At 35.4% G+C, this 57671-nt stretch carries 62 protein-coding genes and 1 riboswitch; of the genes, 51 read left to right on the top strand and 11 right to left on the bottom strand.

Annotation, left to right across the window (positions count from 1 at the left end):
• Positions 1-667, bottom strand: a 667-nt coding sequence (locus ACXVYO_RS23640) for a collagen-like repeat preface domain-containing protein (protein ID WP_458468639.1), incomplete at its 3' end; no start/stop codon positions are given.
• 242 nt (positions 668-909) lie between these two features.
• Positions 910-2181 carry an ATP-binding protein gene (locus ACXVYO_RS23645; protein WP_458468640.1) on the bottom strand — a complete coding sequence of 424 codons (1272 nt, stop codon included), beginning with the start codon at positions 2179-2181 and terminating at the stop codon, positions 910-912.
• Positions 2182-2341: 160 nt separating this feature from the next.
• On the opposite strand from ACXVYO_RS23645, the gene ACXVYO_RS23650 reads away from it, so the two are divergent.
• Entirely contained in the window at positions 2342-3187 is an 846-nt protein-coding gene (locus tag ACXVYO_RS23650) for a DUF72 domain-containing protein (RefSeq protein WP_073517741.1), read from the top strand.
• Between the two features lie 295 nt (positions 3188-3482).
• On the opposite strand, the gene ACXVYO_RS23655 is transcribed toward ACXVYO_RS23650, so the two are convergent.
• The 4 genes from ACXVYO_RS23655 to deoD all read right to left on the bottom strand — a co-directional run bounded on the left by ACXVYO_RS23655 (position 3483) and on the right by deoD (position 7111).
• On the bottom strand, positions 3483-3677 hold the full coding sequence (locus ACXVYO_RS23655) for a DUF3924 domain-containing protein (protein WP_001094861.1): 195 nt from the start codon (positions 3675-3677) through the stop codon (positions 3483-3485).
• A gap of 120 nt (positions 3678-3797) precedes the next feature.
• Positions 3798-4328: a tyrosine-type recombinase/integrase gene (locus ACXVYO_RS23660; RefSeq protein WP_000806236.1), complete on the bottom strand. Its 531-nt coding sequence runs from the start codon at positions 4326-4328 to the stop codon at positions 3798-3800.
• Positions 4329-4435: 107 nt separating this feature from the next.
• Positions 4436-6247 carry a sensor histidine kinase gene (locus ACXVYO_RS23665; protein WP_458468641.1) on the bottom strand — a complete coding sequence of 604 codons (1812 nt, stop codon included), beginning with the start codon at positions 6245-6247 and terminating at the stop codon, positions 4436-4438.
• A 156-nt stretch (positions 6248-6403) separates the two neighbouring features.
• Positions 6404-7111 (bottom strand): purine-nucleoside phosphorylase, encoded by a 708-nt coding sequence (deoD, locus tag ACXVYO_RS23670; protein WP_000110707.1) that lies wholly within the window; start codon positions 7109-7111, stop codon positions 6404-6406.
• A gap of 175 nt (positions 7112-7286) precedes the next feature.
• Here deoD and ACXVYO_RS23675 point away from each other — a divergent pair, with 175 nt between their 5' ends.
• Positions 7287-8075 (top strand): hypothetical protein, encoded by a 789-nt coding sequence (locus ACXVYO_RS23675; RefSeq protein ID WP_458468642.1) that lies wholly within the window; start codon positions 7287-7289, stop codon positions 8073-8075.
• A 4-nt stretch (positions 8076-8079) separates the two neighbouring features.
• Here ACXVYO_RS23675 and mprF read toward each other — a convergent pair whose 3' ends face one another.
• Entirely contained in the window at positions 8080-10662 is a 2583-nt protein-coding gene (mprF, locus tag ACXVYO_RS23680; RefSeq protein ID WP_458468643.1) for a bifunctional lysylphosphatidylglycerol flippase/synthetase MprF, read from the bottom strand.
• Positions 10663-10848: 186 nt separating this feature from the next.
• On the opposite strand from mprF, the gene ACXVYO_RS23685 reads away from it, so the two are divergent.
• From ACXVYO_RS23685 to ACXVYO_RS23750, 14 genes are all read left to right on the top strand, one after another.
• Positions 10849-11238, top strand: coding sequence for a hypothetical protein (locus ACXVYO_RS23685; RefSeq protein WP_073517745.1), 390 nt, complete (start codon positions 10849-10851; stop codon positions 11236-11238).
• A 22-nt stretch (positions 11239-11260) separates the two neighbouring features.
• Complete coding sequence (locus ACXVYO_RS23690) at positions 11261-11752, top strand: YpuI family protein (protein ID WP_073517746.1); 492 nt, start codon at positions 11261-11263, stop codon at positions 11750-11752.
• Between the two features lie 105 nt (positions 11753-11857).
• Positions 11858-12772, top strand: a complete 915-nt coding sequence (locus ACXVYO_RS23695) for a superoxide dismutase (protein ID WP_000082672.1) — start codon at positions 11858-11860, stop codon at positions 12770-12772.
• 264 nt (positions 12773-13036) lie between these two features.
• Positions 13037-14161 (top strand): D-alanyl-D-alanine carboxypeptidase DacB, encoded by a 1125-nt coding sequence (gene dacB, locus ACXVYO_RS23700; RefSeq protein ID WP_458468644.1) that lies wholly within the window; start codon positions 13037-13039, stop codon positions 14159-14161.
• On the top strand, positions 14154-14750 hold the full coding sequence (gene spmA / locus ACXVYO_RS23705) for a spore maturation protein SpmA (RefSeq protein WP_000247806.1): 597 nt from the start codon (positions 14154-14156) through the stop codon (positions 14748-14750). The genes dacB and spmA overlap by 8 nt, the downstream gene beginning before the upstream one ends.
• A complete protein-coding gene (spmB, locus tag ACXVYO_RS23710; RefSeq protein ID WP_000029511.1) occupies positions 14747-15277 on the top strand; it encodes a spore maturation protein SpmB in 531 nt (176 codons plus the stop codon). Before spmA ends, spmB begins: the two co-directional genes overlap by 4 nt.
• 289 nt (positions 15278-15566) lie before the next feature.
• Entirely contained in the window at positions 15567-16295 is a 729-nt protein-coding gene (gene rluB / locus ACXVYO_RS23715; RefSeq protein WP_000440552.1) for a 23S rRNA pseudouridine(2605) synthase RluB, read from the top strand.
• A gap of 93 nt (positions 16296-16388) precedes the next feature.
• On the top strand, positions 16389-16910 hold the full coding sequence (resA, locus tag ACXVYO_RS23720; protein ID WP_000742206.1) for a thiol-disulfide oxidoreductase ResA: 522 nt from the start codon (positions 16389-16391) through the stop codon (positions 16908-16910).
• 121 nt (positions 16911-17031) lie between these two features.
• Complete coding sequence (gene resB, locus ACXVYO_RS23725; protein WP_073517749.1) at positions 17032-18657, top strand: cytochrome c biogenesis protein ResB; 1626 nt, start codon at positions 17032-17034, stop codon at positions 18655-18657.
• A 14-nt stretch (positions 18658-18671) separates the two neighbouring features.
• The gene (resC, locus tag ACXVYO_RS23730; protein ID WP_458468645.1) at positions 18672-19829 is read left to right on the top strand and encodes a cytochrome c biogenesis protein ResC; all 1158 of its coding nucleotides are present in this window, start codon (positions 18672-18674) and stop codon (positions 19827-19829) included.
• A gap of 302 nt (positions 19830-20131) precedes the next feature.
• Complete coding sequence (gene resD / locus ACXVYO_RS23735; protein ID WP_000426862.1) at positions 20132-20848, top strand: DNA-binding response regulator ResD; 717 nt, start codon at positions 20132-20134, stop codon at positions 20846-20848.
• Positions 20848-22623, top strand: a complete 1776-nt coding sequence (gene resE / locus ACXVYO_RS23740; RefSeq protein ID WP_458468646.1) for a sensor histidine kinase ResE — start codon at positions 20848-20850, stop codon at positions 22621-22623. Before resD ends, resE begins: the two co-directional genes overlap by 1 nt.
• Positions 22624-22760: 137 nt before the next feature.
• Entirely contained in the window at positions 22761-23342 is a 582-nt protein-coding gene (locus ACXVYO_RS23745) for a cob(I)yrinic acid a,c-diamide adenosyltransferase (protein ID WP_073517751.1), read from the top strand.
• A gap of 84 nt (positions 23343-23426) precedes the next feature.
• A complete protein-coding gene (locus ACXVYO_RS23750) occupies positions 23427-24041 on the top strand; it encodes a peptidoglycan DD-metalloendopeptidase family protein (protein WP_458468647.1) in 615 nt (204 codons plus the stop codon).
• 28 nt (positions 24042-24069) lie between these two features.
• Here ACXVYO_RS23750 and ACXVYO_RS23755 read toward each other — a convergent pair whose 3' ends face one another.
• Complete coding sequence (locus tag ACXVYO_RS23755; protein ID WP_061677822.1) at positions 24070-24756, bottom strand: hypothetical protein; 687 nt, start codon at positions 24754-24756, stop codon at positions 24070-24072.
• A gap of 245 nt (positions 24757-25001) precedes the next feature.
• A riboswitch (FMN riboswitch) is annotated at positions 25002-25141 on the top strand.
• A gap of 162 nt (positions 25142-25303) precedes the next feature.
• On the opposite strand from ACXVYO_RS23755, the gene ACXVYO_RS23760 reads away from it, so the two are divergent.
• A complete protein-coding gene (locus tag ACXVYO_RS23760) occupies positions 25304-25882 on the top strand; it encodes an ECF transporter S component (protein WP_000810851.1) in 579 nt (192 codons plus the stop codon).
• A 123-nt stretch (positions 25883-26005) separates the two neighbouring features.
• Here the strand turns inward: ACXVYO_RS23760 and ACXVYO_RS23765 are convergent, their stop codons facing one another.
• Positions 26006-26254 carry a ferredoxin gene (locus tag ACXVYO_RS23765; protein WP_001151994.1) on the bottom strand — a complete coding sequence of 83 codons (249 nt, stop codon included), beginning with the start codon at positions 26252-26254 and terminating at the stop codon, positions 26006-26008.
• 284 nt (positions 26255-26538) lie between these two features.
• Between ACXVYO_RS23765 and ACXVYO_RS23770 the strand changes: the two genes are divergently transcribed.
• From ACXVYO_RS23770 to ACXVYO_RS23825, 12 genes are all read left to right on the top strand, one after another.
• Positions 26539-27600 (top strand): helix-turn-helix domain-containing protein, encoded by a 1062-nt coding sequence (locus ACXVYO_RS23770; protein ID WP_458468648.1) that lies wholly within the window; start codon positions 26539-26541, stop codon positions 27598-27600.
• Positions 27590-29119, top strand: coding sequence for a RecQ family ATP-dependent DNA helicase (locus tag ACXVYO_RS23775; protein WP_458468649.1), 1530 nt, complete (start codon positions 27590-27592; stop codon positions 29117-29119). The genes ACXVYO_RS23770 and ACXVYO_RS23775 overlap by 11 nt, the downstream gene beginning before the upstream one ends.
• Positions 29119-29682 carry a CPBP family intramembrane glutamic endopeptidase gene (locus tag ACXVYO_RS23780; protein WP_458468650.1) on the top strand — a complete coding sequence of 188 codons (564 nt, stop codon included), beginning with the start codon at positions 29119-29121 and terminating at the stop codon, positions 29680-29682. Before ACXVYO_RS23775 ends, ACXVYO_RS23780 begins: the two co-directional genes overlap by 1 nt.
• A 22-nt stretch (positions 29683-29704) precedes the next feature.
• Positions 29705-30184 carry a LysM peptidoglycan-binding domain-containing protein gene (locus ACXVYO_RS23785; protein WP_458468651.1) on the top strand — a complete coding sequence of 160 codons (480 nt, stop codon included), beginning with the start codon at positions 29705-29707 and terminating at the stop codon, positions 30182-30184.
• 58 nt (positions 30185-30242) lie between these two features.
• Entirely contained in the window at positions 30243-31019 is a 777-nt protein-coding gene (locus ACXVYO_RS23790) for a metallophosphoesterase (protein ID WP_458468652.1), read from the top strand.
• Positions 31019-31894 carry a MerR family transcriptional regulator gene (locus tag ACXVYO_RS23795; protein ID WP_458468653.1) on the top strand — a complete coding sequence of 292 codons (876 nt, stop codon included), beginning with the start codon at positions 31019-31021 and terminating at the stop codon, positions 31892-31894. Before ACXVYO_RS23790 ends, ACXVYO_RS23795 begins: the two co-directional genes overlap by 1 nt.
• A 77-nt stretch (positions 31895-31971) precedes the next feature.
• A complete protein-coding gene (locus tag ACXVYO_RS23800) occupies positions 31972-32580 on the top strand; it encodes a genetic competence negative regulator (RefSeq protein ID WP_001235391.1) in 609 nt (202 codons plus the stop codon).
• A gap of 347 nt (positions 32581-32927) precedes the next feature.
• Positions 32928-34214, top strand: coding sequence for an NAD-specific glutamate dehydrogenase (gene gudB / locus ACXVYO_RS23805; RefSeq protein ID WP_000225171.1), 1287 nt, complete (start codon positions 32928-32930; stop codon positions 34212-34214).
• A gap of 78 nt (positions 34215-34292) precedes the next feature.
• Positions 34293-34502, top strand: a complete 210-nt coding sequence (locus ACXVYO_RS23810; protein WP_458468654.1) for a hypothetical protein — start codon at positions 34293-34295, stop codon at positions 34500-34502.
• Positions 34503-34596: 94 nt separating this feature from the next.
• Positions 34597-34833, top strand: coding sequence for a DUF3961 domain-containing protein (locus ACXVYO_RS23815; protein ID WP_001983018.1), 237 nt, complete (start codon positions 34597-34599; stop codon positions 34831-34833).
• Positions 34834-34912: 79 nt separating this feature from the next.
• Entirely contained in the window at positions 34913-35443 is a 531-nt protein-coding gene (locus ACXVYO_RS23820; RefSeq protein WP_098670532.1) for a peptidoglycan recognition protein family protein, read from the top strand.
• A 109-nt stretch (positions 35444-35552) separates the two neighbouring features.
• Positions 35553-36533, top strand: coding sequence for a YpdA family putative bacillithiol disulfide reductase (locus ACXVYO_RS23825; protein WP_458468655.1), 981 nt, complete (start codon positions 35553-35555; stop codon positions 36531-36533).
• A gap of 37 nt (positions 36534-36570) precedes the next feature.
• On the opposite strand, the gene ansA is transcribed toward ACXVYO_RS23825, so the two are convergent.
• Positions 36571-37545: an asparaginase gene (gene ansA / locus ACXVYO_RS23830; protein WP_458468656.1), complete on the bottom strand. Its 975-nt coding sequence runs from the start codon at positions 37543-37545 to the stop codon at positions 36571-36573.
• Between the two features lie 180 nt (positions 37546-37725).
• On the opposite strand from ansA, the gene ACXVYO_RS23835 reads away from it, so the two are divergent.
• From ACXVYO_RS23835 to ACXVYO_RS23850, 4 genes are all read left to right on the top strand, one after another.
• Positions 37726-37899, top strand: coding sequence for a DUF5359 family protein (locus tag ACXVYO_RS23835; protein WP_458468657.1), 174 nt, complete (start codon positions 37726-37728; stop codon positions 37897-37899).
• 128 nt (positions 37900-38027) lie between these two features.
• On the top strand, positions 38028-38705 hold the full coding sequence (gene cmk, locus ACXVYO_RS23840; RefSeq protein ID WP_458468658.1) for a (d)CMP kinase: 678 nt from the start codon (positions 38028-38030) through the stop codon (positions 38703-38705).
• 334 nt (positions 38706-39039) lie between these two features.
• On the top strand, positions 39040-40188 hold the full coding sequence (gene rpsA, locus ACXVYO_RS23845) for a 30S ribosomal protein S1 (RefSeq protein WP_458468659.1): 1149 nt from the start codon (positions 39040-39042) through the stop codon (positions 40186-40188).
• A gap of 12 nt (positions 40189-40200) precedes the next feature.
• Positions 40201-41250, top strand: a complete 1050-nt coding sequence (locus ACXVYO_RS23850) for a type 2 isopentenyl-diphosphate Delta-isomerase (RefSeq protein WP_458468660.1) — start codon at positions 40201-40203, stop codon at positions 41248-41250.
• A gap of 323 nt (positions 41251-41573) precedes the next feature.
• On the opposite strand, the gene ACXVYO_RS23855 is transcribed toward ACXVYO_RS23850, so the two are convergent.
• Positions 41574-41708, bottom strand: coding sequence for a YpzI family protein (locus tag ACXVYO_RS23855; RefSeq protein ID WP_000513900.1), 135 nt, complete (start codon positions 41706-41708; stop codon positions 41574-41576).
• A gap of 116 nt (positions 41709-41824) precedes the next feature.
• On the opposite strand from ACXVYO_RS23855, the gene ACXVYO_RS23860 reads away from it, so the two are divergent.
• The 18 genes from ACXVYO_RS23860 (at position 41825) to hisC (ending at position 57611) form a co-directional block, all read left to right on the top strand.
• On the top strand, positions 41825-42436 hold the full coding sequence (locus ACXVYO_RS23860; RefSeq protein ID WP_458468661.1) for a YphA family membrane protein: 612 nt from the start codon (positions 41825-41827) through the stop codon (positions 42434-42436).
• The gene (locus ACXVYO_RS23865; protein ID WP_073517767.1) at positions 42429-43322 is read left to right on the top strand and encodes a YIEGIA family protein; all 894 of its coding nucleotides are present in this window, start codon (positions 42429-42431) and stop codon (positions 43320-43322) included. The genes ACXVYO_RS23860 and ACXVYO_RS23865 overlap by 8 nt, the downstream gene beginning before the upstream one ends.
• Positions 43319-43504, top strand: a complete 186-nt coding sequence (locus ACXVYO_RS23870; RefSeq protein WP_061677809.1) for a capping complex subunit for YIEGIA — start codon at positions 43319-43321, stop codon at positions 43502-43504. The genes ACXVYO_RS23865 and ACXVYO_RS23870 overlap by 4 nt, the downstream gene beginning before the upstream one ends.
• Before the next feature lie 124 nt (positions 43505-43628).
• The gene (gene der / locus ACXVYO_RS23875; protein WP_001125888.1) at positions 43629-44939 is read left to right on the top strand and encodes a ribosome biogenesis GTPase Der; all 1311 of its coding nucleotides are present in this window, start codon (positions 43629-43631) and stop codon (positions 44937-44939) included.
• Positions 44940-44957: 18 nt separating this feature from the next.
• Positions 44958-45980 carry an NAD(P)H-dependent glycerol-3-phosphate dehydrogenase gene (locus ACXVYO_RS23880; RefSeq protein ID WP_000161774.1) on the top strand — a complete coding sequence of 341 codons (1023 nt, stop codon included), beginning with the start codon at positions 44958-44960 and terminating at the stop codon, positions 45978-45980.
• A gap of 114 nt (positions 45981-46094) precedes the next feature.
• Positions 46095-46346, top strand: a complete 252-nt coding sequence (locus ACXVYO_RS23885) for a stage VI sporulation protein F (RefSeq protein WP_000369753.1) — start codon at positions 46095-46097, stop codon at positions 46344-46346.
• A gap of 268 nt (positions 46347-46614) precedes the next feature.
• The gene (locus ACXVYO_RS23890; RefSeq protein WP_001289002.1) at positions 46615-46818 is read left to right on the top strand and encodes a DUF2768 domain-containing protein; all 204 of its coding nucleotides are present in this window, start codon (positions 46615-46617) and stop codon (positions 46816-46818) included.
• Positions 46819-46882: 64 nt separating this feature from the next.
• Entirely contained in the window at positions 46883-47596 is a 714-nt protein-coding gene (locus tag ACXVYO_RS23895; RefSeq protein WP_458468662.1) for a hypothetical protein, read from the top strand.
• Positions 47597-47838: 242 nt separating this feature from the next.
• Positions 47839-49317, top strand: coding sequence for a stage IV sporulation protein A (gene spoIVA / locus ACXVYO_RS23900; RefSeq protein ID WP_000416519.1), 1479 nt, complete (start codon positions 47839-47841; stop codon positions 49315-49317).
• A 298-nt stretch (positions 49318-49615) separates the two neighbouring features.
• Entirely contained in the window at positions 49616-49888 is a 273-nt protein-coding gene (locus tag ACXVYO_RS23905) for an HU family DNA-binding protein (RefSeq protein WP_001043860.1), read from the top strand.
• 119 nt (positions 49889-50007) lie between these two features.
• Positions 50008-50577, top strand: a complete 570-nt coding sequence (gene folE / locus ACXVYO_RS23910; protein ID WP_001151477.1) for a GTP cyclohydrolase I FolE — start codon at positions 50008-50010, stop codon at positions 50575-50577.
• Between the two features lie 212 nt (positions 50578-50789).
• Positions 50790-51539 (top strand): heptaprenyl diphosphate synthase component 1, encoded by a 750-nt coding sequence (locus ACXVYO_RS23915; protein ID WP_458468663.1) that lies wholly within the window; start codon positions 50790-50792, stop codon positions 51537-51539.
• A gap of 29 nt (positions 51540-51568) precedes the next feature.
• Complete coding sequence (menG, locus tag ACXVYO_RS23920; RefSeq protein WP_327800791.1) at positions 51569-52282, top strand: 2-heptaprenyl-1,4-naphthoquinone methyltransferase; 714 nt, start codon at positions 51569-51571, stop codon at positions 52280-52282.
• Positions 52283-52313: 31 nt separating this feature from the next.
• Positions 52314-53276: a heptaprenyl diphosphate synthase component II gene (hepT, locus tag ACXVYO_RS23925; protein WP_458468664.1), complete on the top strand. Its 963-nt coding sequence runs from the start codon at positions 52314-52316 to the stop codon at positions 53274-53276.
• Between the two features lie 124 nt (positions 53277-53400).
• Positions 53401-53847: a nucleoside-diphosphate kinase gene (gene ndk / locus ACXVYO_RS23930; protein ID WP_000415885.1), complete on the top strand. Its 447-nt coding sequence runs from the start codon at positions 53401-53403 to the stop codon at positions 53845-53847.
• 273 nt (positions 53848-54120) lie between these two features.
• The gene (aroC, locus tag ACXVYO_RS23935; protein WP_458468665.1) at positions 54121-55293 is read left to right on the top strand and encodes a chorismate synthase; all 1173 of its coding nucleotides are present in this window, start codon (positions 54121-54123) and stop codon (positions 55291-55293) included.
• Positions 55293-56378: a 3-dehydroquinate synthase gene (gene aroB / locus ACXVYO_RS23940; RefSeq protein WP_458468666.1), complete on the top strand. Its 1086-nt coding sequence runs from the start codon at positions 55293-55295 to the stop codon at positions 56376-56378. The genes aroC and aroB overlap by 1 nt, the downstream gene beginning before the upstream one ends.
• Before the next feature lie 120 nt (positions 56379-56498).
• Entirely contained in the window at positions 56499-57611 is a 1113-nt protein-coding gene (gene hisC / locus ACXVYO_RS23945; protein ID WP_458468667.1) for a histidinol-phosphate transaminase, read from the top strand.
• Positions 57612-57671 lie beyond the last annotated feature (60 nt).

Raw genomic sequence — 57671 nt, forward strand, 5'->3', positions numbered from 1 at the left:
GAGCACCAGCCGGTCCTTGAGCACCAGCCGGTCCTTGAGCACCAGCCGGTCCTTGAGCACCAGCCGGTCCTTGAGCACCAGCCGGTCCTTGAGCACCAGCCGGTCCTTGAGCACCAGTAGCACCTTGAGCGCCAGCTGGTCCTTGAGCACCAGTAGCGCCTGTTGCGCCAGCCGGTCCTTGAGGTCCAGTAGCACCTGTTGTTCCTCCTCCAAGGCAACCTGATCCGTATTGAACTAGGATAGTTTGGATCTCTGTTATGAGTTTAACTAGTTTGTCGATCGTACAACAATCTACTTTGAATAACTTAGCGATATACAATAAATAATTAAGCAAGCTTTGTAGCTCAACATACAATGCTCCGCATGAGAAAGGTTTTGTTTTTAAAATAGTTAATAGATTAGCGATAATAGAATTTCCAATTTGTTTTTGTGCTGGAGATAAATCTAAGCAATTGAGGAATTTTTGTAGGTTATTTAGGGCAGCAATCAAGTTATCGATATTATTTTGAGAAGGGTTTTGAAAGACAGCTTGAATAGCTTGGCCAAGAGCTTGAAGAAGTTTAACAAATTCTGTAAGTTCGGACTTAGAGATGTTAATATAACTACAAGCTCTGACTTCGCAACAATCATTACCATAAAATACTTTTCCTTTATTTTTATTGTTCATCTTTTCATTCCTGTCTTTCATAGAATCAATAGTCGTTACTATATATTAAAATGAAATTTATACTAAATTCGTGATGGACAAACTACCATTTCTAAAAAAATAAGAAATTGGCCCTCTTAGCAAAAATAAGTAAGATAAAGAGAAGGTTTATATAATGTAAAGACGAAAAGTTCAACATAAAAAACTGCATGCTAATTGTTAGGAGTGTCTAACAATTAGCATGCAGTTTGTGGAGGAGTACCTCATTTAAATTCATTTAATCTTTCAAGAGTTGTTTTAGGTAAAATTGGAATTGAAATAGTGAAAGTTGTACCATCTTGATTACTGGTCATTTTTAATGTACCGTTATGATTTTGAATAATTTTCTTCGTTACTGACAAGCCCAGTCCTGTGCCCGAATCTTTTGTTGAGAAGAATGGATCAAAGATATATTCTTGAATGGCTGGTGGAATACCAAGTCCATTATCAGTGAAAGTAATACGAACAAAATTATCAAGGCGATAACTAGTAATTTGGATAGAAAGTTTCTTTTCGCCTTGAGCATCGACAGCGTTCTGAAATAGGTTTAAAAAAACTTGCACAAGTTCATGACGATCAATATGGACTAATATATCGTCTAATTCGGTAGAAAAATTATAATCAATTGAAATGTTATGTAAGAAGACTTCACTAGCTAGTAACTGTTGAATATATTCACGTAAAAATGTATTAATAGGAAACGGTTCTCTTGTAAATTCGCGTGTTTTTGAAATAGATAAAAATTTTGTAATAATACTATTTGCACGGTCTAATTCAGGAATAAGTAAGTTTTTAAATAATTCTTTATTAGATGGAGAAACGCTTTCTTGTAAAAATTGTAAGTAACCCCGTACGGTTGTAAGAGGATTACGTACTTCATGTGCAATCCCAGCTGCAATTCGCCCTGCTAACGAAAATTTCTCTGCATCACGTTCTGTGTTTAAATAATGAAAGACACTAATAACTCTAAAAATCTCTCCGTTATAATCACGAATAATTCGGTTATTTAAAATGCCATAGTTTTTGTCTAATACTTCTTCATTATATATTTCTGTTCCCGTTCTTAAGGTTTCAAGAGCTTTAATTTTTTCTTCTGGTAATTTTAGTAATTGTTGAATTGGCTTTCCGATTATATCATTTCGTACTACACCAAAATCATCTGCTGCAGCTTGATTACATAAAGTTATATTGCCTTTACTATCAACAAAGGTTACATGATGTGAAAAAGCATCAAAAATATGAACAAAGTATGTTTCAAGTTGTTTAAATAAAAATAATGAATCACAAGTAAGTTGAAATTCAGCCTCTTTATTTTCTCTTTTTATGTTTTGAATGGAATGAGTCGTTCTCGTTTTCTTTATTTGTAAACCAATATGTGGATTTTTGTATGTGAAATGATGTGGTAATTGATTTACAAGTTCTTCATAAAAACGTACTTTATTTTCTAATTCTTCTATTCGTTTTTCATGAGATACAATATCATCGTTTGGAAGCATAAATAAATAACCCCTCAATTTAAAAATTCTTCCATCTAGTATATCATATTTTTATACGGATACTCTTAAAGAAGGGGCTACTTAATGAAATTGATTAGTCGAAGTGTTCGGGAAGTGAGTAGAATGGATAGAAGGTGAAGTTAAAAAGGGAGGGATATATTTGCTTTTCATTGGAGTGACAGGGTGGGGAGATCATGATTCTTTATATATAGATCCCTATGAAAATAGAAATAAATTACGAACATATAGTGAGCATTTTCCTATTGTGGAAGTGGATAGTTCATTTTATGCGATGCAACCTGCGCGAAACTATACAAAATGGGCAACGGAGACACCGAAAGATTTTTCTTTTGTCGTAAAAGCATATCAAGGGATGACAGGACATATGAAAGGTGAAATTCCGTTTTCTACGTTCGACGAGATGTTTGATGTGTATAAACAATCTATTCTTCCTTTAATAGAAGCTAATAAATTAAAAATGATTTTATTTCAATATCCACCATGGTTTGATTGTAAAAAGAAAAATGTAGATTTTCTTCGATATACGAAAGAAAAAATGGAAGGTTTGCCGTGTGCCATAGAATTTCGAAATCAAACATGGTTTTATCCAGAAATGAGAGATAAGACTTTACGGTTTTTGGAACAGGAGAAATGGATTCATACAATTTGTGACGAGCCACAGGCGGGGATAGGTTCGGTACCGCTCGTTTTAGAAGTAACGAATGCAGAGATGGTGTTAATACGTTTTCATGGTCGGAATGTTCATGGCTGGCTTGATAAAGGAGAAAATTGGAGAGCGGTTCGCTGCTTATATCGCTACAACAATAAAGAATTAGAAGAATGGGTAGAAAGACTAGAGCAATTAAAAAAGAAGACAAAGGACATATATGTACTATTTAACAATAATTCGGGCGGAGATGCAGCGGATAATGCGAAACAGCTTATGAAAATGATGAATATTACATATGGTGAGCCGAAGCCTGAGCAATTAAATTTGTTTGAATGATAATAAACAAGAAAGGCACTGTACAAACAGGGGGAATGTACAGTGCCTTTCTATATGAAAAAGAGGGGTAACAATGTTACTGAGCGTTTGGTTGATTCATCAATTGTTGGCTTCGTAATAAATGATAATGGTTATCATTATCATTGTCAATAGTTTTCGGAAAAATAAATAAAAAACTTTTTATGAGACAGTAACAGTAGGGAGATTCCTAATAAAAAGCTTGGCTGAAGCAAAGAAGTTTTTCGGGGGAAAATGCTAGTAAACTCCTGATAAAGTATCAAAAAAAGAACAGCAATTAATGCTGTTCTTTTCCAGTAACGAATTGTTGTAAATCAAAAGGAGTTATCGCTTGGATAAACTCTTTTGAGATAAGTGTTTGAACAAGAGTACTCTCAGAAATGGAAGCACCTGTTTTCTTTTCATAAGCTTGTTTTAATAAATCCAGTTTTTCAGCCGTTTCTTTCGGTAATTCAATTGTTAATGTGTTCATAATTTCTCCCCCTTATTATTAGAGTACCACTACAATATAGGAGAGACAAGAAAAGAGAGTGTGAAACATAAAAAAGGTTACCATTTATAAAATGGTAACCTTTTTTATGTATAAGAGTTATTAAGCAATACCGATATACTTTAAAGTTTTTGATGGAGTACTATGATCAAAGAAGTGTTGTAAAAATGCGATATCAACACCTGATTTGTATGCACAATATCCCCAAGTTTTTCGAAGTGTATGTGAGCTAATCCCTTCTAATCCAACTTCTTTTGCAGCTTTGTTTAAAATGTACCATGCATGTTGTCTCGTAATAGATTTTGTTCCTTTTTGAGACTTTAATAATGGTTCATTACGTTTCCAAGTTTTACGTTCTTTCATGTAGTCTTCGATCGCGTGCTGTAAGTCTTCATTTACAGCAAACCATTTATGTTTCTTTACTTTTTCATTGTAAAATAAAATGGAATGGCGAACATTTTCATTTTCATCGATTACATCACTAACTTTTAATTGTAAGATTTCACTTACTTTTAAGCCAGAATTTACAGCTAATACGAATAATAAGCCATCACGTTTCGAAGATTGTAAAAGTATATTTTTGATAGTTTCTAATTGTTTTTCATTTTGAATAGGTTGTCCTGCTTGTTTCATTTCACGCACTCTCCTCTTTTATGTGTGTAAAGGAAAGGATTAACTTGTTTCCTACTATAAAGGGAGAGTGTGAATTTCATGTGAACTCCTAGTGAAATTAAGACAAATTATTTGACTTCTTTTACTTTTTGTAAATTAAAGTAGAATACAACGCTATTAGTCGTGTTATATACACCGTACTCGGCATGGTGGAGGTCTAAAATGTTTTTTACAATAGATAACCCGAGACCGGTTCCTCCAGTATGACGGCTACGAGATGCATCTAATCGGTAGAAACGATCCCAAATTTTTTCAAGACTTTCTTCAGGGATAGGGTTTCCTGTGTTTTCGATTTCGACCTTTACTGTATCATCCTTTTCTATAACGGAGACTTGTATTTTTTCTCCATCTGGCGTATAGCGAATTGCATTGCTAAGCAAGTTCACAACCACTTGCTCAATACGACTACGATTCGCTTTCACAAATATAGAAGAGTCTACATTTATGTTCACTTGTAAATGCTTTTCCTCCATGCTAAATAATAACTTTGTATAGACTTGTTGAATTAATTCACCGATTGAGAATGTTGTCATATCTAGTTTGTACGTACCAGATTCTAGTTTTGCTAATTCTAACATTTCAACAATAAGTCTATTCATGTTTTCTGTTTCTTCTAAAATAACATCTGTATAATATGTCGTATCTTTACTAACGCCATCTTTAATTCCTTCTGCGAAACTTCTAATTACACTAAGTGGTGTTTTTAATTCATGTGATACACCAGAAATGAATTCTTTTCGCGTTTTTTCCAATTGACGTTCACGTTCAATATCTTGTTGTAATTTGGTATTGGCAACATTTAATCGATCAATTCGGTCTTTTAAGTTTACAGATAACGTATTAATACTGCCGGAAAGCCCACCAATTTCATCGTCTGCTGTTACAGGTAATTTCTCGCTAAAATCAAAATTGGCCATTTTTTTTGTAACACGATTAATTTTAATCAATGGTTTCACAATGATTTTTGAGTAGTAGAAAGATAATAAAATAATTACGAGAAATACGATGATTAAGGCATAGACATAATAATCCTTTAAAACGAGCATTGCTTCATTAACAGGTTGCAAAGATGCTATCGCAAAAGCGTATTCTGTAATTTTTCCGTTTTCCATAATAGGTTTTACAAAGATACTATTTTTTATATTCTCTCCGCCATCTAGTATATAAGTGTTTAATTGCTGTGAGTTAGCAGTGCCATTTCTAATAATTTCTGCAAAATATTGAACGGCTTGTAATGTTTCAATATCATTTGCAAGACGAACCTCGGCTTTTGATGGAAGCTGCAATTTAGAGATAATACCAGTAAACTCAATTTGAGTTGGAGTTTTGTATCGACTTGTAAGTCTATTTTTAGAAGGGTTGCCATTAATGGATTGAAAATCTGAGTTGGCATTTTCGTTTTGCCATCGATTATAATTCGTTGTTAATTCTAATGGTGTTATTGTTTTTTCTCGTACAAAACCGACGACGTTTATCACTCCATCTTTTTTTAATCCTAAATTTTCGAATTTATTATATTCTTCGGGCGTTAAAACATTATTGAGTGGAATGTAATATGTTTCATTATTTTTAGGATTAATTACATCAATGTAGTAATTGGTGTCACTTTTAATAATGCCATTAGAATCTAAAAATTGCATTTCAGCATTTGTTTTATCATGAAATTCTTGTTTTAGATTTCTAATCTCCTCATAACTTTTACCACTTTTTTCGTAATTATCTACGAACTTCTCAAAAGCAGTTTGAACGTTTTTTACCTTTTTATTAATATAAAATTTCTCTAAAAATAGAGATTGTCCTAGGAAAAAAAGGAGGAATATGATTGTAAATAATGTTGATGTTAATAAAAATAGTTTAAAGACGATACTTCTGTTTTTCACTGTGTCACCTCTTGTGAGAAATACTGTAAATGATTTCTTTATTATAACAAACGTTGCCAAAAAGTAGAGGAGAAAATCTGTCTCTTCCGAAAGTAGTTTTTTATAAAAGGTCACATAAAAAGAACTCGACAGACGTATGACGAGTTCTTTAATGTATTATTGTTGAATTGCTGCATCTAAAGCGATTTCAATCATTTCGTTAAATGTAGTTTGACGCTCTTCAGATGTTGTTTCTTCACCAGTGAAGATGTGGTCACTTACTGTTAATACAGATAACGCATTTACACCGTATTTCGCTGCTAATGTGTAAAGAGCAGTTGTTTCCATTTCTACTGCTAGTACACCGTAATCTCCAAGTTTTTTAACCATGTCCATGCTTTCGCGGTAAAATACATCTGCTGTTAAAACGTTACCAACACGAACGTGTAAGCCTTTTTCAGTTCCAGCATCGTAAGCTTTCTTTAAAAGGTCAAAGTTTGCAGCTGGTGCAAAATCAAAACCTGGGAATGTTAAACGGTTCATATTAGAATCCGTACAAGCTGTCATTGCAATAATAACGTCACGTACTTTTACGTCTTTTTGAATCGCACCGCAAGTTCCAACGCGAATTAAGTTTTTAACTCCGTAGCTTTGGATTAATTCGTTTACATAAATAGAAATAGAAGGAACACCCATACCTGTACCTTGAACAGATACACGTTTTCCTTTATAAGTTCCAGTGAAACCTAACATACCACGTACGTTATTATAGCAAGTAACGTCCTCTAAAAATGTTTCAGCAATATATTTTGCACGTAATGGATCACCAGGTAATAGAATAGATTCAGCAATTTCGCCTTGTTTTGCTTCAATATGTACACTCATGAAAAGTCCTCCTTATAATGTATTGATAGAAATCAATATCATTTGCATTATACACTATCAATCCTTTCAATTAAAATCTTTTAATTATTTGTAATATGTGCAAAGCAGGAGGATTTCATAAATCATAATCTAGAATATATATGTAAGAAGTTTTGTATGAATAGAGACAATAAAAATGGTAGGTGATGTTTTGAAAAATCTTGTCATTGGACTTGTTGCTTTGCTTTTTATTGTAGTAGGCGGATTTTACATAAAGAAGTATCAGGAAACTACAGAAACTGTAGGTGATGTTCAGGAAGTAAAATGGGATGTGTCAAATGGAAAAGGAAATGAGAAAGTAGATATTTCGTTTCAATTACTAAATAATAAAAATAACGAAGTTCGTGGTGTGAATGATCAAATTCGGGCAGTTATTGTAGATGGACAATTAAAACATGTACAACAAATGAAACCTACATTTGCAGGGAATGGATCATATAAGGTTTCTTCAAAAATAGTGAAAGATGAAGGGTATACAATATTTTTATATGAAGACAAAAATAAGTCTGTGAAATCATTTGCGAAGAAAGATTTTGGGAGAGAAATAGAGGAGAAAAATAAGAAAAAAGTAAAATTTCCAATCGATAGTGTGCTTACAAAAAAAATAGGGGAGTATGAAGTTTCTCTATTATTTGGTGCCTTGCATCCGAATGAACCAGCGACGTTAACATTTCAATTCCAAGCGAAAAAGGGTGAGAAATTGAAATTACATTCAGAGAGAGGAGAATTAGAGGCGCTCTATATCGTGGACGAAACGAGAGAAAACTTTTTATATGCAATACCTGTTGATACAGATGAGCAATTGCAATATCGTATTACATTTCCTGTAGAAGGAACGTATAAAATATGGGGAGATTTCTATATAAATGGTAAGAAATATGAAAAAGAATTTATTGTACAAGTTCAAAAAAGAAAAAACAGCTAAATGCTTAGCTGTTTTTTCTTTTTCCTATTAACTTTGTTACAGAGAGCATTGTAATTGGTAAAGAATGATTCTTTCTAAATGCTAAATATTTACCACTCCATGCTGGTTTATATTTTTCTTTAAAATGTCGTAACCCGCTGAAACTATACGTATAACGAACATTATTAAAGATGGCAGCAGCAACCCGTTCAGACCAGAAAGATTGTGTTGATAAACCTACATTTGAAAGTGGTGCCATACCAATATTAAAGGAATGGTATTCATTTTCTTTTGCCCACTGGAATAGGTGGATGAAAATTGCATCCATAATGCCGCTAGGCGCATCTGGATAATAGCGCATTAAATCAACAGACAATGATCCGTCTTGATATACGGGCATAAAGGTCGTGAATGCGATGATTTTTCCATCCGCATCAGATAATGTAGCGATAGGTGCTCGGCTAATATATTCACGATCAAAGTATCCGAGTGAAAAGCCTTTCTCTTTTTTACCGCCGAGCCACGCCTCTGAAACTTTTTTTAACTCTTCATAAAGTTCATCTGAGAATGGTGGCTGGTGAATAGAGAATGTATAGCCTTCTCTTTCAAAGCGGTTGAAAGTCGCTCGCATACCGGCGCGTTTTTTACCTGTTATTGTAAATGTATTTAAATCAACGACAGCTTCTTCACCAAGCTTAAAGAAGTTATAACCAAAATCATGATATAAACTCATCCATTTACTTTCGATTTGGTAGAATACACAAATGTATCCAAATCGATCAGCCTCAGCTAAAAACTCTTGTAACACAGTACGATAGGAGGAAGGGTCCCCAATTGGGTCACCTAGCACAACAAGACGTTTTCCCGTTATAGAGAAAAGAAGGAGTGCTTTCCCATCACTACTGAAGAAGAATTGTTTATCTCCTAAAAACCCCAAATGACTAAGTACATTTCCGTCATGTTCATCTAAGAAGTTTTGCAATCTTTTATCATTCGCTGGTTGCCCGGGAAATTCATTTCGATAACGGTTGGCAATGAGTGAGCCAATCAGTAAAAAAGTAGGAACGAAAAAGGCAGCTGCTAATGCACTTCGTTTCACTTGTGTAATATTACGAACGACAAAATCAGGTTTAAAGGCTTCTTTTGCACCTGCAAATAAAATACCTAAGTTTTTATATAAATATAAAGTTATAAGTAGGAATATAAAAACTTTTACCATATCAGAAAGTGAGACTTCCATTTTCTCGCGTACAAATCTTTTACGAAGCATATATAATACAGCGAGTACGATTAATAAAATAAACGTTTCTTCAATATCAATTCCTTTTAGCGTATTAAAGATTGCTGCTCCGATTAAAGAAATAATCGTCATATAGTAAGAACGTTTTGTTCCATAATATATGCCTCGTGAAAGGATTAGCAGGAGAATACCAAATGTTAGTGATAAGCTAAAAGAAAATTGAATAAGAGGTTTTGGAGCTAGAATATGTAAGGCGTGTGCTCTGTTTATACTTGTTGGTAGAATGGTCGATAAAATAACCATTAGTCCAGCAAATACTGTTAAGGCAGCAGATGCCCATGAACCTAATTTTCCTAGAAAATCACGCTGCAAAGTCCATATAACACCAGTTGTTTCTAATGCAGGCGCAATAAAAGGTTTATCTTCAAACTTTTTAATGGCCACGCCTGTCATTTCAAAAGCTGCAAAAATAAGACCAAGGCAGAAAGGTAAAATGTAATAGACGAGGCGATATAATAACATAGCAGGTAGTAATACGCCAGTATCAATGCCATACTGTCCGAGTCCAGTTAAAAAGACAAGATCAAATGAACCAAGGCCACCAGGCACAAGACTTACAACGCCAGCTAAAGCAGCAATTACATACACACCTAAAAACTTTTGAAATTCGATATCGATACCAAATAATATTAATATGACGTACATAACAATACCAGCAGATACCCACTCGACTAATGAAACTAATGAGTATAAAACAGTCGGGTTTTTCTCTTCTAATTCTTCTTGTCCTTCGGTTTGGTTTGTTTTTCTATTTTTAAGTTTAGAAAAGCCGATATATATAGGGACGAAAAGAGCGAAAAAGATAAGAACAGGCCATAGCCAAGGTTTTTCATGCAAAATAAAACTTGTGTCTAATATTCCAATAAGACCAAGGAATGAAAGAATGGCTAATCCGTTAATAAAAGCAGTTGTCATCCAGGCGATACTTTTAATAAGTTTGCCATTTTCTTTTATGTATGGACGATAAAGCATTGTGCGTACGCCAGCTCCAACGAGACCACCAAATCCAATAAATCCATTTAAAGTATTAGCAATCCATGAGATACGGAAAATCTTTTGGACTGGTATATCAGCTTTTAAATAACGAAGCATAACATAGTCATAAAAGAACATTGTTGATACGGCAAATGCGCCAAGTGTAATTGCTAAAAAGACTCCTCCGGTTGGAATGTTTTTAATTGTATTGATTGCTTCTAAAAAAGAAATGCCTGCTAATTCTTTTTTTGCTTGAAAGAATACAATTGTTAATACAACAAATGGGAAGATAATTTTCCCGATTTGTAAGAAACGTTTCCATGAAAACGACATAAATACAACTCTCCTTGTATAAGAAAACTGAGACAATAATATTATTATGACAAACTTCAAGAAAAATAAAAAGGTAAATTCCTGTATAGGGAAGCTATTTTTTATAAGGATTATATTTAAAAGAGTATTTCGTTTGTCAGAAAATTAAGTTAAAATGAATTTGAAGAAGGAAGAGAGGGGAAGTAGATGATTATAATAGGTTATGCGGGATATGAGTTAGAGAAAGCAAAGCCTAATACATCAGAAGATTTCTTTAATAGATCTGAAGTAACATATATATTAAATAATAAAGAGAGAACTTTTTCTGTTTTATACGTTCGATATTTTGAAGAAGTTTTACAAGAAATTACTCCTTTTGAAGGAAATCCAGTATATAAAGTAGAAGAACAAGACATATATTTACGGGATATTGTAGCGATATGTTGTTTACTGAAAGAGAATGAGCTCCGTACGCAAAAACGTTTGTATGTAAATAATATAGAAGAATTCCAACAATATTTTGATGAGGGCACAGTGGTGAAAGTACAAGAAATATTGGCTGAATTACATAAAAATAAAAGAGTAGAAATAGCGTGAAATGGCAAAGGAGAGGGAAAAAATGTCTAATCTGATGGTTGAAAATCAAACAGAACAAGTTTCTATGTTTTTAGAAGATGTTATTACACTGATAACCAATTATGTAAATTATCATACGTTACCTTCTTTATTAGAAGAAACGCCAGCAGGTAACGAGCAATATTATAAAGGGTTATTAGCATCAATGAGACGTCTTCTCGTTTTTTGTGAAGAAGGACATGATGCATGTTTTGTTTTGTTAAATAGCCAGCCATTTCGAAAAACAGCAGCTGAAAAAATTTTATATAAAATTTATCATCAAGTAATTGCAGAGTTTTTCTCACCAAAGAGTGATCATTGGTATGAAAATAGTCGGTCTGCCTATACAGGGAAAAACTCCATCGTTTTTCAACAAACGCCACCAGCGTCTGTTGAGCAAATGATGAAGAGTTTAGAAGGTAAATTTCAATTGATGCGTGAAGAACTAGAATATTATGAGACGGATTACCAAACAAAGATGTTACACAAATATTAATTGCGAAAAAGAAGCTAAGGGAACTTAGCTTCTTTTCCTTTTGTAAAGTTATATAAGGGATTTCCTTTGAATATATTTATGGGGATAGCATTAAGGAGGTGTAACATGAGTCAGCAAGGTGTATTTACAGATTACTTTCATGAAGTAGAAAGTTGGTGTGAAAGTGTTCTTCACGTATTAGATAGCCGTGCAATGGAAGTGTATGATGTCCATATGCTTGCTTATAAAATTCAAACGTTATTAGATCGTATGAAAGAGCATGAGTATGATACAGATGCAGAGTTTATGTATGAGATAAGTGATGATGTAGAACATATTCAGCATCATTTGCAGGAAGTATTCGTGCAAGGAGAAGAGGAATATGAACTATATGAAAGAGGGGATAGTGAACGAGCTGTTCCAATTGGAGGGCACACACTTCCACCATTACCTTATCCGTATAATGCGTTAGAACCTTATATTTCTAGAGAAATTATGATGTTACACCATGATAAACATCATCGCAGTTACGTGGAAGGATTAAATAAGGCAGAGAAGATGATGGAAGAAGCAAGAAAAACGAATCAGTTTGATTTAATTAAGCATTGGGAAAGAGAAGCGGCCTTTCATGGATCGGGTCATTACTTACACACGATATTTTGGAATAACATGAAAAAAGATGGTGGCGGAAGTCCAAGAGGGGCTCTTTCACAACAGATTGAACAAGATTTTGGGAGTTTTTTACGTTTTCAAAAGCATTTCACAGAAGCAGCTTCTAAAGTGGAAGGATCAGGGTGGGCGATTCTCGTTTGGGTGCCAAGATCTGGAAGGTTAGAAATTTTGCAGAGTACACTTCATCAATTATTTACACAATGGGATACGATACCGCTCCTCGTACTAGACGTGTGGGAACATGCGTATTATTTACAATACCAAAATCGAAAAGATGAATATATTAAAAACTGGTGGAATGTTGTAAATTGGCCTGATGTCGAAAAAAGATTTGAAAGTGCGAAACAAATTGAATGGACACCGTATTAGACGCAGGTTTTCTGCGTCTTTTTTATCCCGCATTTAACGGGCAGTTGATCCCCCACCTCAAAATTCAGCGAAAGCAAAGAATTTAGGTGGGGGATCAACTGCCCGTAAAAGCCCGATTGGTTCAACTAATAATCAGTGGGGGATGAACAAAACCCCCACTGATTAAAGTTTCACTTTATTGGAAGGGGCAAGAAACTTTGTTCATATTTTAAAAGGCCAAGCATACACTTGTACAAAAAGTGCCAAAAGGACGTGGGGGGAAATATGAGACGAATTTGTGTAATAATCACGCTTCTTATTATGTGTGCAAGCGTTATGCCAATTCCTACATATGCAAAGATGAACAGTAATGTCAGTGCTCGAAATGCTGTATTAATGGAACAACATTCAGGTCGTGTATTATACGGGAAAGCAGAACATGAGTCACAAAAAATTGCTAGTATAACAAAAATTATGACAGCCTTGTTAGCTGCTGAATCAGGAAAAATGAAAGAAATGGTATCGGTTAGTAATGAAGCGGTGAGAGTGGAAGGCTCAGCAATTTATTTAAAGCCTGGACAGAAAGTGAACTTAGAGGATTTAGTATACGGACTCATGCTTAGATCTGGCAATGATGCAGCACAAGTAATTGCTGAAAATGTAGGAGGGAGTATAGAAGGGTTCGTATATTTAATGAATGAAAAGGCGAAACAAATTGGAATGAAAGATACGCACTTTTCAAACCCACATGGTTTGGATGGAGATGGATCCCATTATTCGTCGGCTTATGATATGGCACTTTTAACAAAATATGCAATGGGGAACGAAACCTTTAAGAAGATTTTTGGGACAAAAACGTATAAATCAGATTCATGGGATTATCCGTGGAAAAATAAACATAAACTTGTGACGTCGTATTATGAATTTGCAACAGGAGGAAAAACAGGTTTTACGAAGAAAGCAGGACGGACGCTTGTTACAACAGCATCAAAAGATGGACTAGATCTAATCGTCGTAACTTTGAGCGCTTCTAGCGATTGGGATGATCATATGAATTTATTTGATAAAGGTTTTGAACGTTTCAAGCAAACGAACGTTGTAGGACAAGGAGCTCTTACTGAAATAACTGAAAAGAAATATGCCAATCATGTTTATACGAAAAATAGTTTTGCGGTGCCATTAACTGAGCAAGAAAGAAAGGATGTCGTATTAAAAGTTGAACTTGATAAAAGTGCAAAACTTAAGGATGGCGTAAAGGTTGGGAAAACAGAAATTTATGTTGGCAATGAGAAAGTTGGAGAACGGAATTTATTTTATAGTAAACGAAAGTTAGTCGCTACGACGGGAATGTACTGGAATAATGTGAAAGAAATTTTTTCTCATATGATAGGTGTTGGGAGCGATGGTTAATCTTGTATGGGTAGCGATGGCAGTCATAGGGATTGTATATGCCATGATAAATGGAACGATGGAAGCAATAAATAAAGCCGTATTTGACGGGGCAAAAGATGCAGTAACAATTTGTATAGGACTGATTAGTGTTTTAGTATTTTGGCTCGGCTTAATGAAAATTGCAGAGGAAGCAGGATTGTTAAAAAAGTTAGTGTCACTTTTTATGCCGATTGTAAAAAGATTGTTTCCAGAAATACCGAAAGATCATCCGTCAATGGGATTTATTTTATCGAATATGATGGCGAATTTTTTTGGATTAGGGAATGCAGCGACCCCTCTTGGTATTAAAGCGATGGAACAATTGAAAGAGTTAAATGGAGGGAAGGATTCGGCGAGCCGTTCTATGGTAACGTTTCTCGCGTTAAATACATCAGCGATTACGTTAATTCCTACTACTGTCATTTCGATTCGAATGACGTATGAATCAGCGAATCCTACTGAAATTGTTGGGGTAACATTCATTGCACAAGTACTCTCTATGATCGGAGCGATTTGGATTGACCGCTATTTTTACCGAAGAAGGAGTAGGAAGGGGCGGAAGAAATGAGTATTGTTAATACGATATCATTATGGGTAATCCCTTGTGTAATTGGTTTTATCCTTTTATATGGCACGATAAAGAAAGTGCCAACGTATGAATCGTTCGTTGAGGGAGGAAAAGAAGGAATTCAAATTGCAATCTCCATTTTACCGTTTATGGTTGGAATGCTCGTATCTATTTCTATATTTCGAGCTTCAGGTGCATTAGATGCGATGATATCAGTAATGAAGCCGATGTTAGATTTAATTCATGTCCCAGCAGAAATTGTTCCACTAGCACTTATACGCCCTATTTCAGGCTCTGCTGGTTTAAGTATTACGACCGATTTAATTGCCACATATGGGCCAGACTCATTTATTGGAAGATTGGCTTCTACGATGCAAGGGAGTACAGATACGACTTTTTATATTTTAACAGTATACTTCGGAGCTGTTGGAATTAGAAAAATGGGCGATGCATTAAAAGTAGGACTTTTTGCCGATTTGATCGGAATTATTTGTTCAATTGTGTTTGTTTCTTTAATGTTTAAGTAAGGCTATTCATTTTTTATGCTATTTCGCTTATAATACGTATACGACCACTATTAAGGTGTTGCTTAATAGTGGTTTTTTTATGTGGTATTTTTGACAAAATGATGAACTTTTATTGTGAGCAATATGAAGAATATGGACAATAATAAAAGGTAAAAACATGATTTGCCCTTTATATGTTTATTATCATCGCTATGTTGTTTAAGTAAGATGAAGCAAAAAGCCGTCAAGTGTATGCGGTTGCCAAGTCTTTCTAATGTAAGGTAAGATAAATTCGAGGTGAAAAAAAGAAATGGAACGATTACAAAAAGTGATTGCGCAAGCAGGTATTGCATCGAGAAGAAAGGCTGAGGAATTAATTCAGCAAGGAAAAGTAAAAGTAAATGGAAAAATAGTGAAGGAGTTAGGAACGAAAGTCACTCCTCAAGATAAAGTAGAAGTAAATAACATCCCTCTTGAAAAAGAAGAACCTGTTTATTTTTTACTATATAAACCAACTGGCGTAATTTCAAGTGTATCAGATGATAAAGGAAGAAGTGTTGTAACAGACTTTTTCCCTGAAATTAGACAACGTTTATTCCCAATCGGCCGCTTAGATTATGATACGTCTGGCGTATTATTGATGACAAATGATGGGGAATTTGCAAATGTATTAATGCATCCGAGATATAAAGTTGAAAAAACGTATGTTGCAAAAATTAAAGGGCCATTAACAGGTGAGAAAATTCGCATGTTAGAACGAGGTGTTGCATTAGAAGATGGGAAGACAGCACCAGCACAAGTGAAAATTATTTCTTGGGACAAGCGTAAAGAGACTGCGATTGTACAATTAACGATTCATGAAGGTCGTAATCGTCAAGTACGCCGCATGTTTGAAGCGTTAGATTGTAAAGTAGTGAAACTAAAGCGTGAACGCTACGCCTTTTTAGAAGTGGGTAGCTTGCGCCCTGGTGATGCTAGAGAATTGTCACCACATGAGGTGAAACAATTACGTGCATTGGCTTCTACAAAGCCACGCTAATCGATAGTGTGAAACTTTCACCAGTGGAATGCTCCGCTGGTGATTTATTAAAAATACATATATTTATCACTCGTCGAAGAGAGGGGAGACAATATGAAGAAAAATCGCTTATTATTTCGCGTTATTATTCTGCTCATTTTAAGCGGTGCTGTAGGATTTACACTTTATCAAGGATTCTTTGCTGATAAGGAGAAAATGCAAATCGGAAAAGAAGCACCTAACTTTGTTGTGACAGATTTAGAAGGAAAGAAAATTGAACTAAAAGATTTAAAGGGAAAAGGTGTATTTTTAAACTTTTGGGGCACTTGGTGTAAACCGTGTGAAAAAGAAATGCCGTATATGAATGAATTATATCCAAAGTATAAAGAAAAAGGCGTTGAAATCATCGCGTTAGATGCAGATGAAACAGATATTGCTGTTAAGAACTTTGTGAATCAATATGGTTTGAAATTCCCGGTTGCCATTGACAAAGGACAAAAAATTATAGGGACATATGGAGTAGGACCATTACCGACAAGTTTTTTGATTGATAAAGATGGAAAAGTAGTGGAGCAAATTATAGGTGAACAAACGAAAGAACAGTTAGAAGGATATTTAAAGAAAATTACTCCGTAATAAAGAAAGCCTTTACATACGAGGTGCATTCATATAGTGCCTCTGGTTTAAAAATTCTGAGTATTGCGGTAACTTGAGGTTAGAATATACAATAGTACATATAGATACAGGGGCGGTGAGAGTGTTGAAAGAAATTAAGTGTGAATGTGGACATGTTAATCCAATAGGAACTGTTTTTTGTGAAGCATGTGGGAAACCATTTGAAAGCAATGAAAATATAAAACTATTGGATATGCGCTATGAGGGGAGTGCTCGGAGATCTCTCACGCAAACAAAAACGATAGTCGATAAAATTTGGAGCTTTTTCTCTTCTGTAAAAGTGGGTGTATGGCTCATTGTAATTACTTTAGCTGCATCGGCGATTGGAACTATTTTTCCGCAAGAAATGTACATAACTCCAGGGATTGCACCAGCTGAATATTATAAGCAAGAATATGGATTTTTAGGGCAATTATACTATCAATTAGGATTTAATAATTTATACGGTTCGTGGTGGTATATGATTTTAATTGCTTCAATTGGTATTTCACTTGTGATATGCAGTTTAGATCGTGTCATTCCGCTTTATAAAGCTTTAAAGAAGCAAGGGGTGAAAAGACACCCTAGCTTTTTAAAGAGACAAAGATTATACGGCACTGGTACACCGCAAGATGGTGATTTGGAAAAAATCCAAATGAATTTAAAGAAAACGAACTATAACGTGAAAGTGGAAGACGGTAACATTTTAGCTGAAAAGGGACGGTTTTCACGCTGGGGTCCATATGTGAATCATATCGGTCTCATTATCTTTTTATTTGGTGCAATGCTCCGTTTTTTACCGAGTATGTACGTAGATGAAGCGCTTTGGTTACGTGATGGTGAAACGAAAGAAATACCTGGAACGGATGGGCAATACTATTTAAAAAACGAGAAGTTTATAAAGGAAGTTTATGATAAAAGTAAGGACAAGGAAGTTTTTGATGAAGCGATTGATCGTGTAGGTGATAAGATGATTGCGAAAAATTTCCAAACGAATGCTGTATTGTATAAAGCAGTCGGCGAAAATATAGCAGGACAAAAACCAAAATTAGAAAAAGTAAAAGAAGCGGAAATTCGAGTAAATGAGCCAATGAAATTTGATCAATTTGCTGTTTATCAAGTGGATTACAAAGAAAGTGAATTTAAAAGCATGTCATTCCATTTGCAAAACAAAGAAAATAATCAAAAGTGGGGACCGATTAAAGTTGATTTAACGAATCCTACAGAAAAATATGATTTAGGAAACGGTTATTCTTTAGAACTATTAAGCTATTTCCCTGATTTTTATTTTGATGAGAGTGGAAGACCAAATACAAAAACGAAATTACCAAACAACCCTGCATTTGTGTTTAAAATGTTTACGCCTGAAACACCAGATGGTGAAGTGAGTTTTGTTGGTATTCAGCAAAATATAGAACCCGATGGAAATAATAAATATAAAATGTCGTTTGCAGGTGTGGAAATGCAAAATGCAACAGCACTTACTGTAAGGAAAGATTTAACGCTTTGGATTCTCGGTATTGGAGGATTTATATTTATGGTTGGTGTCATTCAAGGGATGTATTGGAATCATCGCCGTATTTGGATACAACGCGTTAATGATGAATGGTGGATTGCAGGACATACGAATAAAAATTGGTTTGGTTTAAAGAAAGATATTGAAAGAGTACTAGAAGGTACAATAATTCCGCAGCCAAGCGATAAAGTAGTAGATAAAAAAATTAGTTAAGGTGGGGAAACGATATGGTGCAAATAAGTAGTAACTTTCTCTTTACCGCATTTATTTTATATTTAATTGCAACTCTATTTTTCGGGGGGGCAATTAAAGAAAAAGGTCATAAATGGGCAAATATAGGAATAACGATTACAATTTTAGGATTTATTGCACAAACAGTATATTTTGTTACAAGATGGATTGCATCAGGGCATGCACCAGTTAGTAACTTTTTTGAATTCGGTACATTTTTCGGCATGATGCTTGTCGGAGCATTTATTGTCATGTATTTTATGTATCGCGTAAGTATAATCGGACTCTTTGCATTACCAGTTGCACTTTTATTAATTGCCTATGCAAGTATGTTTCCGAGGGAAATATCTCCGCTTATTCCTTCTTTAAAAAGTAATTGGTTACATATTCACGTGACGACTGCAGCAGCAGGACAAGCAATTTTAGCAATTAGTTTTATTACGGGCGTTATGTATTTATTGAAGAATGTAGATCAATCAACGAGAAGTAAACGTACATTTTGGTTAGAAGCGGTCGTGTTCACACTTGTTTGTACAGTTGGATTTATTGGAGTAACAACGGTATTTTCTAGTATGAAATATGAAGCGAAATTTCAATGGATTGATAAAAATGAACAACAAGTGGAGATGAAGTACAACCTTCCTGCTTTAGTTGGACCGCATGAAGGGAAGTTATTGACAGAAAATAAATTAGAGCCGACAGTTGAAGTTCCAGCGATTGTAAATGCGAAAAAATTAAATACTGTAATTTGGTCTGTGTTAGTCGGAACGTTACTTTATATTGTATTAAGACTTGTTTTACGGAAACGAGTATCAGCGGCGCTTCAGCCGTTAGTAAAGAATACGAATAGTGACTTACTAGATGAAATCGGATATCGATCTATTGCAATTGGATTCCCAGTTTTCACATTAGGTGCATTAATTTTTGCGATGATTTGGGCACAAATAGCGTGGACACGTTTTTGGGGCTGGGATCCAAAAGAAGTTTGGGCGCTTATTACTTGGCTCTTTTATGCGGCGGTATTACATTTACGTTTATCAAAAGGGTGGCATGGAGAGAAGTCAGCGTGGTTAGCGGTAATTGGTTTTGCAATCATTATGTTTAACTTTATTGTAGTAAACTTAATTATCGCGGGTTTACATTCATACGCATAGAGAAATAAAATAGGAGAGTGAATGTCACTTTCCTATTTTATTTTTGTCAACTTTTCTTCTTTTTTGAGAAAAACATGACAAAGTAGCGGTTGATTTTGTAAAATGATGTCGAGGACATTATATACTGTTCAAAAAAAATACATAGTTTTGGAAAAAAATTGAACAAACTTTATTATTCTTGTGAAGCATAATATGGGAAGCGAAACATTTAGAAGATTGCTTAAATAAACGAGAATAGCGCAACATAATAGTGTAGAAGGGTAGGTGTAAACCGTTGTCGTAAAAGTACGCAACGGGTAAAAATGGAAAATGAATCAAGAATTTTAATTGTAGACGATGAGGATCGTATTCGTCGTTTGTTGAAAATGTATTTAGAAAGAGAACAATACACAATTGAAGAAGCGGATAATGGTGATACAGCTTTAGAAATGGCGTTACAAAATGATTACGATTTAATCCTATTAGATCTTATGATGCCTGGTAAAGATGGTATTGAAGTGTGTAAAGGGGTTCGTGAGAAGAAAGCGACGCCAATTATTATGTTGACAGCAAAAGGTGAAGAAGTAAACCGAGTACAGGGGTTTGAGGTAGGCACAGATGATTATATTGTGAAACCATTTAGCCCACGTGAAGTAGTGCTTCGTGTGAAAGCGGTCTTACGCCGTTCTGTACCAACAACATTCTTTACACAAGATACAACGACAAAAGATGTTACTGTGTTCCCTCATTTAACGATTGATAATGATGCACACCGTGTTACAGCAGATGGTAATGAGGTGAACTTAACGCCGAAAGAGTACGAATTACTATTATTCTTAGCGAAAGCGCCTGATAAAGTATTTGATCGTGAGCAATTGTTAAAAGAAGTATGGCAATATGAATTCTTCGGAGATTTACGTACAGTTGATACGCATGTAAAGCGTTTACGTGAGAAGTTAAGCAAAAAATCACCAGATGCTGCGAAGATGATTGTTACTGTTTGGGGCGTAGGTTACAAGTTTGAGGTTGTGAACGACTGATGCTTTGGAGAAGTGTAGTAGGGAAGTTATGGATGACCATATTACTTCTCGTTTCGTTTGTGCTTGGATTTGTTGCGATTTTACTTTCACAGTTTTTTAGAACATATTATGTTGATATGAGTGAAGCTAGGCTTCAAAAAGTTGCAACAAGTATTACGGAGTTAATTGAAGAAGGCGCCGATGTAAAAACGATTGAGAATATCGCGTACAAATTCTCTGATCCACTTTCACGGATTATTATTGTAGAAGATGGTAAAGAAATTTCTTCTTCGCCGAAACAAGTAGGGTTAGTCACTCTTACAATGGATAATTTGAAAGAAGATAAAGAATTAGCGGCTGTTTTTATAGACAAAAAAGAAATTAGGAATAACATAAAAAAAGATTCTAATAGTAGAAAAAACAAAAATACTGAAAATGATATTATAATTGTCGGAAAACCGGTGCAATCAAAAAATCAAAGTGCAGTGTTCGTATATGAATCTTTACAAATGCCAATACAAAATATGGAGAAAACGACTGATTTTATATTCTTATCAGCAGGGATTGCGATTATATTAACAACTTTCTTTGCATTCTTCTTATCTACTCGAATTACAGCACCACTCCGCAAAATGCGTGAGGTTGCTTTTGAGGTGGCGCGTGGGAAGTTTGATGCGAAAGCTCCTATGGTATCTCAGGACGAGATTGGTGAGCTTGCAACGGCCTTAAATCAAATGGGGAAACAGTTGAAGTTTAATATGAATGCTCTGCAGCAAGAAAAAGAACAGTTAGCTAGTATTTTAAGTAGTATGGCAGATGGGGTTATTACGTTAAATCAAGAAGGTGAAGTCGTTGTAATCAATCCACCGGCTGAACATTTCTTACAAGTTTGGCAAGAAGAAAAAGAAATAGAGCTCAGTAAAAAGCTACCTTCTGAACTTGTTGAACTATTCCATCTCGTTGTAGAAAGTGAACAACAACAAGTGGTTGAAATTAACTTACAAAAAGGGAATTATGTAGTTCTTATGACGCCGCTTTACAACCAAACGAAAATTCGTGGCGCTGTAGCTGTATTACGTGATATGACGGAAGAACGCCGTCTTGAGAAGATGCGTCAAGACTTTATTGCGAACGTATCACATGAACTCCGTACACCGATGGTAATGCTTCAAGGGTATAGTGAAGCGATTTTAGATGATATTGTGCAAACGAAAGAAGAAATTAATGAGTTTGTTCAAATCATTTATGATGAATCTGTTCGTTTAGGTAAACTTGTAAATGAACTATTAGATTTAGCGCGTATGGAAAGTGGTAATGTAGAGTTACATATAGGTGAAGTTGATATTCATCCTTTCGTTGAAAAAATAGGTCGTAAATTCCAAGGGATTGCAAAGGATAAAGAAGTCGCATTAACGGTTGATTTCCAAAATTCAATTGAGCAATACCCATTTGATGCAGATCGTATGGAACAAGTATTGACGAATTTAATTGATAACGCAATTCGTCATACGAATGCAGGTGGCCATGTAACGCTTATAATTGATACGAAAAATAATGGTCTTATTTTTGAAGTACAAGATTCGGGCGCTGGCATTCCAGAAGAAGATATTCCATTTTTATTCGATCGTTTCTACAAAGCTGATAAAGCCAGAACACGTGGAAAAAAAGTTGGAACAGGGCTTGGGCTTGCGATTGCAAAAAATATTGTACAAGGCCATGATGGCAAAATTGCTGTTTCAAGTGTTGTTGGAGAGGGAACTACATTCTCTGTATATTTACCGAATCGTATAATTTAGATATGCGTTTTTAAAGTTGATAATGAATAAAGTTCTACTGTTTTTTATTTTTTTGTAAAACCAATTAAATAAATAATAGTAGAACTTTTTTTCTATCTTAGTCGAATGAAGAATAATAAGAGGGGTGTCATGAAGCGATGAAATTATACACGAAAACAGGAGATAAAGGGACAACAAGTGTAATAGGCGGCAGAGTGGATAAAGATAATATTAGAGTTGAAGCATATGGCACGATAGATGAGTCGAATTCTCATATTGGATATGCAATGACGAAGCTACAAGGCGGGTCTTTTGGAGATATTTACAATGAACTTGAAAATATTCAACATGAACTATTTGATTGCGGGGGAGACTTGGCGATAGTAGAGGGGAAAATTCCTTATAAAGTAACGATTGAAATGGTTGAAAGCTTAGAAAGAAGGATTGATTTGTATATAGAAGAAGCACCGCCATTAGAGCGTTTTATTTTACCAGGTGGAAGCGAAGCGGCAGCTGCTATTCATATTGCGCGTACAGTTGTAAGGCGAGCAGAACGATGTGTAGTGTCCTTGCAAAAAGAAGGGGAAATAAATGAAGTTGTTCTAAAGTATGTAAATAGATTATCTGATTATTTGTTTGCGGTAGCTAGAGTAATAAACGCTCGATTACAAGTAAAAGATGTGGAGTATAATCGCAGTGCAATCGTTTTTCGTGATAAAAAAGAGAAGGAAGTGGAGTGATTCACTTTCTTTTTTTGTATACTTTTTTCTGTAATATACCAAAATAGAGAAGGTATGGTGTTAATTAGAAAGCGGAGGATGTATATGAAAGTGTTAAAATGTGGTGTCATGTTATTGACGGTATTGTTATTATCTCAATTACATGTGTACGCAGAGGAAAATCGATGGACATGGCCTGTTGAAGGGCAGATAAGTGATTATTTTGGGACAAGGCATGGAAAACACTACGGTATAGATATAGCGGCACCGATTGGCACGCCTGTGGCAGCTATTCAAGAAGGTAAGGTAACAAAGTCTTATTATTCAAGTAGTTATGGAAACGTTGTATTTATTAAACATGGAGAATATGAGGCCGTGTATGCACATTTAAATAAGAGATATGTAGTTCAAGGGGATAATATTTCAAAAGGAGAAATAATTGGAGAAGTAGGAAATACAGGAGAATCAAGAGGTGCACACTTACATTTAGAAGTTCATCAAGGAAGATGGACGCTGGCGAAAAAGAATGCGATGAATCCATTGCTTGTTTTACATGAACAGAGAAATGAAGTCGTTTCCTCATCCTTATATGTCGTTCAAAAAGGGGACACTTTAGTTAGTATTGCACGGAAATTTAGTATGTCAGTTAAGGAAGTTAAAGAAAAAAATGGACTGCAGCAAGATCGGATTTATCCAAATCAACAATTATACGTAAAGTAAAGAAGAGCTAGTTAAACTAGCTCTTCTTTTACCAAAAAATAAAGACACATATAAATCCAGAAATAGCTAAGTAGCTATATAAGTAAAATACTTTTGTTCTTGTTTTTTCGTTTGTCCGAAATAGTACAATTGTCGGTTCAATTAAACCGATTGTCAAACAAAGTAGACCAAGAAGCATACAACCGATTGAAATGGAGTACAGGGCAATTTGTGGTGCTTGAAATGGAATCATCCATTTTAATAAAAATGCAATAAGTGCAGTGTAGCAAATACTGCCAATGTATTTATTCAACGGTGCATTAGAACGGAACCCTGGAAGTTTTTTTAAGAAAGAGCGGGAAACAACTTCAGTTTGTAAAGATGTATGCTCTTCAATTATTTTTTGAGCTTCTTTTCCTTTTTGGAAAAGGGATAATATCCAGTTTCGCTCCCCTTGAAAAATAAATTGTGAAGTTGTCAAGTAGTGATCAATCTTCACTTTATTCCAACTCTTCCACGGATGACGCTCACATAATTTTAATTTACTCTCTGTTTTTTTATCATACTGATAAATACTGATGCCATCTTCATCGAAAGCAGCATAGTATGTCTCGCTTGAGAATGTGCCTAAATCAATTGGACAGTGGAAAAGTAATTCTTTTTTTAAGTAAAAGTATTCTTTTCTTAAGTTTTTTTTCATTGCTTCTCGAATAGAGTGTCTCTTTTCTTTCTTCATGACATTTCCTCCATAATCCAGAAAATGTTCTTATCTTAACAATTCAACATCTTATCACTTTTAACTATATATGACTAGTGGATTCAAAGGAGAAATGCCTAATACTAAAAAATATGGGGTGTATTGTAAAATATAGTGATTGGTTTCGGTTATATAAAATTAATAACTTATTTTTAATAAGTTACACTTTTTTTGTTCACAACACGATCATGTTGTTGTATAATGAAGTGGAAAATAGAATATCGGTCTATCTTCGGGGCAGGGTGAAAATCCCGACCGGCGGTGATGAACTATATGTGATTTTGTTCTAAGCCCGCGAGCCGTTAAGGCAGGATTTGGTGTGATTCCAAAGCCGACAGTATAGTCTGGATGGGAGAAGATGGAGGTTCAAGCGTTCAAAAAAGATATGGATTTGAACGTCTGTTTGATGTGCCTTAAATTCTCCCTTTGTGTAAAACACAAAGGGTTTTTTCGTTCTATGAAAAAGTAGGCATAGCAGAACCTTTCCACTTTCCATGAGATGATCGATGGAAAAGGAGAGAGAAAGATGAAACAAAAAAACAGTGTAGTGCAGATGGTGAGTGTAGCGATGCTAAGTAGTATTGCATATTTACTGATGATGTTGGATTTCCCGTTTCCAGGGCTTCCGCCATTTTTAAAAATTGATTTTAGTGATGTACCAGCTCTAATTGCTGCGATTATTTTTGGGCCAGTTGCAGGGATAATTGTAGAGGCGATAAAGAATATTTTACATTACGGGATTCAAGGGAGTTTAACGGGAGTACCAGTTGGAGAAATTGCTAACTTTATTGCAGGATGTTTATTTATTGGACCGGCAGCTTTCTTATTTAGAAAGTATCGTACTGTTAAGAGTTTAACGACAGGATTAATGCTAGGGACAATTACAATGGCTCTCATCATGAGTGTATTAAATTACATCATTATATTCCCAGCTTACACTTGGTTTTTAAATTCACCAGCTATGTCTAGCGAGGCTATAAGAACAACGGTTGTAACGGCAATCTTACCATTTAATTTGATTAAAGGAATTGTTGTGACAATTGTATTTGTAGCGTTATTCTCACGCCTGAAAGTATGGGTGTTTGCAAAAATGAAAAATGCATAAAATATAAAATAAAACCATTAGTAGTATGGAACTACTAATGGTTTTTTATTAAGTAGAATGAAAATAGAGAACAAAAAATATCCCTCATTAATATGAGGGATATTTTTTGAAGTTAATAAAAGACTATTCGAATTTTAAAGAGTCGCCGTCGAATGATTCGTCAGCAACTTTAATTGAGTCAGTTGGACAACCTTCGAATGCATCCATCATATCTTCAATTAATACATCTGGAATTTCAACGATACCTTGGTTATCGTCTAACGTTACAAATGCAATACCTTCATCATCATAATCATAAATGTCTGGTGCAGCAGCGCCACAAGCACCACATGCGATACAAGTATCTTTATCAACGATTGTATATTTTGCCATCTTTTTTCCCTCCTGATAATATGTATGTGAAAAGCTCGCCATAAAAATTATAACCTTATTGTAAAACGGTTTTTAAAACTTTTCAACATAAAATTATAATGATAATCCTTATCAATTAGAGTGTCAACTAATTTTTGCATTATGTCACAAGATTTTCGAAATACGTAAATGTTATTTCGTTTGGTACAATATACTATATACAAGTACATAGTGCCGATATGATAAGTTTAATAGTGCAATCATACTAAAAAGTAATTAAGTTAGATTGAAAGGTGGAAGCGGTAATGCAACTACAATATACTTTATTGTATTGTTTAAAACAATTGAATGGTGAAAGGACCGTTTCTTCTATTTATTATTTATTAAAAGGAAAACGATCTTCGCAAACGTTACAAGATGGAAATATGTTCCGAATTTCTTTTTTGTTTGGAATATATAAATCGTTAAATAGAACAGACTATGATCGTGAAGTTGCAAAGTTATTGCAAGCAGATTTGATTCAAGAAATACATGAAAATACATATTTGTTAACATCTAAAGGTAAAATGCAGTTGCAAACATGGGAGGAAGTGTATGCTTTTCCCACGCATTTACATGGTTTGCACTATGGAGAACTAGGTGAAACATTTTGGAAAAGAGTATCATTAATTATTCAAACTATATCTAATTTACAACAGAATAATACGAAGTTTATTCCCATCCAACAAGATACAGAAATAACGGTGTGGGTGAAACGTTTTTTAACAGGTATACCGTATAGGAGAAGTGAATTGGCGAAAAGATTATGGAAAGAAATACATAATCTTTTAGGAAAAGGTGATGTGGTAGAAGCGACAATTGTAACATATCGATTAACAGGATATGAACGTATTGGGTGTACATTGCAGCAATTAGCAGAAATTACGAAACAAGATATATTTCGGGTGTACTTTTTATTTTGGGGTACAATTCACTTCTTTATACAAGAAGTTCGCGATAAAGAAAATGAATTTCCGCTGTTAGCAGAAATTATATCTTACCCAAATGAGAGAGCTGAATTATTTAGTTTATCAACGAAAAAAACATATAATTTTTGGAGACAAGGACGTTCTTTAGAAGAAATAGCGACAATTAGAAATTTAAAGGTTGCAACTATAGAAGATCATTTTGTTGAAATTGCGTTGCGGGAAAAAGAGTTTTCAATCGAGATGTTTATGGAAAAAGATAAAATAGATAAAGTAACAAAAGTAATTGAAGCATTACAAACACGTAAGTTGCGTGAGTTGAAACAAGCGGTTGGAGAGGGAATTTCTTATTTTGAGGTCCGTCTTGTATTGGCGCGGATGGAGGGTATAAATGAAGCTTGAGGAATATTTATATAGATGGTTTGGATATTCTGAATTTCGACCAGGGCAAAAAGGGGTAATTACAGATTTATTAGACGGAAAAGATGTTATAGCAATGCTCCCGACTGGAAGAGGGAAGTCTATGTGCTATCAACTTCCAGGGCTAATGCAAGAAGGAACAGTACTTGTTGTATCACCATTATTATCTTTGATGGAAGATCAGGTTACGCAATTGAAATATGTTGTGAAAAACCGAGTAATAGCATTTAATAGTTTTCGGACATTACATGAAAAAAGAGAAGCGATGAAAAAATTAGCTTCATATAAATTTATTTTTGTTTCACCAGAGATGTTGCAGTCGGAAGTGTTAATAAGAGAATTGAAGAAAGTTCATATTTCATTATTTGTTGTGGATGAGGCTCATTGTATTTCACAATGGGGTTATGATTTTAGACCGGACTATAAAAAACTAAATGTAGTCATTGAGAATATCGGGTCTCCTACGGTGCTAGCATTAACGGCAACAGCGACGAAAGATGTGCTACGAGATATAGCGGAGAGTTTAGATTTGAAGAAAGTGACGCAGCATGTCTACTCTATTGATCGTCCAAATATTGCAATGAAAGTACAATTTGTGGAGACGATAGAGGAGAAGAAAGAAGCACTTTTGGACCAGGTGATGTATTTACAAGGACCAGGAATTGTATATTGTTCAAGCAGAGCGTGGACAGAACGTTTAACGGAATATTTAAGAGGAAAAGGCGTGACTGGTGTCGCTTTTTATCATGGTGGTATGGAACATGAAGAGCGTATGTTAATTCAACAACAGTTTATGAATGACCAGTTGCAGCTTGTAATATGTACAAGTGCTTTTGGTATGGGAGTAAATAAATCGAATACGAGCTATATTATTCATTTCCATTATCCGACTAATATAGCTTCCTATTTACAAGAAATCGGAAGAGCTGGAAGAGATGGTGAACCGAGTATAGCTATCTTACTATGTAGTCCATTAGATCACGATCTCCCAATTTCAATAATTGAAGATGAATTGCCAAGTCAGTCGCAAATACAATTTTTATTTTCTTTACTACAAGAAAGAATGTTTCAAACGAAAGAATTACCAATAGAAGAGGTAGAAGAAATTTGTTATAATGCAGCAAGATTTAATGAACAATATTGGCGTTTCATCCGCTATCATCTCGAACAGCTTGGAATCATACAACAGCGAAAATTAAAATTAGAGAGCTTGTCAGATGAAATTATGAACAGATTAATAGCTGAAGTAGAAATAAGGCTGCGTAATAAATATAGTGAGCTAGAAAACATGAAATCATGGATACAAGTGAAAGGATGTAGACGTGAATATTTGCTGCAACAGTTCGGTTATAGAAAAGAGAACGAGTTAAAAAATTGCTGTGACTATTGTGGTATTACAAAAACAGATTATAAAAAAAGACAAGCGCAACAATCGGATTTCGACTATAATTGGGAAACAGAGTTACAAAAGCTTTTCGGTCTAGAAAAGATGGGGGAATGATGAACATTCAAAGGCATAATATTGAAGATATGAGTCCAAAAGAAATAAGGCTGAATCTGTATATCACACAGTTCATTATTATCGGTACCGGTTGTTTACTAGCATATATATTATTCCGAGATATACAATCGGTGTATAGTCTGTGGAAATGGGAACCGGTGTCTATACTTATAATAGGTGGCTTATTAGCAATTGGTATTGTGTTATTAGATTATGTTGCAATGCGGGTATTTCCAGAGTCTTGGTTTGATGATGGTGGTATTAACGATAGAATGTTTCAAGGAATGTCAGTTATGCATCTACTCGTTATTACGTTCATTATCGGTTTTGCAGAAGAATTTCTATTTAGAGGTGTAGTGCAGACGCACTTTGGAATTGTAATAGCGAGTTTAGTATTTGCAGTATTACATATTCGGTATATAAAAAAGCCATTTTTGTTTTGTTTCGTCTGTTTCATTAGTTTTGTCTTTGGTTATGTATTTGAATGGACAGGAAATTTGTTTATAACAATCTTTGCACACTTTCTTGTTGATTTTATAATGGGACTCCAATTAAGAAAATAAATGGAAGGTGGTGGTGAACAACATGAGAAAACGAATTCCTGATTTTGAAGAGGAATTAGAAGTTGAGCGAGTGGAAGAAAAAGAAAGTTTACCGCCGCGTAGTGAAATTCATAGAAATAAAGAGAAAAAAGAAAAGTTTAAAATGAATCATATTTTCGTCCGAGTTTTAACATTTCTATTCATATTACTACCAATTAGTATTTTATGGTATACAGATAAATATATTCAGGTGAAAAGTGATGGTAATAACGCTGGGAAAAGTGCGTTTGAGGTCATTTTCTTTGATTCAGCTAAATCTGAGTCTGAGGCACCATCTGAGAAAGTAGTAACGCATACGGTGAAAGAGGGAGAAACTTTAGAAAGTATAGCGAAGCAATATTTTTCAGATGAAACTGGGATCGAAGTGATTAAAAAGTATAATGATTTACAAGAAGATGAAGTGAATATTGGTCAAGAATTAAAAATTCCGATAAAAGAAAATTCCGCAAAGCAGGATAGCTAGTAACATACCTACTATAAAAACTGAGGATTATCTTTATGAGGAGGGGAGTCAACAATATATGATATGGATTATCTTATTAAGTACTCTCATATGTATTGGTATTATATTTCTTCTTGTAATGTATACAGAAGCGATGCGTGATACTGTGTTAGAACATACTTTAATATTTGAAGAATTTCCGAAAAGTTTTCAAAAAGTAAAGGTGTTTTTTATTTCTGATATTCATAGAAGGGTCATTTCAAGTTCATTAATTGAACAAGTAAAAGGAAATGTAGACCTTGTAATTATTGGCGGTGATTTAGCGGAAAAAGGTGTCCCTTTATCGAAAATCTCTGCAAATATACAAAAGTTAAGAGCGATAGCTCCTGTATATTTTGTATGGGGAAATAATGATTATGAGATTGAATATCATGAATTAGATGCTTTGTTATTAGAAAATAATGTGAAAGTTTTAGATAATACAAGAGTTGTATTTGAGTCTGAACTAGGAGAAAAAATTTGTTTACTTGGTGTAGATGATGTTGGTTTGAAACGTGATCGTTTAGATTTGGCATTGGCTGATTGCAAAGAAGATGGTTTTCGCATATTAATTAGCCATAACCCTGATATAATAAATAAAATGTCTGGAAAAGAACAAATTTCACTTGTTTTAAGTGGACATACACATGGGGGACAGATTCGATTATTCCCATCTAAAAAATATTTAAAAGGTGGCGTATATAAGCATTCAAATATGACTCTTTTTGTTAGTAATGGGTATGGAACAACGTTGATTCCACTTCGCTTCCGAGCACCTGCTCAAACACATATTATTACGTTATGCGGAGGGAAATGATGCCAACTCTAAACGGGAAATATAATATAAAAGCTGTTTCGAATATAATTGGAATTCAGCCGAGTACGCTTCGTGCATGGGAGAGACGATATCAAATTATTGCCCCAAAGCGGAATCATGCGGGGCATCGATTATATACAGAAGAGCATATTCAAATTTTGAAATGGTTAATGGACAAGGTTTCTTCCGGCATGATGATTGGACAAGCAGTTCAATTATTAGAAGGGAATCGTTTGCAGCGCAGCGTTCAAAAAGAAATACATTCCGATAGAGAAGTTGTTTTAGTGGACGACTTACTACAAGCTTTGTTAAAATTTGATGAAATTACAACTTCTGCATTGTTAAACGAGGCTTTTAGTATTTATGCAACAGAAAAAGTTATAGCAAGTATTGTTCTTCAAGTGTCAAATAAATTATTAACGTTAAAAAATAATAATGAAGTTACATTGCTACAATTCCAATATGTTGTATCATTTTTACAAACTCGACTAGGAATGGTGTATCATAATGCATCATCATTTTCTTCTATACACAAAGTTGTCGTGTTAGAAAATAATATGTTGAAAGGGTTTGTTTTCTCAACGTATTTACGCTTAAAGGGATACGAGGTGATATATATTAGGTCAAGCTTAGCGGAAGATGGTATTTTGTTAGCTGTTGAGCAAATACAACCTACATATGTATTAGTTTCTTTTGAGGACGGACGAGAACTTAAGAACGTGATGGACGACATGAATTTGTTGCAAGAAAAAAATGAGAACCTTTCGGTTGGATTTATAGGAGAAATAGGTGCTCGAGATCAGTTGAACATTCAAACACGCCTAGTTGGTGATACGAAAGAAGAATGGGATGATTGGTTAAAAATGTTAGAATAGTTGTTCGAAAAGAACCATCTATTTTCTATTTCATATAATAAAAATTATATTCATTGGTTACGTAGGGAGGGTATGAGATGAGGCTGGAACGATTAAATTACAATAAGATAAAAATTTTCTTAACATTTGATGATTTATCTGAACGAGGATTAACGAAAGAAGATTTATGGAGAAATGCACCGAAAGTACAGCAATTATTTCGTGATATGATGCAAGAAGCAAATAAGGAACTAGGATTTGAAGCGGATGGTCCAATTGCAGTTGAAGTATTTTCTCTACAAGCGCAAGGAATGGTCGTAATTGTAACGAAAGAACATCAAGATGTGGATACAGATGATGAGTTCCGTGACGAGTTTATTGAAATGCAAGTGACTCTAGATGAAAGCGAGCATATACTTTATGAGTTTGCTACACTAGATGACGTAATTAACCTGTCGAATCGTTTATATAACCTTGATGTAACTGGCGGAAAACTATATACGTGGGATGGTCGTTTCTATCTTTGGATGGAAGAAGAGGAGCAAGTTCAATTACTGAAGGCAGATTTTATAGCTATTTTAGCGGAATACGGTAATCCGTCTACAGCAACTATTTATCGTCTAATGGAGTATGGTAAAGAATTAATGGCTTCTCAAGCAATTGAACAAATACACAATTACTTTGTGAAAAAACAAAACCTTAGCTAATATAACAAAGCTAAGGTTTTGTTTTTTATTTGGAAAAATCTAAAATATTGGTCTGAAAATGTCAAAACGATTAATGGCATAGTGGGAATCATAAATACTGGGGCATTCTTTACTTAAAAGTATCTTCTTAAGGTGTTGTATAATAAGTAAAATAAAAAATATTTAAATATTTAAGTATTTTACTTTTCTAAAAGCGATAAAAGGACTATAATGATAGTGAAAACGCTTGCAACAGGAAATAGTTTGTATATATTTGTTAGCGTTTTCTATTGCATTCCAAATTTAACGGTGTATACTAGGCAATGAAGGTTTACTAAACAAGTGAAATTACAGGGGGTTTACTTACTATGGTAGCCGAAAAGGGAACTCAAACAAAAACACAACAACAAAGGGAACAACATTTTGAACTATTGAATTCGACACAAATTGTTATTAGTGAAGCATTAGAAAAATTGGGTTATCCAAACGAAGTATATGAATTATTAAAAGAACCAATTCGTATGATGACAGTGAAAATACCAGTTCGTATGGATGACGGGACTGTTAAAATATTTACAGGATATCGTGCACAACATAATGATGCTGTTGGTCCAACGAAAGGTGGAATTCGCTTCCATCCGAATGTAACAGAAAATGAAGTGAAAGCACTTTCAATCTGGATGAGTTTAAAATGTGGTATTGTTGATTTACCATACGGCGGAGGTAAAGGTGGAATTATCTGTGACCCACGCGAAATGTCATTCCGTGAGTTAGAAAGATTAAGCCGCGGTTATGTACGAGCAATTAGCCAAATCGTAGGGCCGACAAAAGATATTCCAGCTCCAGATGTATTCACAAACTCTCAGATTATGGCATGGATGATGGATGAGTATAGCCGTATCGATGAATTTAATTCACCAGGATTTATTACAGGTAAGCCACTTGTATTAGGTGGATCACATGGACGTGAAACAGCAACGGCGAAAGGCGTAACAATTTGTATTCGCGAAGCTGCAAAAAAACGCGACATTGATATTAAAGGTGCACGCGTTGTTGTTCAAGGATTCGGTAATGCTGGAAGCTTCTTAGCTAAATTTATGCATGATGCAGGCGCGAAAGTTATTGCAATCTCGGATGCTTACGGTGCATTGCATGATCCAAACGGATTAGATATTGATTATTTATTAGACCGTCGTGATAGCTTCGGTACAGTAACAAAACTATTTAATAATACAATTTCAAACAAAGAATTGTTAGAACTTGATTGCGACATTTTAGTTCCAGCTGCAATTGAGAACCAAATTACAGAAGAAAATGCTAACAATATTAAAGCGAAAATCGTTGTTGAAGCTGCAAATGGTCCAACAACATTAGAAGCAACTAAAATTTTAACAGATCGTGGTATTTTACTTGTTCCAGACGTATTAGCAAGTGCGGGTGGTGTAACAGTATCTTACTTTGAGTGGGTACAAAATAACCAAGGTTACTACTGGACTGAAGAAGAAGTAGAACAACGTTTAGAAAAAGTAATGGTAAGATCATTTGATTCTATTTATGAAACAGCACAAGTTCGTAAAGTGAACATGCGCTTAGCGGCGTATATGGTTGGTGTTCGTAAAATGGCTGAAGCAAGTCGCTTCAGAGGTTGGGTATAATATTATATTATGAGAAAACGTGATTCCTTTCGAGGGAATCACGTTTTTTTGTTGAAGTATAAGAAGGAGGTGGTGTATATGGAAAATGAAATGATGGAACGAGTAGAACAATTAGAAGAAAAAGTTAAGTGGTTAGAGGGAGAACTCGCAAGAACGATGAAAGCTCCAAAAACAAATGTCGTTCGGGTGTTCGGGGAAGGACTGCTGTTTTTAATATTTGGTTTGGTTGTAGTAGGGCCTATTATCGCCTTTGTAATCTCGATTCTTACTTGGTTTGCTGGAAAATAAAAAAGAAAAATAAAAAGAACGCTTGTTCTACACGAACAAATGTGCTATACTTTCCTTAGATAAACAAAACGGAAATGATTTTAAGGAGAGATAAATGATGAAAATGACAGTAGACCAAAGATTTATGATGCCAGCAGATGTTGTAGAACGAGTGGAAGTATTAAGAAACAAACAAAGTAAGCGCGGCACATTATTACAATCAGTAAATAAATTTTTCGGTTTAGACACGAAAGAAGATTGTGTTTGGTTTTACGGTTTTTATGGAGTTGCTGTAAGTATTTTGTTATTTATGGTATTCACATCAAATATTTTCGATTTTCTCTTCGCGTAAGAAATATGCGATAAGGACATTGCTACCGAATACATATATAAAGAAGTAAAGTAATCTTCTGAAGTGGGAGTTGGTAGTAATGGCGATGTTTCCTATAGAGCGTAACTATATTGGGTATGGAAGTTCGAGACCGGGAATTCCTCTTTCTAAAGTAAGGTTTATTGTAAGTCATGATACGGGGAACCCTGGTAGCAATGCGATCGGGAATCGGGATTATTTTAATGAAATACAACCGAAAGCTTCGGCACATACATTTATAGATGATAAAACAATATTAGAAATTATCCCCATAAATGAAGTTGCCTATCATGTTCGATATGGTGTGCCAACAGATAATGACTTATATGGTTATGATGCTAATAAGGCTGCTATTGGAGTGGAACTTTGTTATGGTGGTGACGTTAACTTTTGGGAAGCATATACCCGTTTTACGTGGTATCATGCGTATTTATGTCAAAACTTCGGCTTGAATCCGAAAAAAGCTATCGTATCACATAAAACACTTGACCCAGCTAGAAAGATCGATCCTGAAAATGTATTAGGGAAACAAGGTATTAAATTTCAGCAGTTTTTAGCAGATGTCTATCGGATGTACGTTTCGTTTAGATGACAAATATATGAAAAATGAATACAATAAAGATAGGTGCCTACTGCTGTAAGTAGGTTTTTTCTTGTTTTAATAAATAGTGTATTGGTCAAAGACTAGGAGTGAGCCGGGTATGCAGAAAGAAACAGCTATCATAATTGGAGGCGGTCCGTGCGGATTAGCAGCAGCAATTTCGTTGCAAAAGGTAGGGATAAATCCGTTAGTAATTGAAAAAGGAAACATTGTAAATGCGATTTATAATTATCCAACTCATCAAACATTTTTCTCTTCTAGTGAAAAATTAGAAATTGGTGATGTAGCTTTTATTACAGAAAATCGTAAGCCTGTTCGAAATCAAGCGCTTGCATATTATCGTGAAGTAGTAAAACGTAAATCTGTACGTGTAAATGCTTTTGAACGAGTGGAGAACGTTCAAAAAGATGGAGAAGTTTTTCATGTTGAAACAACAAAGCGTGACGGAAGTAAAGAAATATATATAGCGAAATATATTGTTGTAGCAACTGGATATTATGACAATCCAAATTATATGAATGTTCCAGGTGAGGAATTGAAGAAAGTAGCTCACTATTTTAAAGAAGGACATCCTTATTTTGATCGAGATGTAGTAGTTATAGGCGGGAAAAACTCGAGTGTAGATGCTGCGTTAGAACTTGTTAAAGCCGGTGCACGTGTAACAGTTTTATATCGCGGAAGTGAGTACTCTCCAAGCATTAAGCCGTGGATTTTGCCGGAGTTTGAGGCATTAGTACGAAGTGGCACAATTCAAATGCATTTCGGTGCGCACGTGAAAGAAATTACTGAACATACATTAACGTTTACAGTTGATGATGAGGCATATACAATCCAAAATGATTTTGTATTTGCAATGACTGGTTACCATCCTGACCATAGTTTCTTAACGAAGATGGGGGTTCGGATTGATGAAGAGACAGGACGCCCAATTTATACAGAGGATACAATGGAAACGAACGCTGAAAATATTTTCATTGCAGGTGTAATTGCTGCTGGAAATAATGCAAATGAAATATTTATTGAGAACGGTCGATTTCATGGGGATGCGATTGCGCAAACCATTGCAACGAGAGAAATGTAAAAAGAAGCTGTCGAAATAAACTTCGACAGCTTCTTTTTTAATCGTGCATAAACATATTTTGGATTGTTTCATGAGAATTTGTATTCTCTAATGCAACTAATAATTTAATGCGTGCTTTTTGAGCATTTAAACCGTATGTGAATACAATACCCATATCTTTTAATTGCTTGCCGCCACCTTCATATGAATATACATCTTGAACGATGCCATTGAAACAACGAGAAACTAATACGACAGGAATTCCTTTGTTTATTAATCGTTCTAGACTAGGAAGTGTTCTTGGGGGTAAATTACCTTGTCCAAGTGCTTCAATAACAATCCCGTCTACTGGAAGGTTTTCAATTGCTGCTAACAATGTATCGTCCATACCAGCGTATGCTTTTAGAACAACTACGTTTTTAGAAACTTTATTTACTGAATATGTTTCGTGATGTACTAAAGCGTGATGGAATACAACGCCGCGCTTTGTTACCATACCAATTGGTCCATACTGTGGACTCTGGAATGTTGCCACGTTACTTGTATGTGTTTTCGTTACATTTGTAGCGCAATGAATTTCGTCGTTTAATACGACTAGAACACCTTTTTCAGCTGCTTCACTACAGCTAGCGACTTTTACAGCCGATAAGAAGTTATATAGACCATCAGCACCTAATTCATTACTAGAACGCATTGCGCCTGTTACAACGATTGGAATAGTTGCCTGCACTGTTAAATCTAAGAAATAGGCTGTTTCTTCTAATGTATCCGTACCATGCGTAATGACTACGCCATGAATGTTGTCTTGTTTTACTCTTTCATCGATGATGACTTGTAATTGTAACATTTCGCTCGGTGTCATATGAGGAGATGGTAGATGGAACACGTCTTCAACGATTAAATCAACATCGCCTTCTAAATCAGGAATAAATTTTAAAAGAGGATTTTTTTCACCTGGTTGTACGACCCCAGTTTCTTTATCTTCCTCCATTGCAATTGTTCCACCTGTGTGTAAAACTAGGATTCTTTTCAATGCTTATACCCCTTTCAAGTAAAAAAATACATTTAGAACATAACATGTTTTGAGTAAATTCGACAATGAAAATGTATAAAAGTATGCCTCGAAAATGACAATAAAATTAACTGCTATATGTACGATGTGTAAAACCACGAAACGGAAAGTGTAAATATAGAATAGGAGGGAGCAATTACGTTGAAAAAGGTCGAGAAAATTATTATTCGTATATTAGTAATACAATTCATTTGTCTTTCTGTTGTGCAATTGTTATTTATACATAAGTCATCAGTGAAATATTTATCTAAAATTGTTTATTATGAAGGTGTCATAATAAAAAACAAAGTAGAAACCTCACAGGTGAATAGGTAGTTTTCATTTTCTTCTATGAAGGATTATGCTACAATAATTGAGGATTTAATGACGTGAAGCAAATGAGAAGAAGCAGGAGAATACCTGCTTTTCGTTTTGTTTTATAAGTGAAAAAATGAGGTGTTACAATGGATAGACGAATTTCAATTGCTATAGATGGTCCAGCAGCTGCTGGAAAAAGTACAGTTGCGAAAGTAGTAGCGAAGAAACTTTCTTACGTTTATATTGATACAGGCGCAATGTATCGTGCGATTACATATGCAGCCCTTGAGCAAAAAGTGGACATTGAAAATGAAGTGCAGTTAATGGAAGTTGTAAAAAATGTGAATATTGAGTTTCAGCAAGGAGAAAATACACAACTTGTATTTTTAAATGGACAAGATGTTTCTGAAGTAATTCGTACACCTGATGTGACGAATCGAGTATCTATTGTGGCGAAACATCGTCTTGTTCGTGAAGAAATGGTACGTCGTCAACAAGAGTTAGCGGAAAAAGGCGGCGTTGTAATGGATGGCCGTGACATTGGTACACATGTGTTACCAGATGCTGAAGTGAAGATCTTTATGCTTGCTTCTGTTGAAGAAAGAGCAGAAAGAAGACATTTAGAAAATATGGATAAAGGTTTCGATTCTAATTTAGAGCAGTTAAAAGAAGAAATTGCTCAGCGTGATAAATTAGATTCAGAACGCGAAGTTTCTCCTCTAAAAAAAGCTGATGATGCATTGGAATTAGATACAACTTCTTTATCAATTGAAGAAGTTGTCCAAAAAATTATGAGTATTGTTTCAGGAGTGTTTGCGAAATAAAGAAAGGGGATAACCTCTTTCTTTTTTTATTTGTATAGAAATGTAAAGGATGCGTGAATTGTGAGTCTCTTTCCTTGACAAATGATCGGATTTGTAAGAAGTTAGTAAAAGAAGGATAAAACTTTCAGAATATATTCGCTATTATATTTTAAAACATACTTTCTTCAAGATGATTTTGCTGTATACTATTTATATAGGTTTAATATATTTTCTAGTGAAATGTATGAAAACTGAGTATGTGATGATAAATTCTTAAACATGCAAATGAAAACCTTTGTTTTCATTTCGTATATACATAAAAAATGCTTTGTCAATTCTGTAGGGAGGTATTTCCATGGTAGAGAAAATGAATGAAGAAGTTATGGATTCAAAAGAATTACAAGTTGGTGACGTTGTTACAGGTTCTGTAACGAAGGTTGAAGAGAAACAAGTGCTTGTAAATGTTGGATACAAAACAGATGGCGTAATTCCAATTAGTGAATTAGCTAACGTTCATATTGAAAAAGCAAGCGATGTAGTAGAATTAGATCAAACACTAGAATTAAAGGTTATTAAATTAGAAGAGAATGATCTTGTCTTATCTAAACGTGCTGTTGATGCAGAAAAAGCATGGGTAGAATTACAAGAGAAATTTACTTCTGGTCATGTATTTGATGTGACTGTAAAAGATATCGTGAATGGTGGATTAGTTGTGGACCTTGGTGTTCGTGGTTTTATCCCAGCTTCACTTGTAGAAGTGCATTATGTAGAAGATTTTACTGACTATAAAGGCAAAACATTAGCTGTGAAAATTGTTGAATTAGACCGCGAAAAAAATCGTGTAATCCTTTCGCATAAAGCAGTAGTAGAATTAGAACTAGATTCTAAGAAAAAAGAAGCTATCTCTTCATTAAAAGAAGGCGACGTTGTTGAAGGAACAGTACAACGATTAACTGATTTTGGTGCTTTCGTAAATGTTGGTGGTGTGGACGGTTTAGTTCATATTTCACAAATTTCACACGAACGTGTAGAGCAACCTTCTGAAGTATTAGAGCAAGGGCAAAAGGTAAAGGTAAAGGTGTTATCTGTTGATGCTGATACACAACGTATTTCTTTATCAATTAAAGCAGCTCAACCAGGACCTTGGGAAAATGTGGATGGTGAACTAAAAGCTGGAGATATTCGTGAGGGAGTAGTAAAACGTCTTGTTACATTCGGTGCATTCGTTGAAGTTTTACCTGGCGTTGAAGGTCTTGTGCACGTATCTCAAATTGCAAATCGTCACGTGAAAAATCCAAGTGAAGTATTGGAAATGGGACAAGAAGTAAAAGTGAAAGTGCTTGAAGTCCATGTGGCAGAAAAACGTATTTCTTTAAGTATAAAAGAAGCGCTTGAGGAAAATAATGTAATTGAAGATTACAGTCAGTATGAACCAAATGCTGATTCTGCTACTTTCCAATTAAGTGATATTATTGGTGAACAACTGAAAAAATTAAAGAAATAAAGAGGGGTACAAGTGGTAAGGGCAAAACGTAAATTAGATCATATTGAATACGCTCTTTCTACTGGTCAGTCTCGTACGCATGGCTTTCATGATATTGATTTTGTGCATCAAGGTTTGCCAAATTCAAGTTATGACACAATAACATGTGAAACAAAAATCGGCGAACTTTCACTAAGTTCGCCGATTTTTATCAATGCGATGACTGGTGGTGGAGGAGAGAAAACGTTACATATTAATGAGCAATTAGCATATGTAGCGAAACATCATAATCTTGCTATGGCTGTAGGTTCGCAAATGGCGGCGTTAAAAGATGAAAGTGAGGCTGCTTCTTATAGGATTATCAGAAAAGTAAACCCAAATGGTATTTTCTTTGCTAATTTAGGTAGTGAGGCAACTATCGAACAGGCAGAGCGTGCCGTTGATATGATTGAAGCGAATGCACTGCAAATTCATTTAAATGTCATACAAGAGTTAACGATGCCAGAAGGGGACCGTGACTTTACTGGTGTACTTCAGCGCATTGAGAAAATTGTTTTAAATAGTAAAGTTCCTGTCATTGTAAAAGAAGTTGGATTTGGGATGAGTAAGGAAACAATGCAACAGTTAGCGAGCGTAGGTGTAACGGCAATTGATATTGGCGGACAAGGTGGTACGAATTTTGCTGCTGTTGAAAATGAAAGAAGACAGCGAATGCTTTCTTATTTTAATAACTGGGGCATACAAACAGCTACCTCGATTATTGAAGCAACCTCTACAAATAATAACCTCTCTTTTATTGCATCTGGGGGTATACAAACAGCACTTGACGTAGCGAAAGCAATCGCATTAGGGGCGAATACAACTGCGTTTGCTGGTTACTTTTTACGTATTTTAATGCAAGATGGTATTGAGAAGTTAGTGGATGAAATTGATCTTTTACATACAGATTTAAAATTTATTATGACGGCTCTTGGTGCGAAGACGATAGAAGAGTTACAGGCTGTACCTCTCGTTGTAAAGGGCGAAACATATCATTGGTTAACGCAGCGTGGTATTGATACGACGCATTATAGTAGAAGATAAAAATCAACCGTTTGGTTGATTTTTTTGTTTTTTTCTCTTTTTTAGTAATATAAAGTAAGGAATGAATTAATATTCTATCAAAATAAAAAATAAAATTATTATTATGTATATAAACATTAGTTTGTGAAAATTGTGACTGGAATAGAGGTTGGAAAATGTAGATATTATACGGATGAATGATTGGAAAGGGTTTAATTTTGCCAAAGAAAATAGGTGGAGGTAAAAATGAATTCTAGAAAGATTTATATATGGAATATTATTTCGATATAAGTGAAATGTAAAAGACGGTTTCGTACAATATCGAAACCGTCTTTTTGTATTTATTAGTGCTGATTCTGCTTGCGAGCTTGCTCTGGTGTATCTAGTCCAGTTGCACCTGGATATTGTAGTGATTGATCACGGTCAGATTCAACGCGGCGTGATTCTCTTAGTTTTCGTTCTTGACGATCTTTACCCATAATGAATAGCACCTCCTTATTAAAAGTGTTGCTGTTATATGAAAAAACTATGCGCGAAGAAAGTGGATTAACTTTCATAAAAAGTTCCCATAATGGAAAACATAGGAGGTGAAATGATGGAAGGGAGTACTTTTTATTTTATAGCTTGGATAGGGTGGATTGCCGTAACTTTTTTTATGAAAAAGGATTCTATTCGGTGGAAGCTAAGCGCCTGTATATTGATTTTTATTATTTGCTCTCCGTTACATGTAACGATTGCTTCATTCACTGTATCAGTAAATGCACTTTTGCTTTGTATTGTAGCTTTTATAGGAATCACGCTCTATTCTATTTGGAAAAAATTATATACCTTACTTTCGGCACTTATTATTGCAATGTTATATACAAGTTTTCATTTGTTAGAAGTATACGATCCAATTTGGATTGTGGTGGACAGAGTGTTTTTGTTAAGTAGTGCTCTTGTGTATGCATCGGTTTTATTACACGAAGACCGCATATTACGATTATGTTCTCTTTATGTAGGAATGTTACAGGGAGAATTGTTTGTGACACTTATTTTTCGAAAACTACACTTCCCTTACGAATACGGTAGTTTAGCGTTTTTTGATATCGTCGCCGTTTCTACATTGTTCATGGCAATTTTGTTTTGGATTGCAAAAGCATCAGTATATATGGAACAGTTCAAAGGGAAAACACGTAAAAGAAAGGCGAGGGTAATACATGACTGAATATACACCGGCCATTTTATGCGGCGTAATAGCGGGAACAGTAACGAGAGTGCTAATGCTCCGGACAGATACGCGGCAATATCCGACGAGGCTCCACGGGAAAATTATTCACATTGCGATGGGGTTAATTGCAGCGGCTTTAGGTGCGATTGCGATTCCATCAATTTTGAAAAAAGATTTTTCTGCTATTACGTTTCTTACATTAGCAGCAACACAGTTTCGTGATGTGCGTAATATGGAAAGAAATACACTTCAACAATTAGATGGATATGAGCTTGTACCGCGTGGAAATACATACATTGAAGGAATTGCATTAGTTTTTGAAAGTCGCAACTATTTGGCGATGTTAACGTCGTTTGCAACGACATTTGCATATATAGGGTTCCGTTCATGGATTGCTGGAGTAATTATGGCTATCATCGCATTTTTTATCGCGAAAAAATTAATGTCGGGCAGAAGGTTACATGATCTTGTTGATATCGAGCATGTTCCACTTCGTTTTGAAGGAGCGGGGCTGTATATTGATAATATTTACATTATGAATATTGGATTGCCAGCAAGGCAAGAGGAAATTATGAAATATGGAATGGGCTTTATTTTAAGGCCGAAATCAATTGATGCGATGGTGACAATCTCAAACTTAGGACAACGACAGGCTATTTTACATGATGTTTCTGTCGCTTTAGGGATTTATAGAGATTCTGGTACGCCGGCGCTTGTGCCGTTAGCAAAGCGTGATTTAGAAGATGGTAGGGTTGGAATCTTCGTCTTGCCACAAGATCAAGATGCAGAGAAAGCGATAAGTGTCATAGGGAATGTGCCGACGTTAGAAAGTGCTGTTCATATGTCATCGGAAGCCCCGAAAGGAAGGGGAGATAAGGGATGATGTTAGAAAGTGTAATTTTAGCGGTTATTACAACAGCGCCGGAGAAATTTGCTGGTGGTGCCCCTTTGTTTACTTGTGAATCGACAGAGGAATTAGAATTTGTTGCAAATAATTTAGAGGCGATTTTAGATGGTATTGCGCATCGCTTACAAGAGAATGTATATATTATTGTGAAACATTAGCAACGTGTGTTATAATGTGAGGTGTTTTGATACGTTGAGAAATATTCTGGAATGCAAATCCCTTCTTGCACAAAGAAGGGTTTTTTACATAATAAACAGAAGCAAGTTGAAAGGATGAAAGTATATGCCGAAACCAGTAATAGCAATAGTAGGCCGCCCGAACGTAGGAAAATCTACTATTTTCAATAGAATTGTTGGAGAAAGAGTTTCAATCGTAGAAGATATACCAGGTATAACGCGAGACCGTATTTATAGTGCGGGAGAATGGTTAAATCATGAGTTTAACATTATTGATACAGGTGGAATTGATATTGGAGACGAGCCGTTCTTGACACAAATTCGTCAACAAGCGGAAGTAGCGATTGATGAAGCAGATGTTATCATTTTTATGACGAATGGTCGCGATGGTGTAACGGCAGCAGATGAAGAAGTTGCTAAAATTTTATATCGTTCTAAAAAACCAATTGTACTTGCGGTAAATAAGGTTGATAATCCAGAAATGCGTAGTGATATTTATGATTTCTATGCATTAGGATTTGGCGAGCCATTCCCGATTTCAGGTACACACGGTTTAGGACTTGGTGATTTGTTAGATGAAGCTGCAAATCATTTTCCAAAGATTGAAGAAGAAGCGTACGACGATGAAACAATCCGTTTCTCTTTAATTGGACGTCCAAATGTAGGGAAATCATCACTTGTAAATGCACTTCTTGGTCAAGAACGTGTAATTGTAAGTAATATAGCGGGAACGACACGTGATGCTGTTGATACGCCGTATAGTAAAGATGGTCAAGATTATGTAATCATCGATACAGCTGGTATGCGTAAAAAAGGGAAAGTATACGAAAGCACAGAAAAGTATAGTGTACTTCGTGCACTTAGAGCGATTGAACGTTCTGACGTTGTTTTAGTCGTTTTAGACGGAGAAGAAGGAATTATTGAACAGGATAAAAAAATTGCTGGATATGCTCATGATTCAGGACGTGCTGTTATTATCGTCGTAAACAAATGGGATGCAGTGAAAAAAGATGAAAAAACAATGAAAGCATTTGAAGAAAACATCCGTGCTCATTTCCAATTTTTAGAGTACGCACCGATTGTATTCTTATCTGCGAAAACGAAAAAACGTACACAAACATTATTACCAGTTATTAATGAAGTAAATGAAAGCCATAGTATTCGTATTCAAACGAACGTATTAAATGATGTAATTATGGATGCGGTAGCCATGAATCCAACGCCAACTCATAATGGTAGCCGTCTGAAAATCTTCTATGCGACACAGGTTGCGGTAAAACCACCAACATTTGTTATATTTGTAAACGATACAGAATTAATGCACTTCTCATATGAGCGCTTCTTAAAGAATCGTTTACGTGAAGCATTCGGTTTTGTAGGAACGCCGATTCACATTATCGCTAGAGCAAGAGACTAATGGAGAGGATGTGATTTTATGACAAAAATCACAGTAGTAGGAGCAGGTAGCTGGGGAACAGCGTTAGCGATGGTATTGGCTGACAATGGACATGATGTACGAATTTGGGGAAATCGCTCTGAACTTATGGATGAGATTAATACGAAACATGAGAATAGTCGATACCTTCCAGGAATTACATTGCCAAGCACAATCGTAGCCTACTCTTCTTTAGAAGAAGCATTAGTAGATGTAAATGTAGTACTTCTTGTAGTACCAACGAAAGCGTATAGAGAAGTATTGCAAGATATGAAGAAATATGTAGCGGGTCCGATTACTTGGGTTCATGCAAGTAAAGGAATTGAACCGGGTACGTCAAAACGTATTTCGGAAGTGATTGAGGAAGAAATTCCAGAGAACTTGATTAAAGACGTTGTTGTACTGTCTGGACCGAGTCATGCTGAAGAAGTCGGTTTACGTCAAGAGACGACGGTTACGTCTGCAGCAAAGCGTATGGAAGCGGCTGAGGAAGTACAAGACCTGTTTATGAATAGTTACTTCCGTGTATACACAAATCCAGATATCGTTGGAGTTGAACTTGGTGGTGCGTTAAAAAATATTATCGCATTAGCTGCTGGGATAACTGATGGACTTGGATTAGGTGATAATGCGAAAGCGGCATTAATGACACGTGGTTTAACGGAGATTGCTCGTTTAGGAAGAAAAATGGGTGGAAATCCATTAACGTTTGCTGGTCTAACTGGTATGGGAGACTTAATTGTAACTTGTACAAGTGTTCATAGCCGAAATTGGCGTGCTGGAAATATGCTTGGAAAAGGACACTCTTTAGAAGAAGTGTTAGAAAGTATGGGTATGGTTGTGGAAGGTGTAAGAACAACGAAAGCTGCTCACGAATTAGCGGAGAAAATGGAAGTTGAAATGCCGATTACAGCTGCTTTATATGACGTGCTATTCAATGGGAATAATGTGAAAGATGCAGTAGGCTCATTGATGGGACGTGTTCGAAAACATGAAGTGGAAGCTATACCGGACTTACTTTAAAGAAAAGCGACAGAAGTACATTTGTACTTCTGTCGCTTTTTATTTTTTGGGTATTTTCACCATTTTTTTATTTTTGCATAGGATGAAGAGTAACTTGAGGAGAGGGTGAAAAGAATGGATAATAACATTTTTAATAACATTGAAAAAGAAGCGAAAGTGAATAAAGAAGATATTTTTAAATTAGCATCATCTGTACAAAATGCGAATTTACGTGATGAGACTGTGCTTCGTCAATTGATTCATCAAGTGGCTCTTATGGCAGGACGTGAAGTGCCGAAAGAACAAGAGGATCAAATTGTAAAAGCGATCATTAACAATAATATGCCCGCTGATTTTGGTTCGTTAAGTAAAATGTTTAAAAAATAAAATATATGAGAAACAAAGAGTTTGTAGATTGCATATGATAGCCATGAAAGTATTGGAATAGAGCTGTTTTGGGCATATTTGGTCAACCGAAGCGAGAGATACACTCGCTTCGGTTTTATTTTTATCTAGATTAGTGGAAGATGCGAAAAAACCTGTTGATTAAAGTTATATATTCGTAATTTGTAGTAAAATATTCTTTTTGTATTTGTTTAAAGATTTTAATTTGTTAAAATAGTATAAAAATAGATTAATAAAAAGGGGTGTGTATATGTCAGAAGGGCTTTTAAAAATGTGGTTTGCTTTAGGGGCAATTGGATTTATGTTTTTTGCAGTAAGTTTTATTTTACTAAGTAGATACAAAATAAAGAATAAATTTTTGAAAGGGATTACAGCATTAGTAGCGTACACCCTTATGATTGTGTCAGGAATTGTTATTTTTCTTGTTGTTTTTAGTGGACCTGTACAGCAGTAAAGGGGATGGTCTCGAAAATGTTACATACGGAGCAAGTTATATTAGTATGAAAAGGTGATCGCTAGTGAAAAAAGTCCATATTATTTTAATATTTTGTTGTATGAGCCTTTTAACGGGGTGTCTGTATTCGAAAGAAAATATGAGACAAAATGCTGTTCCTTATGAAGATCAGCTACAGGTTGTTCAAAAGGCTGTAGCGACATTTAAGGAGCAAAATGATGGGATATTGCCAATTAAGACGCGGGATATGAATACGCCTATTTATCAAAAGTATCCAATCGATTTTCAAAAGATTGCTCCGCGTTACATACAAGAAGCGCCAGGAAATGCGTATGAAAGCGGAGGGGTGTACCAATACGTATTAATAGACGTTGAAACAAACCCGACAGTAAAGTTAATTGATGTTAGGATGGCTGAACAAATTCAGGAATTATCATTAAAGCTTAGGATGTATCGGGATGAACATCAATATCCACCTTTTAAAAAGGTAATTTCAGATGGTGTGTATGAATTAGATTTCAAAAAACTCGGATATAAAGATGTACCACAAGTGACAAGTCCGTATTCTGGTAAAGGGCTTCCTTTTGTAATCAATGAAAAGGGAGAAATCTATGTTGATTATCGAATCGACTTATATGAAGCGTTGAAAAAAAATGAAGGTCAATTTAAGGAGGGGGAAGATATTCGGAATATACTTTCGAACGATTCTCCATTTGTACCTGCGTATTCTTTACCGTATACGGTAAAAAATGGAGAACCAATTTTTTTAAAATCATAAGTCATGAACCTTTCTTTTAGTGAATAAGTTCTAGAAGAAAGGTTTTTTATGTTACACAACTTGCGATGCAAACAAAAGGTATTTTTTAATAGTCATATGAAATTGGACAAAATTATATGATATATTGTCCGAACTTCTAGAATACCATTATATTATATCAGATATTATAGGCAACGTTAGAGAAGGTATTAGTTGACTATAAACGTGGAATTATTCCCAAAAATATTGAGGGAGGGAATCACTTGGAAAAGGTAGATATTTTTAAAGATATTGCGGAACGCACAGGCGGTGATATTTATTTTGGAGTTGTAGGAGCTGTTCGAACAGGGAAATCAACATTCATTAAAAAATTTATGGAACTTGTAGTTATTCCTAATATTGAGAATGAGTCTGACCGTCAAAGGGCGCAAGATGAACTGCCTCAAAGTGCTGCTGGTCGTACAATCATGACGACGGAACCGAAGTTTGTTCCAAACCAAGCGGTTTCTATCGAAGTAGATGAAGGTCTTGAAGTGAATATTCGATTGGTAGATTGCGTTGGATATACGGTTCCAGGAGCAAAAGGCTATGAAGATGAGAATGGCCCACGCATGATTAATACTCCTTGGTATGAAGAACCTATTCCATTCCATGAAGCTGCAGAAATCGGAACACGTAAAGTAATTCAAGAACATTCCACAATTGGTGTTGTAATTACAACAGATGGAACGATTGGTGAAATTCCAAGAAGAGATTATATAGAGGCAGAAGAACGCGTAGTAAATGAGTTAAAAGAAGTCGGAAAACCTTTCATTATGATCATCAATACTGTACAGCCGTATCATCCAGATACAGAGCAATTGCGCCAAAGTTTATCTGAAGAATATGATATCCCAGTTATTGCGATGAGTGTAGAGAGTTTAAGGGAAACAGATGTGTACAATGTGCTTCGAGAAGCGTTATTTGAGTTCCCGGTTTTAGAAGTGAATGTTAACCTTCCGAGCTGGGTGATGGTGTTAAATGAAGGGCATTGGTTACGCCAAAGCTATCAAGAAGCTGTTCAAGAGACTGTAAAGGATATAAAACGTCTTCGTGATGTGGACCGTGTCGTCTGGCAGTTTAGTCAGTATGAATTCATTGATCGAGCGAGCCTAGCTGGCATTGATATGGGGCAAGGCGTAGCAGAGATTGATTTATATGCGCCAGATGAATTATATGATCAAATTTTAAAAGAAGTAGTAGGAGTGGAAATTAGAGGGAAAGACCATTTATTGAAGCTTATGCTCGATTTATCTCATGCAAAAATAGAATACGATCAAGTGGCGGATGCCCTGCGTATGGTAAAGCAAACAGGATATGGTGTAGCGGCGCCTGCGTTAGCTGATATGAGCTTAGATGAGCCAGAAATTATTCGTCACGGTTCAAGGTTTGGTGTGAAATTAAAAGCGGTAGCTCCATCTATTCATATGATTAAAGTAGATGTGGAGTCAACGTTTGAGCCGATCATTGGTACTGAAAAGCAAAGTGAAGAATTAGTTCGTTACTTAATGCAGGATTTTGAAGATGACCCATTATCAATTTGGAATTCTGATATATTCGGACGTTCGCTTAGCTCTATTGTTCGAGAAGGCATACAAGCGAAACTATCTTTAATGCCAGAAAATGCGAGATATAAATTAAAAGAAACGCTAGAAAGAATTATTAATGAAGGATCTGGCGGATTAATTGCGATTATATTATAAGAAAAAATCCCTCTCATTGCAGAGGGATTTTTTTGATTTTTGTGTATAGAATAGAAAAATAAACAGTCATTATCTAATATATTGTTGTAAATTGTCAAGTTTCATCAGATTTTCACATTTTAAGAGTAACAATTTCCTTAAAAATATTGAATTATAAAGGAGAATCGTATAATATAGGCGTTGATAATGATTTATCTACATCTTTGTAGTATAGAATTTGCAAAAATTGCCTACAAATGAAAGTAAGACTCATTTTATGATCATTATACAGTCTTATCTTTGGGAGGAGGTGAATGGCATGAACAAGACAGATTTAATCAATGCTGTTGCAGAAGCAAGTTCCCTTTCTAAAAAGGACGCAACAAAAGCAGTAGACGCTGTTTTTGATTCTATCTTAGAAGCTTTAAAACAAGGTGATAAAGTACAACTGATCGGATTCGGTAACTTCGAAGTTCGTGAGCGTGCGGCTCGTAAAGGTCGTAACCCACAAACAGGTGAGGAGATTGAAATCGCTGCAAGTAAAGTACCTGCATTCAAACCTGGTAAAGCGTTAAAAGATGCGGTTAAATAATCCTTACATATTAACAGGGAAGAAGAGTTTCCTTTTGGGAACTCTTCTTTTTGCTTTTAAAAACATAAATATGCTAGAATGTGTTCGTATCACTTTTAGGTTTTCGGGAGGGCTAGCGGATGGCAAAAGTTAATTTAGAACAAATTGAACATGCAGTACGCCTTATTTTAGAGGCAATCGGAGATGACCCAAATCGTGAGGGAGTGCTTGATACACCAAAGCGTGTTGCAAAAATGTACGCAGAAGTGTTCGCAGGAATGCATGAAGATCCGAAAGAACATTTGCATAAAGTGTTCGGAGAAGATCACGAGGAGCTTGTACTAGTAAAAGATATACCGTTTTATTCGATGTGTGAGCATCATTTAGTTCCATTCTATGGAGTTGCTCACGTTGCATATATTCCGCAAGGCGGAAAAGTGACAGGGTTAAGTAAATTAGCCCGTACTGTAGATACAATTGCACGTCGTCCACAACTGCAAGAACGTATTACATCAACAGTAGCGAACTCTATTATGGAAGTACTAGAGCCGCATGGTGTAATGGTAGTAGTAGAAGCGGAACATATGTGCATGACGATGCGCGGTGTGAAAAAGCCAGGCGCGAAAACAGTAACAACAGCAGTACGTGGTGTGCTAGAAAATGATGCTGCAGCGCGTAGTGAAATTTTATCTTTTATTAAATCGAAGTAAAGAAAAGTAGGAAACTGCTTTTCTTTTTTTTTTATGTAAATAAATGATATAGTTTTAGCAAGGCAGAGTGAGAATAGAAAGACTACTAAAAAGAATGGAATATGTTATTTCGTTCGGTGGAAGTTTGGAAAGAGTAGCCAAGTTTTGGTTATAGAAAATAGTATGTATGTGTTATAATAAGTTTTATGAATTAGAAAACAAGGGTGATTTTTGTGTGTGACATCTACGGAGGGTATGCGGGTATAAGAGAGAAATTGATGGAGAAATTACGCCATCCTTATTTTATAAACTATATTGAAGAACCATTTATTGATGAAGAGAAAATAGCATTGTTATATGGTGCTTTAAAAAGTGCAAATTTACATATAGAACAAGTTGAGCATTATGTAGTAACGATTATGCTTGTGCAAATTGCGCTTGATACACATGAAAGAGTATCAAATAAAGCAGGGGAAGAAGCAAATGAATCGCATAAACGTCGTCAGCTAACAGTACTTGCTGGTGATTACTATAGCGGGTTATATTATTACTTATTGTCTATGAATCGTGATATTGTTTTAATTCGTGCGCTTGCTGAAGGAATTAAAGAAATTAATGAACACAAAATAATGTTATATCAAAAAGCGCATGAAACGATGGATGACATAATGGAAAGTGTAGTTGCGATTGAGTCTGCACTTTTGCAAAAAACATGTGATCATTTTCATTTATCGCATTGGAAGCCATTTATAACGTATGTACTCGGAAAAAACCGTCTTCAAAAAGAATGTGAACTGCATGCTGAAAAACAACATTCACCTGTTTTTCAAGCTGTTCAAGGGATTATGAAGGATCAAGCGGAGGTAGAAACAGTTATTAATGGATGGATGATGGAACTCAGAAAGAAAGAAAATCAATTTTTGGACAACCACACAGATATAAGCGAAATAAACTCTGTGTTAAGAGATAAATCGAAGACATAAGCAATTTTACATTGGAAGAAGGTACGAGCATGCAACAATCAAAAGAAGAAAGAGTACATGATGTATTTGAGAAAATCTCTGATAAATACGATGTAATGAATTCTGTAATTAGTTTTCAAAGACATAAAGCGTGGCGTAAAGAGACGATGCGCATTATGGATGTAAAACCAGGTAGTAAAGCACTTGATGTTTGCTGCGGGACAGCGGACTGGACAATTGCGCTAGCTGGAGCAGTAGGTGAACAGGGCAAGGTTGTTGGTTTAGACTTCAGTGAAAATATGTTATCTGTCGGTAAACAAAAGGTAGAGGCGTTACAATTAAAACAAGTAGAACTTCTACACGGGAATGCAATGGAACTTCCATTTGAAGATAACACATTTGATTATGTAACGATTGGATTTGGTTTGCGTAACGTACCGGATTATTTGCACGTATTAAAAGAAATGACGCGTGTAGTAAAACCAGGTGGAAAAGTAATTTGTTTAGAAACATCTCAACCAACAATGATTGGTTTTCGACAAGGATATATTTTATACTTTAAATATATCATGCCGTTATTTGGAAAGTTATTTGCGAAAAGTTATAAAGAATATTCATGGCTGCAAGAATCTGCTAGTACATTCCCAGGTATGAAAGAATTGGCTAAAATGTTTGAAAAAGCTGGACTTGAGCGTGTACAAGTGAAGCCGTTTACTTTTGGGGTAGCAGCGATGCATTTAGGTATGAAACCAGAATCAAAATAGAAAAAAGAAGTTTTAGGTTAAGGTGAACAATATGAAGTTACAACTTATGTACTCTTTTTTACGATCGGATATTAATGTAATAGAAAAAGAATTAAAAAAGACAGTTGCTTCTGAACAGCCATTAGTAGAAGAAGCGGCATTACAACTTATTGAAGCTGGTGGGAAGCGAATTCGTCCTGTATTTGTGTTGCTTGCGGGAAAGTTTGGAGATTATAAGTTAGATGCAATTAAGCATGTAGCTGTTGCGTTAGAACTTATTCATATGGCTTCTCTTGTTCACGATGATGTTATTGATGCTGCTTTTTTACGACGTGGTAGTGCAACTGTGAATGCGAAATGGGGAGATCGTATTGCAATGTATACAGGGGACTATCTATTTGCTAAGTCTCTTGAATGTATAACAAATATCGAAATTCCAGAGGCGCATCAGGCGCTATCGCATACCATTTTAGAAGTTTGTAAAGGTGAAATTGAACAAATTAAAGATAAATACAATTATGACCAAAATTTACGAACGTATTTAAGAAGAATAAAGCGAAAAACAGCATTATTAATTGCGGCGAGTTGTCAACTAGGAGCAATTGCTGCTGGCGCTAATCGTGATACGGTAAATCGACTATTTTGGTATGGATATTTTGTAGGGATGTCGTATCAAATTATTGATGACATTTTAGATTTCGTTTCCACAGAAGAGAAACTGGGCAAACCTGCTGGTGGTGATTTGTTACAAGGAAATATTACGCTTCCTGCTCTATACGCAATGGAAGATCCGATACTTCGCAAAAAAATCACATCTGTACATGAAAATACAACTGCGGAGGAAATGAAAGAAATTATTGAGGCTGTAAAGAATAGTACCGCTATTGATAAAGCATTTGCATTTAGTGAACGTTATTTACATAAAGCATTAGAAATTATAAAACCACTCCCGCGTGGGCAAGCGAAGTATGCATTACAAAATGTAGCAAAGTATATTGGAAAACGAAAATTTTAGTGTTTTTTCTAAAAAATAAAATAATCTCTCTATTTCAAAACTATTGCACAATTGTGATAAGGGTGTTAATATGTGTGTGGGGATATACAATTACATACATAATTCAGAAGTGGAGAGATTTTTTATGGAAAAAACATTTCTAATGGTAAAACCAGACGGTGTACAACGTGCCTTCATTGGGGAAATCGTAGCTCGTTTTGAGAAGAAGGGCTTTCAATTAGTTGGTGCAAAATTAATGCAAGTAACTCCGGAAATTGCTGGACAACACTATGCTGAGCACACAGAAAAACCTTTCTTTGGTGAATTAGTAGACTTTATTACATCTGGCCCTGTATTCGCAATGGTATGGCAAGGTGAAGGTGTAGTAGATACAGCTCGTAACATGATGGGTAAAACAAGACCACATGAAGCAGCTCCTGGAACAATTCGTGGAGATTTCGGTGTAACTGTTGCGAAAAACATTATCCATGGTTCTGATTCGTTAGAAAGTGCAGAGCGCGAGATTGCTATTTTCTTTAAAGAAGAAGAATTAGTTGACTACTCAAAATTAATGAATGAATGGATTTACTAATTATTTTGAAATAATTTGTAAACGCTTTAATAACTGTGATAATAGTAGAAAGTGCAAGGAGAATAGGGGTATTCTTCTTGCACTTTTTTTATTTCATTTAGTTACGAAGTTAGAGCGGTTATGATATATTGATATGTAAAGTAAAAGGCCTATCGGAGAATAAACGAATGGCTGATGTATTATATAATTTCTTTCATATTTTTAGAGTAATGAAGGATAATATCATTGCTTAATATAGCGGGATAAATACATATACGAAAAGAGGAATAACGTATGCGATATATTACAGCTGGTGAATCTCATGGTCCACAACTTACAACGATTATAGAAGGTATTCCGGCAGGTCTACCTTTAGTAGCAGATGATATAAATGAAGAGTTAGCTAGAAGGCAAAAGGGTTATGGGCGTGGTAGACGCATGCAAATTGAAACAGATCAAGTGCAAATTTTAAGTGGTGTTAGACATGGAGAGACATTAGGTTCTCCAATTGCACTTGTTGTTGAAAATCGTGATTTTGCACATTGGACAAAAATTATGGGCGCAGAGCCTTTAACGGAACAAGAAGAAAAAGAAATGAAAAGGAAAGTAACAAAGCCAAGACCTGGACATGCTGATTTAAATGGTGCGATTAAATATGGACATAGAGATATGAGAAATGTATTAGAACGTTCTTCAGCACGCGAAACGACAGTGCGTGTTGCTGCTGGTGCGGTTGCTAAAAAGGTGTTAGCAGAACTTGGTATTACAGTGGCGGGCCATGTAATTGAAATTGGTGGTGTACAGGCTAAGGAAATTACGTATCGTTCAATTGAAGAATTAAAAAATATTACAGAATCATCATCTGTACGTTGCTTAGATGAAGAAGCTGGTAACCAAATGATGAAAGCGATTGATGATGCGAAAGCAAATGGTGATTCAATCGGTGGGATTGTTGAAGTGATTGTGGAAGGAATGCCGATAGGGGTCGGTAGCTATGTACATTATGACCGAAAACTGGATGCAAAATTAGCAGCTGCAATTATGAGCATTAATGCCTTCAAAGGTGTCGAGATTGGAATTGGTTTTGAAGCAGCACATAGACCGGGAAGTGAAGTTCATGATGAAATTCTGTGGAATGAGGAGCATGGATATACACGAAGAACAAATAATGCCGGTGGGTTAGAAGGTGGTATGACGACTGGAATGCCAATTGTTGTGCGTGGTGTGATGAAACCGATACCTACACTATATAAACCTCTTCAAAGTGTAGATATTGATACGAAAGAGCCTTTTACAGCGAGTATTGAACGTTCTGACAGTTGCGCTGTTCCAGCAGCTAGTGTTGTTGCAGAAGCGGTTGTAGCTTGGGAATTAGCGACAGCTTTAATAGAACAATTCGGATTAGATCGTATGGACCTTATTCGTGAAAATATTGAGAGACATAATGAATATGCGAGGGGATTTTAATGAGAAACATACATATTCAAACGAAATCAAAAGAATATGATGTACACGTAGGAAAAGAATCGTTGTCACATTTGAAAATAATCGTTCAAAATATGCAGCCATCTGTATCAAACGTTATGATCATTTCAGATGAAGTTGTTGCATCTTTCCATTTACAGAAAATTATAGATGCATTGCAAATAGAGCAAAACGTATTTTCATTCGTTGTACCGAGTGGCGAGAAAGAGAAGTCTTTTGAAAACTTCTATGCGGCTCATACGTCAGCTCTTGAAAATAAATTAGATAGAAATTCTTTAATTATTGCACTTGGAGGCGGGATGATTGGAGATTTAGCTGGTTTTGTTGCTGCGTCATTTATGCGTGGAATTCGCTTTATTCAAGTTCCAACAACTTTATTAGCTCACGATAGTGCAGTAGGTGGGAAAGTAGCGATCAATCATCCGTTAGGTAAAAATATGATCGGTGCATTCCATCAACCAGAAGCAGTTGTATATCATACGCCGTTTTTACAGTCTCTTCCTGAAAAAGAGTGGCGTTCAGGTTATGCAGAAGTGATAAAACATGCTCTTATTGGTGATGTAAAGCTGTATCATTGGTTAAAAGAAGAAGTGCAAACATTAGCGGATCTTCGTGATGAGAAGTTAATCCATATATTAACGAAGGCAATTCCTGTAAAGGCAAATATTGTATCACAAGATGAAACAGAAAAAGGTGTACGCGCTCATTTGAACTTTGGACATACGTTAGGACATGCCCTTGAAAAAGAACTAGGATATGGAAATATTACTCACGGTGACGGAGTAGCGGTTGGTATGTTATTTGCCTTGTTTTTAAGTGAACAAGTGTACAAGGTTGATCTTTCTTATGAAGAGATGAAGCGGTGGTTCTTGAAGTACGGCTATCCAAAAATGCCAAGTGATTTGAATGTAGAGCGCCTTGTTCAATTGATGAAGCAGGATAAGAAAGCGAATGCTGGAGCAATTCATATGGTGCTAATGCAGGAATATGGGGTAGTGAATGTCGTATCTATTCCAGATGAGACTGTTCATATTGCGTTAGAGGCATTTCAAAAGGATATGGCTTAAGAAGTGTGAAGTGCTTGTTTTGAGGTATTCTCGTAATAGTGGCGGTTAAGATAAACGATTACAGTGCGGGATTACAACCGTATTGTAATCGAATTGAATAAAATGACTGGGGGAAGAAAAATGAGAGTGAAAGAGCAATTGTTAACTTTGAGAGCATATGTACCTGGGAAAAACATTGAAGAAGTAAAAAGGGAATATGGATTATCAAAAATTGTGAAATTAGCATCGAACGAAAATCCATTCGGTTGCTCAGCACGCGTAACAGAAGCATTAACTTCTTTAGCGAGTCAATATGCTCTTTATCCAGATGGATATGCATTTGAACTTCGGACAAAAGTAGCAGAGCAGTTATGTGTCAAAGCAGAACAATTGTTATTTGGTAGTGGATTAGATGAAGTCATTCAAATGATTAGCCGTGCATTACTACACGAAGGAACAAATGTTGTAATGGCGAATCCAACATTCTCGCAATACCATCACCATGCTGTTATTGAAGGAGCAGAAGTTCGTGAAGTACCACTTAAAGATGGCATTCACGATTTAGATGCGATGTTGCAGCAAGTAGATGATAAAACGAAGATTGTATGGATTTGTAACCCGAATAATCCGACAGGTACATATGTAGAGAAACAAAACTTACTTTCATTTTTAGAATCAGTTCCTAAGTCAGCGCTCGTTATTATGGACGAAGCATACTATGAATATGCGGGAGCAGAAGAATATCCGCAAACATTGCCACTTCTTGAAAAATATGAAAATCTTATGGTTTTACGTACGTTTTCAAAAGCATATGGTTTAGCTGCTTTCCGTATCGGGTATGCGGTTGGTAATACGAAGTTAATCGGGCAGCTAGAAGTAGCAAGGTTACCATTTAATACATCGACTGTAGCACAGGCTGTAGCAATTGCTGCATTAGAAGATCAATCATTTTTACAAGATTGTGTGAAAAAGAACGAAGAAGGATTAAATCAATATTACGCATTTTGTAAGGAATATAACGTATTCTATTATCCATCTCAAACAAATTTCATTTTCTTAAAACTTGGTATTCCTGGTAATGAGGCTTTCGAACGATTAATGAAGAAAGGCTACATTGTTCGTTCTGGTGCTGCATTTGGTATACATGATGGTATTCGTATTACTGTCGGTTTGAAAGAAGAAAATGATGAAATTATAGAATTATTGAAAGAGCTTGTAAAAGAGCAAGTAAAGAAAGAAGAAACATACTCTTAAGAGTGTGTGAAGGCTCCTACTATAGGAGTCTTTTTATTTAAATGAAGGCCTGTAAAGCTT

The sequence above is a fragment of the Bacillus sp. BC08 genome (genome assembly GCF_054326875.1).

Coding starts and splice junctions, on each gene's coding strand:
- ACXVYO_RS23760 (WP_000810851.1), top strand. CDS start 25,304: ATGAAACAAAAAAACAGTGTAGTGCAGATGGTGAGTGTAGCGATGCTA.
- spmB (WP_000029511.1), top strand. CDS start 14,747: ATGAGTATTGTTAATACGATATCATTATGGGTAATCCCTTGTGTAATT.
- resE (WP_458468646.1), top strand. CDS start 20,848: ATGCTTTGGAGAAGTGTAGTAGGGAAGTTATGGATGACCATATTACTT.
- ACXVYO_RS23815 (WP_001983018.1), top strand. CDS start 34,597: ATGATGAAAATGACAGTAGACCAAAGATTTATGATGCCAGCAGATGTT.
- gudB (WP_000225171.1), top strand. CDS start 32,928: ATGGTAGCCGAAAAGGGAACTCAAACAAAAACACAACAACAAAGGGAA.
- der (WP_001125888.1), top strand. CDS start 43,629: ATGCCGAAACCAGTAATAGCAATAGTAGGCCGCCCGAACGTAGGAAAA.
- resD (WP_000426862.1), top strand. CDS start 20,132: ATGGAAAATGAATCAAGAATTTTAATTGTAGACGATGAGGATCGTATT.
- menG (WP_327800791.1), top strand. CDS start 51,569: ATGCAACAATCAAAAGAAGAAAGAGTACATGATGTATTTGAGAAAATC.
- ACXVYO_RS23810 (WP_458468654.1), top strand. CDS start 34,293: ATGGAAAATGAAATGATGGAACGAGTAGAACAATTAGAAGAAAAAGTT.
- rluB (WP_000440552.1), top strand. CDS start 15,567: ATGGAACGATTACAAAAAGTGATTGCGCAAGCAGGTATTGCATCGAGA.
- ACXVYO_RS23645 (WP_458468640.1), bottom strand. CDS start 2,181: ATGCTTCCAAACGATGATATTGTATCTCATGAAAAACGAATAGAAGAA.
- ACXVYO_RS23800 (WP_001235391.1), top strand. CDS start 31,972: ATGAGGCTGGAACGATTAAATTACAATAAGATAAAAATTTTCTTAACA.
- resC (WP_458468645.1), top strand. CDS start 18,672: ATGGTGCAAATAAGTAGTAACTTTCTCTTTACCGCATTTATTTTATAT.
- ACXVYO_RS23890 (WP_001289002.1), top strand. CDS start 46,615: ATGTCAGAAGGGCTTTTAAAAATGTGGTTTGCTTTAGGGGCAATTGGA.
- ACXVYO_RS23765 (WP_001151994.1), bottom strand. CDS start 26,254: ATGGCAAAATATACAATCGTTGATAAAGATACTTGTATCGCATGTGGT.
- ACXVYO_RS23790 (WP_458468652.1), top strand. CDS start 30,243: ATGATATGGATTATCTTATTAAGTACTCTCATATGTATTGGTATTATA.
- ACXVYO_RS23755 (WP_061677822.1), bottom strand. CDS start 24,756: ATGAAGAAAGAAAAGAGACACTCTATTCGAGAAGCAATGAAAAAAAAC.
- ACXVYO_RS23690 (WP_073517746.1), top strand. CDS start 11,261: ATGTCTAATCTGATGGTTGAAAATCAAACAGAACAAGTTTCTATGTTT.
- ACXVYO_RS23780 (WP_458468650.1), top strand. CDS start 29,119: ATGAACATTCAAAGGCATAATATTGAAGATATGAGTCCAAAAGAAATA.
- folE (WP_001151477.1), top strand. CDS start 50,008: ATGGCAAAAGTTAATTTAGAACAAATTGAACATGCAGTACGCCTTATT.
- ACXVYO_RS23750 (WP_458468647.1), top strand. CDS start 23,427: ATGAAAGTGTTAAAATGTGGTGTCATGTTATTGACGGTATTGTTATTA.
- ACXVYO_RS23675 (WP_458468642.1), top strand. CDS start 7,287: ATGGTAGGTGATGTTTTGAAAAATCTTGTCATTGGACTTGTTGCTTTG.
- ACXVYO_RS23865 (WP_073517767.1), top strand. CDS start 42,429: ATGACTGAATATACACCGGCCATTTTATGCGGCGTAATAGCGGGAACA.
- ACXVYO_RS23685 (WP_073517745.1), top strand. CDS start 10,849: ATGATTATAATAGGTTATGCGGGATATGAGTTAGAGAAAGCAAAGCCT.
- ACXVYO_RS23775 (WP_458468649.1), top strand. CDS start 27,590: ATGAAGCTTGAGGAATATTTATATAGATGGTTTGGATATTCTGAATTT.
- ACXVYO_RS23885 (WP_000369753.1), top strand. CDS start 46,095: ATGGATAATAACATTTTTAATAACATTGAAAAAGAAGCGAAAGTGAAT.
- ACXVYO_RS23825 (WP_458468655.1), top strand. CDS start 35,553: ATGCAGAAAGAAACAGCTATCATAATTGGAGGCGGTCCGTGCGGATTA.
- ndk (WP_000415885.1), top strand. CDS start 53,401: ATGGAAAAAACATTTCTAATGGTAAAACCAGACGGTGTACAACGTGCC.
- ACXVYO_RS23795 (WP_458468653.1), top strand. CDS start 31,019: ATGCCAACTCTAAACGGGAAATATAATATAAAAGCTGTTTCGAATATA.
- cmk (WP_458468658.1), top strand. CDS start 38,028: ATGGATAGACGAATTTCAATTGCTATAGATGGTCCAGCAGCTGCTGGA.
- ACXVYO_RS23820 (WP_098670532.1), top strand. CDS start 34,913: ATGGCGATGTTTCCTATAGAGCGTAACTATATTGGGTATGGAAGTTCG.
- ACXVYO_RS23870 (WP_061677809.1), top strand. CDS start 43,319: ATGATGTTAGAAAGTGTAATTTTAGCGGTTATTACAACAGCGCCGGAG.
- spmA (WP_000247806.1), top strand. CDS start 14,154: ATGGTTAATCTTGTATGGGTAGCGATGGCAGTCATAGGGATTGTATAT.
- deoD (WP_000110707.1), bottom strand. CDS start 7,111: ATGAGTGTACATATTGAAGCAAAACAAGGCGAAATTGCTGAATCTATT.
- dacB (WP_458468644.1), top strand. CDS start 13,037: ATGAGACGAATTTGTGTAATAATCACGCTTCTTATTATGTGTGCAAGC.
- ACXVYO_RS23880 (WP_000161774.1), top strand. CDS start 44,958: ATGACAAAAATCACAGTAGTAGGAGCAGGTAGCTGGGGAACAGCGTTA.
- aroC (WP_458468665.1), top strand. CDS start 54,121: ATGCGATATATTACAGCTGGTGAATCTCATGGTCCACAACTTACAACG.
- ACXVYO_RS23655 (WP_001094861.1), bottom strand. CDS start 3,677: ATGAACACATTAACAATTGAATTACCGAAAGAAACGGCTGAAAAACTG.
- rpsA (WP_458468659.1), top strand. CDS start 39,040: ATGGTAGAGAAAATGAATGAAGAAGTTATGGATTCAAAAGAATTACAA.
- ACXVYO_RS23905 (WP_001043860.1), top strand. CDS start 49,616: ATGAACAAGACAGATTTAATCAATGCTGTTGCAGAAGCAAGTTCCCTT.
- ACXVYO_RS23660 (WP_000806236.1), bottom strand. CDS start 4,328: ATGAAACAAGCAGGACAACCTATTCAAAATGAAAAACAATTAGAAACT.
- hepT (WP_458468664.1), top strand. CDS start 52,314: ATGAAGTTACAACTTATGTACTCTTTTTTACGATCGGATATTAATGTA.
- ACXVYO_RS23860 (WP_458468661.1), top strand. CDS start 41,825: ATGGAAGGGAGTACTTTTTATTTTATAGCTTGGATAGGGTGGATTGCC.
- ACXVYO_RS23785 (WP_458468651.1), top strand. CDS start 29,705: ATGAGAAAACGAATTCCTGATTTTGAAGAGGAATTAGAAGTTGAGCGA.
- aroB (WP_458468666.1), top strand. CDS start 55,293: ATGAGAAACATACATATTCAAACGAAATCAAAAGAATATGATGTACAC.
- hisC (WP_458468667.1), top strand. CDS start 56,499: ATGAGAGTGAAAGAGCAATTGTTAACTTTGAGAGCATATGTACCTGGG.
- ACXVYO_RS23745 (WP_073517751.1), top strand. CDS start 22,761: ATGAAATTATACACGAAAACAGGAGATAAAGGGACAACAAGTGTAATA.
- ACXVYO_RS23855 (WP_000513900.1), bottom strand. CDS start 41,708: ATGGGTAAAGATCGTCAAGAACGAAAACTAAGAGAATCACGCCGCGTT.
- ACXVYO_RS23770 (WP_458468648.1), top strand. CDS start 26,539: ATGCAACTACAATATACTTTATTGTATTGTTTAAAACAATTGAATGGT.
- mprF (WP_458468643.1), bottom strand. CDS start 10,662: ATGTCGTTTTCATGGAAACGTTTCTTACAAATCGGGAAAATTATCTTC.
- ACXVYO_RS23695 (WP_000082672.1), top strand. CDS start 11,858: ATGAGTCAGCAAGGTGTATTTACAGATTACTTTCATGAAGTAGAAAGT.
- resA (WP_000742206.1), top strand. CDS start 16,389: ATGAAGAAAAATCGCTTATTATTTCGCGTTATTATTCTGCTCATTTTA.